Below are 57,671 nucleotides of genomic sequence, written 5' to 3' on the forward strand. Positions count from 1 at the left end.
TGTGTTAAGCACGCCGCCAGCGTTCGTCCTGAGCCAGGATCAAACTCTCCGTGAATGTTTACCGGTAATCCGGTGAACACACACGAGAGCGGAACAACCAGACGGAATAGGTCCGGTCGTTCACAGCGTCCTCGCTGTGTGTGCCACCCCGACCGCTCGGGCCGTGGTGGGCTTTCAAAGGAACCTCATCCCCCGGATGTTTCCGGTGGACGGGGTATCAACATATCTGGCGTTGACTTTTGGCACGCTGTTGAGTTCTCAAGGAACGGACGCTTCCTTGGGATTCCCTCTCGGGTTTCCTCCGGGCGCTTCCCTTCGGTGTTTCACACTCTATCAGGCCTTTTCCGGCTTTCGAACCGCTGCTTTTCTGCAGGAATGCAGAGGCGCGCAATTCTTGAGTCGCGATCAAGACGCTGGGAGTGCCGCCCACCTCAACCGGACGCAGTTGATTGCGTCCTGGCTGTCCGGGGCAGGTCTCAGACAGTACAGCTCTGCTGTGGGCGAGGCAAATCGATTCGCCGTGACGCGCGGTGGGCAACCGGCGTCTCTCATGCGGAACCGTCAGTTCTTATGACTTACGCTTCTGAACGGCGCGCCGTCCAGGACAGGTAGTGACGGCGGCCTGATGAATCTCCACCCCTGGGAGGCTTCCCATGACCACCGTGACGTCCCCTCTTGCCGGACGCGCCATCGGACTCGCGGCTGTGCCCGATCCGGTGTTCTCCGGAGCGATGGTGGGTCCCGGTACCGCCATCGATCCGGTACGTGAGCCGTCTGCTGCGGTTTCGCCCGTGGACGGTGTTCTCGTATCACTGCACCCGCACGCGTTCGTCGTCGTCGACTCCGAGGGGCACGGCGTGCTCACCCACCTCGGTATCGACACCGTTCAGCTCAATGGCGAGGGCTTCGAGCTGCTCGTGAACAAGGGTGACACCGTCGCTCGCGGGCAGGAGATCGTGCGCTGGAACCCGGCCGCGGTCGAGGAGGCCGGGAAGTCGCCGGTGTGCCCGGTCGTCGCGCTGGAGGCCACTGCCGATTCGCTCGGTGAGGTGAGCGAGGCCGGGGACATCAAGGCGGGCGACCAGCTCTTCTCCTGGCAGTAGCGGGGCGCCGTCCCGAACGGCAGGTACGACATCCATCGCGGCGGCTCGGACCGCCGCATCAACCGGAGACGGGTGCAATGGAGACAACGCTGCGAGGCGTCGGCGTCAGCCACGGCGTGGCGATCGGCGAGGTGCGGCACATGGGTACGGCGGTCCTGGAGCCGCCGGCCAAGCAGATTCCGGCGGACGAGGCGGAGCGCGAACAGGGGCGTGCCCGCCAGGCCGTGGAGGCTGTCGCTGCTGACCTGATAGCGCGGGGGAACCTGGCGGGCGGCGAGGCGCAGGCCGTGCTGGAGGCCCAGGCCCTGATGGCTCAGGACCCCGAGCTGATCGCGGATGTCGAGCGGCGGATCGCCGTCGGCTCCACCGCAGAGCGTGGTGTGTACGACGCGTTCGCCGCCTACCGGGCGCTTCTTGCGGGCGCCGGTGAGTACCTCGCGGGCCGGGTGGCCGACCTCGATGATGTGCGCAACCGGATCGTCGCCCGGCTGCTGGGTGTGCCGATGCCGGGTGTGCCGGACAGCGACGAGCCGTATGTGCTGATCGCGCGGGACCTGGCGCCGGCCGACACCGCGCTGCTGGACCCGACGCTGGTGCTCGGGTTCGTGACCGAGGAGGGCGGGCCGACCAGCCACAGCGCGATTCTTGCGCGGGCGCTGGGGGTGCCGGCCATCGTCGCGCTCCCGGGCGCCGGCGAGCTCGTCGAGGGCACGGTCATCGCCGTCGACGGCAGCACCGGTGAGGTCTTTGTCGAGCCGGGCGCCGAGAAGCGGGCGGCGCTGGAGCAGGCCGCGGCGGAGCGGCGGGCGGCGCTGGCGGCGTCGTCCGGTCCGGGTGCCACCTCCGACGGGCACAAAGTGCCGCTGCTGGCGAATGTCGGTGGTCCCGGTGACGTGCCGGCGGCGGTCGAGGCCGGGGCGGAGGGTGTCGGGCTCTTCCGTACGGAGTTCCTGTTCCTGGACGACAGCAAGAAGGCGCCGTCCGAGGAGAAGCAGGTCGAGGCGTACCGGACGGTGCTGGAGGCGTTTCCGGAGGGCCGCGTGGTCGTGCGCGTTCTGGACGCCGGGGCCGATAAGCCGCTGGAGTTCTTGACGCCGGGCGATGAGCCGAACCCCGCGCTGGGTGTGCGGGGGCTGCGGACCCTGCTCGACCATCCGGATGTGCTGCGTACGCAGCTCACGGCGCTGGCCAGGGCGGCCGAGGGGCTGCCGGTCTACCTCGAGGTCATGGCGCCGATGGTGGCGGACCGGATCGACGCCAAGGCGTTCGCGGATGCCTGCCGGGAGGCCGGGCTGCGGGCGAAGTTCGGGGCGATGGTGGAGATTCCGTCCGCGGCGCTTCGGGCGCGGTCGATTCTTCAGGAGGTGGAGTTCCTTTCGCTGGGGACCAACGACCTGGCGCAGTACACCTTCGCCGCCGACCGTCAGGTGGGTGCCGTCGCGCGTCTGCAGGACCCCTGGCAGCCGGCGCTGCTGGACCTGGTGGCGGCTTCGGCCGAGGCGGCGAAGGCCGAGGGCAAGAGCTGTGGTGTCTGTGGTGAGGCGGCCTCGGATCCGCTGCTGGCGTGTGTGCTGACGGGGCTCGGTGTCACCAGCCTGTCGATGGGGGCGGCGTCGATTCCGTATGTACGGGCGACGCTGTCCAAGCACACGCTGGCGCAGTGCGAGCGGGCGGCGGCCGCGGCGCGTGCCGCGGATACCGCCGACGATGCGCGGGCTGCCGCGCAGGCGGTTCTCTCCGGAGAGTGATCCCGCGCGGCGCGTCGCGTCGCAGGAGTCAGCAGTGTTGATGGCCGTCCCGCCCTTGTGGCGGGGCGGCCATGGTGTTTGTGGGGGCGCCGGGTGGGTGGCCAGGTCAGTGGTGGTGCGGGTCGGGTGGGGGTGTGAGGGGGAGGCCGGGGGCGTAGTCGACGCCGTGCTCGGGTGGGATCGGTTCGCCGGTGTCGGCGTCGGTGCAGTAGGCGGTGAAGACTTCGGCGGCGCCGAGGGGGCGGGGCCAGGAGTCGCCGAGGGTCCAGCCGCGGACGGTGTCATGGGTGCGGTCGCCGGTGGCGTCGCGGGCGGCGGGAGCGGTGGTGCGGGAGACGAGGCCGCCGGGGCTGCGCAGGGCGAAGCCGGCGGCGAGGACCGTGCAGAAGACGAGGGTCTGGGATTCGGCGAGCTGGGGCCGGGTCCCGTCGCGGCTGGTGGCGTGCAGGACGGCCAGGAGGGAGGGCTCGCCGGCCGCGACGGAGCAGACGAGGTGGTGGGTACCGTCGCCGAGCGAGGCCAGTAGCTCCTGGAGGGCCTGGGTGGCGCGGGCGAAGGCGACGCGGGCGAGGTCTTCGCCGCACTCCTCGCAACTGCCGGCGCGGGCCAGTACGCCCGAGGCGTGGTCCCAGGTCGCCCGGCGGTCGGCTTCTTCGACGAGGAGCGGCAGCAGCTCGGTCAGCGGTTCGCCCTGGTAGGTCAGTGTGGCGCCGGTGCGGGCGGCTTCGGCGGTGTAGCGGCTGCGGCTGTCGGGACGGTCCGGGTCCAGGGCGAGGTCTGCGCAGTATTTCTCGTAGGCGGCCGGGTCGAAGAGGCTGAGGGTCGTGAGCACACCCTGGGAGGCGAGGCCGCGCAGCAGGATCTCCACCTGCTGGAGGTAGCTGCGGTGGTCGTCGAACGGGAAGGTGGGGTAGCGGCGCATGGCCGTGAAGTCCCGTTCGTCGGCCAGGACGGCGGCGCTGCTGGGGATTTCGCGGCGTAGTGCGCGGCGGGCGGCGGACGGGTCGGTGGGCCGGGATGCGAAGGTCATGACTCCCCCTGAGTGAGATGCGCCGGCTCGGTGTGAGCGGTGGCGGCCGGATATCACTTGTCACTGAGAGTAATCGGGGGGTCTGACAATGCGGTCCGGCGCCGGACCGGAGGGCGCGGGTGCCCTGGCGGTCCGGTGCGGCGGGGGCTGGTGGGTTTCTCCCGATCAGGCCGGGCTCGCGGTCCGACCGGGGAGGCGCCGCCCCTACTGCCCGCTGTCGGCGGTGCGGTCGCGGGCCACCCGCTCGTAGAACCGGAGCAGTTCGAGGTTGTCGACGGAGCCGGGGTTGACGGCCTTGTCGAGCGGGGTGCCCTGGAGGAGGCGCTTGACGGGGACCTCGATGCGCTTGCCGGTGAGGGTGTGCGGGACGCCGGGGGCCTCGATGATGTCGTCGGGGACGTGGCGGGGCGAGAGCTGTTCGCGGATGGTGCGCTTGATGCGGTCGCGCAGGGGGTCGTCGAGGGTGGCGCCGGGGGCGAGGTGGACGAAGAGTGGCATCCAATAGCCGCCGTCGGGCAGTTCCAGGCCGATGACCAGGGATTCGCGGATCTCCGGGAGCCGTTCGACGGCTTCGTAGATGTCGGCGGAGCCCATCCGGACGCCCTGGCGGTTGAGGGTGGAGTCGGAGCGGCCGTGGATGACGACGCTGCCGCGGGAGGTGACGGTGATCCAGTCGCCGTGCCGCCAGACGCCGGGGTACATGTCGAAGTAGCTGTCGTGGTAGCGGGTGCCGTCGGGGTCGTTCCAGAAGCGGGTGGGCATGGAGGGCATGGGGTTGGTGACGACGAGCTCGCCGACCTCGTCGATGACCGGTTTGCCCTGGGGGTCCCAGGCCTGCAGGTCGGTGCCCAGGCAGGCCGCCTGGAGTTCGCCGATGTGGACGGGGAGGGTGGGGACGGCGCCGGCGAAGCAGCTGCAGACGTCGGTGCCGCCGCTGACGGAGGCGGTCCACAGGTCGGCGCCGCTCTCCGCGAAGGAGTCGTGCAGCCAGCGGAAGCCGTCCGGCGGGAGCGGGGAGCCGGTGGTGGCGACGCAGGTGACGGCGGAGAGGTCGAGGTCGCGGGCCGGGTGGATGCCGGCCTTGCGGCAGGCCATGACGTAGGCGGCGGAGGTGCCGAAGACGGTGGCGCGGGTGGTTTCGGCGACCCGCCACTGGGCGGAGATGTCGGGGTGGCCCGGGCTGCCGTCGTAGAGCACGATCGTGGCGCCCACCAGGAGGCCGGCGACGAGGAAGTTCCACATCATCCAGCCGGTGGAGGTGTACCAGAAGAACCGGTCGTCGGGGCCGAGGTCGCAGTGCAGGCCGGTCTGCTTGAGGTGTTCGAGCAGGATGCCGCCCTGGGACTGGACGATGGCCTTGGGCAGGCCCGTGGTGCCGGAGGAGTACAGGACCCACAGCGGGTGGTCGAAGGGGACCTGCTCGAAGACCGGTTCGGTGTCCTTCGAGGTCAGCTCCGACCAGTTCAGGGCGCCTTCGGGGGCGGGGGTGCCGAGCAGCGGGATGTGGACGACGGCGCGCACGGTGGGCAGCTCGGCGCGGAGTTCGGCGACGGTGTCGCGGCGGTCGTGCTCCTTGCCGCCGTAGCGGTAGCCGTCGACGGTGAACAGGACGACGGGTTCGATCTGCTGGAAGCGGTCCAGCACGCTGCGGGCGCCGAAGTCGGGGGCGCAGGAGGTCCATACGCCGCCGACCGCGGCGGTGGCGAGGAGCGCGACGACGGCCTGCGGGATGTTGGGGACGTAGGCGCTGACCCGGTCGCCGGGGCGGACCCCGAGGCGGCGGAGTTCGGCGGCCAGCGAGGCGACCTGGGCGCGCAGCTGGGCCCAGGTGACCGGGGTGGGCTCATGGGTCTCGTCGACGTACAGCAGCGCGGGGTCGCCGGCGCGGGCCGGGTCCTCGGCGGCGCGCAGGGCGTGTTCGGCGTAGTTGAGGGTGGCGCCGGGGAACCAGTGGGCGCCGGGCATCGCGCGGTCGGCGAGGACGGTCTCGTACGGGGTGGCGAAGCGGACGTCGAACCACTCGGCGGTGGCCTGCCAGAAGGCGGGGAGGTCATCGACGGACCAGCGGTGCAGGGCGGCGTAGCTCGTGGCGGGGTCGCCGGGGGTGGGTGCGGGCGCGCCGTGGTGCGCGGCGGCCCAGGTGTGGAAGCGGGTGACCTGTGCGCCGGCGATCCGGTCCGGGCCTGGTTGCCAGAGGGGTTCCGGCTGCGGGGCGGACTGCGGTGCGGTGGTCATGATGCGGCTCCCGGGCGGTACGCGTCGTGGGCGTCGGGCGCGCACGGCGGTGAGGTTCCCCCGGCCCAGTCGGTGGGCGTGTGCGCGTGACACGGCTTGCCTGGACGATGCCATGTGATCGACTCGTGCACCAGGGTGGGCTGCCCACATTCGGGGGGTGGCGGGTGTGGTGCCGGCACGTGCCGCCGGCCGGTTTCGGGAGTCGTGGTGGGACATACGGCGGGATTCGGCCATCGGGTGACGATCTGCGGGCCCGAGGGTGGCCGAGCGTGACCCTGCGCAGGTGAACGGCAGTTGAACGGTGCCCGCGCACCCGGCCGTCAATGGCAGGCTGACCGGCATGGACGGGCGGGATCTGGTGCGGTCGGTACGGATGGTCAGGGCGGTCGGGCCGGCGCAGGGGCTACGGTCCGTGCGTACGGCGTGGCGGGCGCGGCGGGCGGATGCGCTGGCGCTGCCGCGGCACAGCGCCGAGCGGGCGCGGGTGCCGGGGGCGGCTCGTGGTGCGGAGCCCCAGCCGGGCGGCGGGCTGATCCACTTCGAGCGGTCGTCGCTGCGGGTGCGGGTGGCCTCGGGCGGTGCGGTGTTCTGCGGCTGGGAGGGCTCCGGACCGGAGCCGTCGTACGCGCTGGCCGGGGCGTGCCCCGAGGTGGACGCGCGGGCGGTGCTGGAACCCGACACCGAGGGCGGCTGGCGGGTGGTCTCCGAGCGGGTGCTGGTGGTGGTGTCCCGGCACGGTGCGGTGGAGGTGCGGACGCCCGGCGGGGCGGTGCTGCGGCGGGAGTTCCCGCCGCGCTGGTGGGACCGTACACAAGCAAAGGGGGCGGGCCAACGGCCCGACGGCGGCGCCTCGCGCTGGGTGCAGCGGGCACAGGTCGCCGCCGATGCCCGGTTCTTCGGGCTCGGCGGCCGGGCGCACGGGCCGCGGCTGCGGGACGGTGCGTACCGGCTGTGGAACACGGATCCGGGCGGCGCCTTCGCGCCGGGGGACGATCCGCTGTCGCTGACGATGCCGGTGCAGCTGGTGGTGGCGGACGCCGGTACGCATCTGGTCTTCCACGACAACTCCTGGGACGGCCGGGTGACACTGCGCGAGGGCGCGGAGGGTGCGGGCTCGGGTCATGACCGGCCGGGCACCTGTGAGGTGCGGATGGACGGCGGACCGCTGCGCTACTGGGTGCTGGCGGGTACCCCGGCCCGGGTGCTCCAGGGCTGGACGGCGCTGACCGGAGCACCCGCGCTGCCTCCGCAGTGGGCGCTGGGATACCAGCACGCCCGCTGGGGCTTCGGCGGCCAGGCCGAGGTGCGCCGGGTGGTGGCGGGCTACAAGGAGCGCGGGCTTCCGCTGTCCGCCGTCCATTTGGACATCGACCATTACGACCGGCACCGGGTCTTCACCGTCGACCGGCAGCGCTATCCGGATCTGCCCGGTCTGGCGCGGGAGTTGCGGGCGGACGGGGTGCGGCTGGTGTCGATCGTGGATCCGGCGGTGAAGGCGGAGCCGGGGGACACGGTGTACGAGGGCGGGGCGGCGGCGGATGCCTTTGTACGGGACGCGCGCGGGCGGGAGGTGCGCGGGGTGGCGTGGCCGGGCGAGTCGGTGTACCCGGATTTCACCGATGCGCGGGCGCGAAAGTGGTGGGGGGCGCTGTACGCGGAACGGCTGGCGCAGGGCTTCTCCGGCGTGTGGCACGACATGAACGAGCCGGTCTCCTTCGCCGCGTTCGGGGAGCGGACACTGCCGCGCTCGGCACGGCACGCCCTGGAGGGCCGGGGCGGCGATCACCGGGAGGCGCACAACGTCTACGGCCTGGCCATGGCACAGGCCGGCTTCGAGGGGCTGTGCGAACTGCGTCCTGCCGAGCGGCCGTTCCTCTTCTCCCGTTCGGGGTGGGCGGGGCTGCAGCGCTACGGCGGAAGCTGGTCGGGCGATGTGGCGACGGGCTGGGCGGGGCTGCGGGCCTCGCTGTCGCTGGTGCTGGGGCTGGGGCTGTGCGGCGTCCCGTACAGCGGTCCCGATATCGGCGGGTTCTCCGGGGTGCCTTCCCCCGAGCTGTATCTGCGGTGGTTCCAGCTGGGGGCCTTCCTGCCGCTGTTCCGTACCCATTCGGCGCTCGGCGCGGGGCGGCGGGAGCCGTGGGAGTACGGGGACGAGGTGCTGGGGCACGCCCGTACGGCGCTGCGCGAACGGCAGCGGCTGCTGCCCTACTTCGGGACGCTGGGCCAGTTGGCGCGGCTCACCGGCGCGCCGTACGTCCGGCCGGTGTGGTGGAGCGCGCCGCGGGATCGGGCGCTGCGGGACTGCGAGGACGCGTTTCTGCTGGGGGATGCGCTGCTGGTGGCGCCGGCGCTGGCGGCGGGGGTGACCCGGCGGCCGGTGCGGCTGCCGCGCGGCCGGTGGTACGACACCGCGACCGGGCGGGCGTACGACGGTCCCGGGCAGGTGTGGGTGGAGGCGCCGCTGTCGCGGATACCGGTGCTGGCAAGGGCCGGTGCGGTGCTGCCGGTGACCGGGGCGGACGGCGGGACCCAGCTGGAGGTGTGGGCGCCGGTGGCCGGGCGCGGGGGCAGCGGGCTGGTGGTGCCGGACGCCGGGGACGGCTGGCAGCGGCCGACGGTGGAGCGGTTCACGTCGCGGCGGGAGGGCGACCGGGTGATCGTGGAGCGGCGCGACGGGGGCGCGGTGGGGTATCCGGTGCGGGTGCGGGGGCTGGAGGACGAGGTGGGGCCGTAACGGGCCGGGGGGAAGCGGCGCGGGCCTGGTGGAAGCGGCGCGGGCTGCGCGGCGGAGGCGGAGCGGGCTACACGGCGGATGGGTTGCGCAGGTGAGCAGTTGTGCGGCGGGGCTTCCCTCCGCCCGGCCGCACCTGCTAAACGGGGGCCATGCCGAGACTTGCTGCCGCGCTGCGCGGCCTTGCTGCCGCTGCCGCCGCGCTGATCACTGTGGCCGCTGTTCCTTCGGGTGCGGCGGCGGACACCGTCCCGCACCGTCCGGCGCCGTCATCGCGGCCGGTCAACGACCCCAAGGCGCCGGAGGAGTTCGTCGCGCTGCGGGACGTGGACCCCACCGTCATCCAGGAGATGCGCTACTTCACCCCGCACGACTTCATGGGGGTGCCGGTGACCGGCTACCGGGCGCCGATGTGCCTGCTGACCCGGGACGCGGCACGGGCGTTGCACCGGGCGCAGCGCTCGTTCCTGCGTCGCGGATACTCCCTCAAGGTCTATGACTGCTACCGGCCGCAGCGCGCGGTGGACCACTTCGTGGCCTGGGCCAAGGACCTCGGCGACCAGCGGATGAAGGCCGAGTTCTATCCGCGGGTCGACAAGTCGACGCTGTTCCGGGACGGCTATATAGCGGAGAAGTCCGGGCACAGCAGGGGCAGCACCCTCGATCTGACGCTGGTGCGGCTGCCGGCCCTGCCCACCCGGCCATATGTCCCCGGGGAGCCGCTGTCCTCGTGCTACGGCCCGAAGGCGGCCCGCTTTCCGGACAATTCGCTGGACATGGGCACCGGCTTCGACTGCTTCGACACCCTGGCGCACACCCTCGACCCGCGGATCAAAGGTGAACAGCGGGCCAACCGGCTGCTGTTGAAGGACGGCCTGGAGAGCGCCGGATTCGTCAACTACGACAAGGAGTGGTGGCACTACACCTTCACGCCGGAGACGTTTCCGGACACCTACTTCGACTTCCCGGTCGCGCGGCGGTCGCTCGTCCGGCACTGACCGGCCGCGCACGCCGTTGGCTTCCCTCGTGGGTCGTGACTCGTGACTCGTGACTCGTGACTCGTGACTCGTGACTCGTGACTCGTGACTCGTGGCACATGGCACATGGCTCGCGGCACGTGGCACATGGCTCGCGGCCGAAGGCGAGCGGGAGGAGAGCCCGTGGACCGGGCTCTCCTCCGCCGTCGCGTCGCCGACGGGCCGGGGCACCGAATCACCCCCGTCGATCCCGTGCCCCGGACCCTGCTGTCAGGGACGCGGCCGGACCGCGTCCGGTTCAGCGAAAGTCTGCGGAGTCACCCTTTCGGGGATCCCGCGCCTCGTACGGCCGCCGGCACGGAACCGGCCGCCGGCTGCCGAGCACCGGCCGTGCGCTCAGAGCCGGCCGCCGGCGCTGTCCGAGGAGAGCCGCTGGGCGGCGTACACCGGGATGACCGACAGGGCGATCAGCAGCGCGGCGAGTACATCGACGACCGGTGCCTGGTGGGGGCGGGCCAGGTTCTCGTAGATCCAGACCGGCAGCGTCTTGGTGCCCGCGCCCGCCGTGAAGGTGGTCACCACGACCTCGTCGAAGGAGAGCGCGAAGGCCAGCAGGGCGCCGGCGAACAGCGCCGGGCGCAGCGCCGGGAAGGTGACGTACCGCAGGGTCTGCCAGGGGCGGGCGCCCAGGTCGGCGGAGGCCTCGGCCAGGGACGGGGCGATCCGGCGGAGCCGGGCGGCGACGTTGTTGAAGACGATGACGACGCAGAAGGTGGCATGGCCGACAACGACCGTGAAGAGGCCGAAGCCGATGCCCAGCGGGGCAAGAACGGTGCGGAAGGCGGCGTTGAGGGCGATGCCGGTGACGATGCCGGGGAGCGCGATCGGCAGCACGATCAGGAACGAGACGGTCTGCCGTCCGAAGAAGCGGTGGCGGTGCACGGCGAAGGCCGCGAGCGAGCCGAGGACCAGGGCGACGGCGGTGGCGCCGAGGCCCGCCCGCAGCGAGGTCCACAGGGCGTCGCGGGCGCCCGCGCTGTGCAGGGCGCGGCTCCACCACTCGCCGGTCAGCGCGCGGGGCGGCCAGGCGAACGAGGGGTCGGCGTTGACGGAGTTGAGCAGGACCAGGAGCAGGGGGAGGTAGATCAGGGTGAGACCGGCGGCCGTGAGGCAGCCGAGGACGATCCGGGCGGTACGGCTGAGATGCATCCGGCTGCCTCCTTCGGTACCGGTCAGAGCGAGTCGAGCGCGCCGGCCCGGCGGACGGCGGCGAGGTAGCAGACGACGAGGGCGACCGGGACCGCGGAGAGCGCCGCCGCGAGCGGCAGATCGAGGGTGACCTGAGAGGCGATGACATTGCCCAGGAGCTGGGTGCGGCCGCCGACGATCTGCACAGTGAGGTAGTCGCCGAGGGAGAGCGAGAAGGTGAAGACGGAACCCGCCAGGAGCGCGGGACGGACGGCGGGGGCCACGACGGAGCGCAGGGTACGTACGGTGCCCGCACCGAGGTCGGCGGAGGCCTCCAGCTGGTGGGCCGGCAGCCGTTCCAGGGCGGCGTGGACCGGCAGGATCATGTACGGCAGCCAGAGGTAGGCGAGCACGAGCACGACGGCGGCCGTGCCGTATCCGGGGCCGTGCAGTCCCAGCGGGGCGAGTGCCGCGTTGACGATGCCGTGCTCGCCGAGCATCACCCGCCAGGCGTACGCCTTGACCAGATAGCCGGCCCACAGCGGGGTCAGTACGGCCACCAGCAGGGCGCGGCGCAGCCGGCCGGACGCCACCCGCGCCATGAAGAAGGCCATCGGGAGCGCGAGCAGGGCGTCGAGGAGCGTGACGGCGACGGCGATCTCGAGGGTGCGCAGGGCGACGGTGCGGTAGACGGGAGTGGTGAGGATGTCGCGGAAGTTGTCGGTGGTCCAGGTGTGGACGACATCCGAGGTGAAGGGGTCGGTGGTCCAGAAGGCGGAGAGCAGGAGGACGGCGAGGGAGCCGAGGTAGGCGAGGACCAGCCACAGCAGGGGCGGGGTGAGGAGTGCGGCGAGCCGGCCGCGGGCGCGGGGCTCATGGCTCGTGGCGGACACCCGGGCGCCCCCTCAGCCCTTGATCTCCGTCCAGGCGCGGGTCCACTCCGCGTAGTCCGTGCACGTGACGTTCTTGCGGCCGTCGAGGCACTGCGGGACGGGGGTGGTCCAGAAGTGGACGCGGCGGTAGTAGGCCTCGTCATCGGCGTGGTAGACGGCGCAGTGACGGGGGTCGGCGGTTTCCTTGCAGGCCTTGGCGTTGGCGGGCGCCTCGCCGAAGTACTCGGCGACCTGGGCGTTCACCTTCGGGGAGACGATCCAGTTGAGCCACTTGTAGGCGCAGTTGGGGTGGGCGGCCTTGGCGGAGACCATCCAGGTGTCGGACCAGCCGGTGGCCCCCTCCTTGGGGAGGACGGCCTTGACGGGAGCCTTTTCCGCGGCGGCGGTGTTGGCGATGACCTGCCAGGTGGTGCCGAGGACGCTGTCGCCGCCCTTGAAGGCGGTGACTTCCTTCTGGTAGTCGCTCCAGTATTCGCCGATCTGCTGTCGTTGCTTCTTCAACAGGGCTACGGCGGCATCGAGTTGGGCGCGGTCCAGGGCGTACGGATCCTTGATGCCGAGTGCGGGACGGGCCTTCATCAGGTAGAGGGCGGCGTCGGCGATGTAGATGGGCGAGTCGTAGGCGGTGACCTTGCCCGCGTACTTCGCCGCGCCGTCGAAGACGGCCTTCCAGGAGTCGGGGGCCGGGGAGACCTTGTCGGTGCGGTACATCAGCAGATTGGCGCCGCGGCCGTGCGGGATGCCGTACATCTTCCCGCCCTTGGAGTTGAACGGGCGCATCTTCAGACCGCTGAAGATGTCGCGGTAGTTCGGCACCAGACGGGTGTTGACGGGCGCCACATCCCCGGCGGCGATCAGCCGCAGGGTGGCGTCGCCGGAGGCGGAGACGGTGTCGTACTGGCCGGTCTTCATCAGCGAGACCATCTCGTCGGAGGTCCCGGCGGTCTTGGCGTTGACCTTGCAGCCGGTCCGCTTCTCGAAGGGGTGCACCCAGTCGGCCTTGGGGTCGTTGGAGCCGTCCTCGGCGTATCCGGCCCAGGCGATGATGTCGACCCGGCCCTCGCCCTTGCCGACGCTTTTCTGTTCGGCGGCTCCCCCGCCGTCCGTTCCACCGTCGCCTGAGCCGCAGGCGACGGCCAGCAGCAGGACCCCGGCCGCCACTGCGGCCTTCCACGGATTCGCGTTGCGCATGGTGAACTCCCGCTGTCGCACACGGCTGTCGAGCCCCGCCAGTATCCGGAAGCTGACCGTCTGCCACCAGAGCGCGTCGGGAACCGGGATGCGCCCCGGTGCGTGGGACGATCCCTCAGGCGGGCACCAAAAGGGCGTCGGCGGCGTTCCACAGCAGATGGACGGCGGCGCCAGGACGGGCGGCGTCCGGCAGATCCGTGGAGCTCAGCCGCACCACGGTGAGCTCGTCACCTCCGGCGTCGAGGCGGACCACCACGCGCGTGTGGGCACCGACGTGCGCGATCTCGGTGATCCTGCCGGGCGCACACCGCTCCCCCGGCCCCGGGGCACCGTTAGGGCCGCCGTTCGGACCGCCGTTCGGGCCGCCGTTCGGGCCGTCCGGAGCGACGATCCGGATCCGCTCGGGGCGGAGGCTGTACGTGCCCGGGGCGCCGATCACACGGACCGCCGCCTGGTCACGCAGCAGGTTGGTGGTACCGATGAAGCCCGCGACGAACGCGGTGGCCGGACGGTCGTAGATCTCCAGCGGTGAGCCGGTCTGCACGATACGGCCGCGGTCGAGCACGGCGAGGCGGTCGCTGAGCGTCAGCGCCTCTTCCTGGTCGTGGGTGACAAGGAGGAAGGTGACGCCGGTGGCGCGCTGGATGCGCTGGAGTTCGCGCTGCATCTCCTGTCGCAGCTGGAGGTCGAGCGCGCCGAGAGGTTCGTCGAGCAACAGCAGCCCGGGGTCGTCGATCAGGGCGCGGGCCAGGGCGACGCGCTGGCGCTGGCCGCCGGAGAGCCGGTCGGGCCGGCGCGGGCCGTGGTCGTCGAGGCGTACGGTGCGCAGAGCCGCACGGGCGCGGGCGAGGCGTTCGGATTTGCGCACCCCGGCGACGGTGAGCGCGTAGGCGACGTTCTGCTCAACCGTCATGTGGGGGAAGAGCGCGTAGTCCTGAAAGACGGTGTGGACGTCGCGGCGGCTGGGCGGAAGTGCCGTGACGTCACGCCCCGCGAGCTCGATCCGGCCCGAGGTGGGCCGTTCGAAACCGGCGATCAGGCGCAGCAGGGTCGTCTTGCCCGAGCCGGAGGGGCCGAGGAGGGAGAAGAACTCACCTTCCCCGATGGTGAGCTCGGCACCGTCGACGGCACGCAGCGGACCGAATTCCTTGCTGACGGCGGTGAGCCGTACGGCGGGCGTCGCAGCTTCCGTGGGGGCGGGACGGGCGTCGGTACGGGCGGCTTCGGTCACGGGCGCTCCCCCTCGTGAACGGCTTGATCGCCCGGCGACTGTACCGGGGTTCCGCGCGGAGCGGCAGCGTGGCACACTCCTGACGTCCCGTCAGTTCTTCCGGTTCCCTCAGTTTCGTCAATCGCGTCGGGAACCGTCGTGTTCCGTCGCTTCGTTGCATTGTTCCTTTGCGTTTCGTGGTTTGTCGGTCTGCGGTCTGCGGTCGGGGAGGGTCTGTGGCACAGACACGGAAGCCGGTGGTGCCCGGGTGGTTCGATCAGGACGCGGCGGACTTCCGGCTGCTGGGGACGCGCTGCCGGGCCTGTGGTGCGGTGTTCTTCCCCCGCGAGGACGCCTTCTGCCGCAACCCCGCGTGCGGGGGTGACGAACTGGTGGAGGTGCCGCTGTCCCGGCGCGGCACGGTCTGGTCCTACACCGACGCGCGCTACCGTCCGCCCTCCCCCTACGTCTCCGATCCGGAGGCCGAGTGGCGGCCGTACGCCTTGGTCGCCGTGGAGCTGGCGGAGGAACGGATGGTCGTCCTCGGGCAGGCTGCGCCCGGCGTCCGCGCCGCGGATCTCAGCGTGGGCACGGAGGTCGAGCTGGTTCCCGGGACCGTCGCCGGGGACGAGAGGGACGACGGGGGCGTCCGGACGACGTGGCATTGGCGGCCGTGCGAGCAGGACCCGGGGGGCATGACGGCCGCGGGGGCTGCGGCCGGTGCCGTGGAGGCCGCGAGCGCCGGCTCGCGGGCGGAAACCGCATCTCTACACCCGCCCACCCCCCGAAGGGGGGTGGGCGGCGGGGAAAAAACCAAGGGCGCGGGTGGGCGGCGGGTAGGGGGAAGCCCGGATAGCCGCGGAAGCAGCGCCCCCGGCGACACAGTCACGGGCCAAGACGCGACAGTCACAGCCCAGGACGCGACAGTCACGGCCCAGGACTCGGCCGTAGTCGCCCAAGACATGGCCGCAGTCGCCCAAGACATGGCCGCAGTCGGAGACATGACCGTACCCGGCAACGTAGCCACACCCGGCAACGTAGCCACACCCGGCAACGTGGCCACACCCGACGACGTGGCCATACCCGACGACGTGGCCGTACTGGGCGCCGGTATGCACCCGTGGGGCAAGTGGGGGCGCAGCTTCGTCGAGTACGGCACCAAGGCGGCCAAGGAGGCTCTTGCGGACGCCGGGCTCGACTGGCGCGCCGTGCAGAGCATCGTCGGCGCGGACACGGTACGCGGCGGCTATCCCGGTTACGTGGCGGGCGCGACCTTCGCCAAGGCGCTGGGCTGGCAGGGCGCCCGGGTGACCAGTGTCTATGCCGCCTGTGCATCCGGCGCACAGGCCATCGGCGCCGCGCGGGCGCAGATCCTCTCGGGGATGGCGGAGGTGGCCCTGGTGGTGGGCGCCGACGCCGCGCCCAAGGGCTTCTTCACCCCGGCGGGCGGCGACCGGCCCGACGATCCCGACTGGCTCCGGTTCCGGGTGCTGGGTGCCACCAACCCGGCGTACTTCGGGCTGTACGCGCGCCGCCGGATGGCGCTGTACGGTGACACGACCGACGACTTCGCGCAGGTGAAGGTCAAGAACTCGGCGGCGGGCGCGGCCAATCCGTACGCCCGCTACCGCAAGCGGGTCACCGCGCGGGAGGTCGTCGCGTCGGCCGTGGTCTGCGATCCGCTGCGGCTGCTGGACATCTGTGCCACCTCCGACGGCGCCGCGGCGCTGGTCCTGACCAGCATGGACTTCGCCCGGAGGCACGGCGTCACGGATCCCGTGCGGATCCGCGCGGTCTCCACGGCCACCCCGCGTTATCCGCGGACCGTATTGGACCTGCCGGATATCGCCACCGATTCCGCGGCCGCCGTTCCCGAGCCGGAGACCGGCTTCCGGGCGTCGATCGCGCGCACCGCCTACGAGGAGGCCGGGATCGGGCCGGAGGATCTGTCCCTGGCCGAGGTCTACGACCTGTCCACCGCGCTGGAGTTGGAGTGGTACGAGGACCTGGGACTGTGCGGCGCCGGTGAAGCGGCCAAGCTGCTGCGCGACGGGGCGACGGCGCTGGGCGGGCGGCTGCCGGTGAATGCCAGCGGTGGTCTGGCCTCCTTCGGGGAGGCGGTACCGGCCCAGGCCATCGCCCAGGTCTGCGAGCTGACCTGGCAGTTGCGGGGGCAGGCGGGCGCGCGGCAGGTGGCGGATGCCCGGGTGGGGGTGACCGCCAACCAAGGGCTGTTCGGGCACGGTTCGGCGGTGGTCGCGGTGCGGTGACCCGGCGGCGCGGTATGCCGTGACCGTGGTGGACGGGCGTGGCGTGAGAACCCGCGGACGAGGGGACACACGCGCCCGCTCCACCCGTCGGCACCCGTCGGCACCCGTCGGCACCCGTCCGCAGCCCCCGCTGTGTGCGACCTTGACGCCCCCTCATCACCGGTGAACACTTCCGGATGCCAGTCGGCATCGCCGCACTCAGGCACCCCGGCCGGGTGGCAGCGGCTGTCCGCTGCCCGCCGGTGGCACGCACCCTGCACGGAGGACCGGGGGACGTCCCCGGGCGAGGGCCAAGGAGCCGCCATGTATTCCAATGGGGACATCGTCGTCGGTGAAGTGATCGGCACCGCGATACTCATACTCTTCGGAGCCGGCGTGTGCGCCGCCGTCACCCTGCACTATTCCAAGGCGAAGGACGCCGGCTGGGTCGTGATCGCTTTCGGCTGGGGCATGGGCGTACTGGCCGGCGCCTACACCGCGGCGCCGCTGTCCGGCGGGCATCTCAACCCCGCGGTGACGCTCGGCTCGGCGGTCGCCGGCGGCACCGAGTGGTCGAAGGTGCCGCTGTACATCCTGGCCCAGATGGCCGGCGCCGCGATCGGGGCCGTACTGGCCTGGGCGCTGTACTACGCGCAGTTCGCCGCCAACGCGGAACGGGACAAGGCCCAGCCGACGCTGGGGATCTTCTCCACCGGCCCGGAGATCCGCAAGCCCGCCGCCAACCTCGTCACCGAGATCATCGCCACCATCGGTCTGGTGCTGCCGCTGCTGTTCTTCGGCCGGAACCCGGGCATCGGCATCGGCCAGGTCCCCGGCGAGCACGTGGGCGTCTACGGCTCCGGGATCAATGTGCTGCTGGTCGCCCTGCTGGTCGTCGGGATCGGGCTGTCGCTGGGCGGGCCCACCGGCTACGCCATCAACCCGGCCCGTGACCTCGGACCGCGTCTGGTGCACGCGCTGCTGCCGATCCCCAACAAGGGTTCCTCGGACTGGAGTTACTCCTGGATCCCGGTGGCCGGGCCGCTGATCGGCGCGGTGCTGTCCGGCCTGGTCTACAACGCGGCGTTCTGACCCCGGCCTGACCCCGGCCGGGGCGTGTCCGCCCGGGTGGCCCGGGCCCGGGGCCCCAGGCCTCGGCCCGGATCTCGGGCCCCGCTGCACCCACTCACCAGGACTTCAGGAGGCGTGACGGCATGACGGAGCGAACCGGGAAGACCGGGAAGACCGGGAAGTATGTAGCCGCGATCGACCAGGGCACCACCTCCAGCCGCTGCATCATCTTCGATCACGACGGGGCGATCGTCGCCGTCGACCAGCGAGAGCACCGTCAGATCTTCCCCAGGCCGGGCTGGGTGGAGCACGACGCGACCGAGATCTGGACGAAGGTGCAGGCCGTGGTGGCGGGGGCGCTCACCGAGGCGGGGCTGCGTGCGGACCAGCTCAGTGCGCTGGGCATCACCAACCAGCGGGAGACCACGGTCCTGTGGGACCGGGTCACCGGCAGACCGGTGCACCACGCGATCGTCTGGCAGGACACCCGTACCTCCCAGCTGTGCGCGGAGCTGGGCGGCGCGGACGGCCAGGACCGTTTCCGTGAGGCCACCGGGCTCCCGCTGGCCAGCTACTTCTCCGGGCCGAAGGCTGCCTGGCTGCTGGACGAGGTGCCGGGGCTGCGGGCCCGTGCCGAGCGCGGCGAGATCGCGTTCGGCACCATCGACTCCTGGCTGATCTGGAATCTGACCGGTGGCACCGACGGCGGGGTGCATGTCACCGATGTGACCAACGCGGGCCGCACGATGCTGATGAACCTCGCGACCCTCCAGTGGGATCCGGCGATCCTGTCGGCGATGAACGTGCCGGCCGCGATGCTGCCGGAGATCAGGTCGTCGGCCGAGGTGTACGGCACGGCCGTGGGGCAACTGCACGGCGTGCCGGTGGCGTCCGCTCTGGGCGACCAGCAGGCGGCCGTGTTCGGTCAGACCTGCTTCGGCGTCGGCGAGGCCAAGAACACCTATGGCACCGGCTCGTTCCTGCTGCTGAACACCGGAAACCGCCCGGTCCCGTCCAAGCACGGGCTGCTGACGACGATGGGCTACCAGCTCGCCGGCGAACCGCCGGTCTACTGCCTGGAGGGGTCCATCGCCGTCACCGGCTCGCTGGTGCAGTGGTTCCGCGACCAGCTGGGCATCATCGCGTCGGCCGAGGAGATCGAGCCGCTGGCGGAGAGCGTCCCGGACAACGGCGGGGCCTACGTCGTACCGGCGTTCTCCGGTCTCTTCGCGCCCTACTGGCGTTCCGACGCGCGCGGCGTGATCACCGGTCTGACCGGCTTCGTCACCAAGGCGCATCTGGCGCGCGCCGTACTGGAGGCGACCAGCTGGCAGACCCGGGAGGTGGTGGACGCCATGTTCCAGGATTCGGGTGTGCAGATCACCCAGCTCAAGGTCGACGGGGGAATGACCGCCAACCATCTGCTGATGCAGCATCAGGCGGATGTGCTGGACGTGCCGGTGATCCGCCCGGTGATCTCGGAGACCACCTGTCTGGGGGCGGCGTACGCGGCCGGTCTGGCGACCGGTGTCTGGCAGGACCTCGACGAGCTGCGGACCCACTGGAAGCGGGACACGCAGTGGACACCGCGGATGGACGCGCAGACCCGTGACCGCGAGTTCGCCAACTGGCGCCGGGCCGTGGAGCGCAGCTTCGGCTGGCTGGCCGAGGACGGCTCGGCGGGGTAGCGGCGCCGGCGGCGCGCAGACGTGCGGCCCGTATCCCGGACGGCGGGGTACGGGCCGTACCTCCGCGCCCCGTCAGGGAAGCGCGGGCTCCCGGCGGCGGGCGCCGACTTCCCTGGCATGCTCGACGACGGAGACCAGCACATCCCGCGCGGAGTCCCTGCGGCGGGCATCACACAGCATCACCGGCACCTGGGGGTCGAGGTCCAGGGCGTCGCGTACGGATTCCGGCGGGTAGCGGTCGGCGCCGTCGAAGCAGTTGACGGCGACCGTGAAGGGCAGACCGCGCCGCTCGAAGTAGTCGATGGCGGCGAAGCTGTCCGCCAGCCGCCGGGTGTCCGCCAGTACCACCGCACCGAGTGCGCCCCGGGCCAGTTCGTCCCACAGGAACCAGAAGCGGTCCTGCCCCGGGGTGCCGAAGAGGTACAGGACCAGTTCCTCGTGGACGGTGATCCGTCCGAAGTCCATGGCGACGGTGGTGGTGGTCTTGGTCTCCACCCCGTCAAGGTCGTCGACCGGCCGCCCCGCCTCGGTCAGCCGCTCCTCGGTACGCAGTGGTTTGATCTCGCTGACGGCACCGACCAGGGTGGTCTTACCGACCCCGAATCCGCCCGCGACCAGGATCTTGAGCGTCACCGGCTCGACGGCGGCGGACCGTCGGCGGCGATCGGATCGCCCGAAGGCCATGGGATTCTTCTCCTGAATTGCCGTGTATACGGGTGGAGCTCACGCTTGTCACCCGGGCGGCGGTGCACGGGGCAGCAGGCGCAAGGGAACGGTACAACGTGCTCGGCACGGCGCCCACTTGAGATGCGTCACGCCGGGGACGCCGGTGGGGGGACACCACGGGTCAGAGGCGGCCGAGCCGCCCCAAAGGGCGCCGGCCGCCACGGCGTCAGGCGTACTGCCGGAGGTGGTCGAGGATCTTGGGTGTGACCACCTCGGGGACCTCTTCGGGCAGCCAGTGGCTGGCGCCCTCCAGGGCCTCGAAGCAGTACGGGCCGTCCACCCACTCCCCCGTGGACTCGGCGGCGCCGCGGCCCAGTGCGGTGTCCTCGCTGCCCCACAGGAAGAGGGTGGGGACGGTGATCCGGCCCGCGGGCACCGAGATGACCGACTCCGGGGCGCGGTACCAGTTCAGCGTGGCGGTGAGCGCGCCCGGGGCGGAGAGCCGGCGGACATTGCCGTCCACGAGGGCGGCGGGCACCTTGCCGGCGTAGGCGGCGCGCAGCCGGGCGGCGTCGTCGGCGAGCAGTGCGGTCTCCGCGGCGCCGTCGTCGCGGCGGAAGAAGCGGACGTAGTCGAGGCGGTGGTGCTGGGTGGGGTCCTCGGCGGCCGCCCGGTTGAGGGAGTCCGGGTGCGGAGTGGCCAGTACGGTCAGGGACTTCAGCCGCTCGGGGTGGGCGCCGGCCAGCGCCCAGGCGACCATGCCGCCCCAGTCGTGCGAGACGAGGTGGAAGCGGTCCGCCCCCTGGGAGTCGGCGAAGGCCAGGGCGTCGGCGACGAGTTCGGGGACGGCGTAGTCGGCGATCCGGGGCGGGCGGGCGCGCGGGGAGTAGCCGCGCTGGTCGACGGCGACGGCGCGGTAGCCGGCCGCGCCGAGGGCGGGGAGCACGGCGCTCCAGGAGTCGGCGAACTCGGGCCAGCCGTGCAGCAACAGGACGAGCGCGCCGTCGGTGGGGCCGCAGGCCAGGGCGTCGTAGGTGTGCGGGCCGGCCTGGATCTCCAGGTGTTCAACGGGTGCCGTGGTCTCGTCCGTGGCCATGGGGGCGGATCTCCTCCTGTTGACAAGTGCTCACCTGCTGACAAGCGCTCAGCTGCTCACAAGCGCTCACCAGGCACCGTACCCGGGGCACTCGCCGCGGCGGCCACCCCGCCCGGGCCTAACGGACCGGAGCCCGGGCGGTGCCTGTCTCCCTACCCAGGGCGGACGCGTGGGCCGGGCAGCGGCCGGCGCCCGCCCAGGAAGAATCCGGGCGGCGGCGGCCGGCGGCGGCCGGCGGGCCCGGCGGGTCACAGCGCGCGCAGGCCGTCGATCACTTCGCGCAGCACCTTCTCGTCCGGCAGCTCGGCCGGCGGCACCGGCCGGCTGACATGGACCAGTTCGGCATCCAGCAGATCCCCGATCAGGACCCGTACGACGCCGACCGGCAGGTCGAGTTCGGCCGCCAGCTCGGCGACCGACAGCGGCTCCTCCCGGCACCACTCGACGATCTCGACATGCTCGGGCGACAGGCTCTGGTCGTCGACCGTCTCCTGCGCACGGCTCTCGGCGATCACCAGCGCGATCAGATCGAGGCGGCCCTCCGCGGCCGTACGGGTGCGCCCGCGGGTCATGGCGTACGGCCGGACGACAGGGCCCGCGTCGTCGTCGAACCAGCGGGCCGCCTCCCGTGCCCGGGCCGGCCGGCCGTCCTGCTCGCTCATGCCGAAACCTCGCTTCGCTCGGCCTCGCATTCGCGCGGCGCGCACCTCTCGCTTCTTCGCTCGCCGCGCTCGCTCATGGCGTCACCGTCGTCGTGCTCAGGTGGAAAGGCCGGACCGGGGCGCGGTGCCCAGGTGCGTTCCCACGCGCTTGACCAGCAGCGTCATCTCGTACGCGATCAGCCCGACATCGGAGTCGGCGTCGGCCAGTACGGCCAGGCAACTGCCGTCGCCGGCCGCGCTGACGAACAGGAACGCCTCGTCCAGTTCGACCATGGTCTGCCGGACGTGGCCCGCGTCGAAGTGCCGGCCGACGCCCTTGGCCAGGCTGTGGAAGCCCGAGGCGACCGCGGCCAGATGCTCGCCGTCCTCGCGGGTCAGATCCTTCGAGGCCCCGGTGGCCAGGCCGTCGCTGGAGAGGACCAGTGCCTTGCGGATGGAGCCGACCCGCTCGACCAGCTCGTCCAGGAGCCAGTTCAGCTCCCCGGATCCCTTCTCCGAGACCGGTGCGGTGGAAGCTGCTGCCTTCGGTGCGGTCATGGACCGTCCCCTCCCGATGTGGTTCCTGGTGGTGCTGTGGTGCCTGTGCTGTTGCCGTGCTGCGTGACTGTGTCACGGGCGCCCGGGTCTGTGACGCCCGGGCCTACCACGCCCGGGTCTGTGGCGCCCGGGTCTGTGGTGTCCGGGCCGGTGACGTCCCGACCGGCGGTGTCCGGGAGCGTGCTGCCGGCAGGCGCCGTGTCGCCGGCAGGCGCCGTGTCGCCGGCTGCCGGGTCCTCGCCCGGTGGCGTTCCGGTCGCGCGCGGGTCCTCGCCGTTGTCGCGGCGGCCGCGCCGCCAGCCGCGCTGGAGCGAGGCCATCCGGGCACGGACCGCCTCCGCGTCGCGGTCGTCCGCGTCCTGCGCCGCCCGCCCTTGCGTTTCGGTCTGCCCGGTGGCGTCGGCCTTGAGCTGGGGGGCGAGGCTCGCCTGCCGTACCCGGCGGGGCAGGCCCTTGGCCGTGGTGGGCGCGGGCGTCTCCCGGTCCTCGGCGGTCCGGGCTCCGTCCTCGGCCCGCTTCCCGCTCCTGTTCCCGTCACGGTCGTCGACGGTTCTGCCGTGGTCGGAGACCAGCACCGGCGGGCGGGGGCGGCGCGGCAGCGGGGCCAGCCCGCCGGGCGCCTGGTCCTGGGTCTGCTGATGCTGTTCACCGTCGGGGACGGGCGGCACCGGTGCGATGCCGCGCGGTGCGGCGGCCGGGCCGCCCGGGATGGCGGGCTTCTTCCGGCTGCCGCCGCGGCCCCGCTTCCGCAAGGGCGCGTCCTCGTCGTCGGCCGGGACCGGCTCGTCCGGGCCGAGCGGCGCCTCGAGTTCGACCGGTCCGTCGATGACGGACGGGGTGCGCCGCTCCCGCCGGTACGGTGACTGCTCCTGGGAGAGTGCGGCCAGCTTGCCCGCCGCGTGCTCCAGTTCATTGCCGACGGGGCCGCCGGCCAAAGAGTCCGGTGCCGGGCGGCCGTCGTCCTCCCGGCCGCCGACGGCGGCGTCGGTGAGGAGCCTTGCCGGGATGAAGACCACGGCGGTGGTGCCGCCGTACGGCGAGGGCTGCAGGGAGACCCGTACATCCTGCCGCTGGGCGAGCCGGCTGACCACGAACAGGCCGAGCCGGTCGGTGTCGGACAGCTCGAACTCGGGGGTCTCGGCGAGCCGGAGGTTGGCCTCCAGCAGCAGGTCGGGGGCCATGCCCAGCCCGCGGTCGTGGATCTCCAGGGTGTAGCCGTTGGCGACCCGCTCGCCCAGGACCTGGACGGCGGTGTGCGGCGGGGAGAAGACCGTGGCGTTCTCCAGGAGTTCGGCTATCAGGTGCGTGAGGTCCGATACCGCGGGGCCCTCCACCGCGAGCCGCGGCAGCCGGCGCACCTCGATCCGCTCGTAGTCCTCCACCTCGGCGACCGCCGCGCGCACCACGTCCATCAGCTGGACCGGTTTGCGCCACTGCCGGGAGGGAGCCGCGCCGGAGAGGATGACCAGGCCCTCCGCGTGCCGCCGCATACGGGTGGTCAGGTGGTCGATCCGGAAGAGGTCGGCGAGTTCGCCGGTGTCCTCGGTGCGCCGTTCCATGGCGTCCAGCAGGGTCAGCTGGCGGTGCAGCAGGACCTGGCTGCGGCGGGCGAGGTTGACGAACACCTCGGAGACGCCGCGGCGCATTTCGGCCTGTTTGACGGCGGCCTCGATCGCGGCCCGCTGGAGGGTGTGCAGGGCCTGCCCGACCTGGCCGGTTTCGTCCGGTCCGAAGGTGAGCCGGGGCGCCTCGGTCTCCACGTCGACCTGTTCGCCGGCCGCCAGCCGGCGCATCACGCTGGGCAGCCGTACCCCGGAGACGTCATGGGCGGCCTTGCGCAGCCGGATCAGATCCCGCACGTGCCGGCGGCCGATCCGGAACGAGACGACGACCGAGACCAGCAGCGCGACGAAGCCGAGGACGCCGGCGATGGCGGCCTTGAGCAGGACGTTCATGGCGGCGGGAGCGACGCGCTCCTGGTAGCGGTCCCCGGCGTCCTTGTCCATCCGCTGGAGGTCGCCGAGCACCTTGCCCGCCGCGCTGTTCCAGCGCTCGGCATTGACCGCACGCGGTCCGTCCTGTGCGCCGGCCGCGATCACCCGGTCCTCGTACGAGGTCAGCTCGCGGGCCTTCGCGGAGCGCCAGTAGTCCTCGAAGAGACCGCGGTCCTTGGCGGGGAGGCCGGGCAGGCCGGTGCTGTAGAGGACCCGGCGTTCGGCGACCCGGTCGGACAGCGCGCGCAGATCGCGCTTGCTCATGCTGCCGGAGAGGAGCACCGCGGACATCAGGGCGTCCTCGCGGGAGACCGCCTCCCGGGCCCGGGTGAGGTTGACCAGCATCCGGGCCTGCTTGTCCATCTCCACGTTCTCCAGGGCATGGAGCGAGGCGAGGAAGTCATAGCCGGGGTCGACGAGGGAGTTGTAGCTCTCCATGGCCTCGTCGCGGGAGACGGTGTTGTCCTCGACCTGGGCCCGCAGCGCCCCGAGGGTGCCCAGGCCCTTGAGGACGCCGTTCATCCGGTCGGCGCTGCCGGGGCTCAGGTCCTCGCGGATGTCGCGCAGGTCGATGCCGGCGCGCAGCTGGGTGACGGCCTCGTCGGTGGCCCGGGTCTGCCGGTGGAGCTCGTCGAGCGCGTTGGCGCCGCGCCGGTCGGCGAGGTACAGCAGGCTCTGCCGGCGCTCCCGCTGGAGGGCCTGGATGACGTCCTCGACCGGATAGCCCAGGTTCTTCACGACGTTGCCGACGTCCAGCAGCTGGTTCGCCTCACGCCCGGTGATATAGGTCGTGAACGCCCACAGGCACGTCAGGGACACCAGCGGTACGAGCAGCAACGCCACGATCTTCCGGCGGACCGACTTCCCGCGAAAGCGCATGGCCTCCCCTACGTCAACCCCGGCGCACGGGGGTGGTGTTCCGTCAACAAACGGCGCGAGCCTACTACTGTCGGGTGACCAAGCCGAAGACCTCTCCTGCCACCGGGAAGGAACCGGGGCGGGATCGTCGTCCGTTGTCCACCGATTCCCGGACAACCCGCCCGCGTCCACGCCCCGGACCGGGTGCTTGCCCTCCGGCGACGTGCCGGACGGTTGGCCGGTTTTGCTCTGCCCCGGGTAACTCCGGGCGGCTCCGGTACGTGACCATGAGGGGGGACGGGGTGCGACACCAAGGGCATGTACCCGGCGAAATCCGGGCAGTTACCGAGGAGTCGGACACGCGGGGAGAGTGCGGGGAGTGTGACGCGTTCATGGACACCGGCAGACAACCGTTGTGGCAGGAGGAGCCGGCGGTCCGGCGCCGGATGGCGGATCCGGTGCGTACCGCCGCGGTGCGTGCCGTGATCATCGTGGCGCTCACCCTGATCCAGGCGATGGTGGCCTTTCTGTGCACCCTGGCGGGCTCCTGGTTCGCCTTCCCCGCGGTGCTCAGCACGGTCGCCAGCACCGTGGTCGCCACCTGGGCGGTGCTGGACGTCTGGGTGACCCGCCAGGTATGGGTGCAGCGCAACGGGGTGCAGTCGCAGCCCAGCAGTACGGCCCGGGAGCTGCGCCGCGAGCGGCGGAGGGCACGCCGCCGGCGGCGCCGGGCGTCACGGGAGGGCCCGTCGCGGATCGACCGGGCGGCCGCCTGAGCGGCCGGGTCGTTACGCCACCGCCTCTTCCCTCACGGCGGGCCGTACATGAATCATGCCGTCCAGGACACTGACCTGGTGGGTGCGCACCGGCCGGCGGGCGGGCAGACAGGCCGGGGCGCCGGTGCGCAGGTCGAACAGGGCCGCGTGCAGCGGGCATTCGACGAAGCAGCCCTCGACCCAGCCCTCGGAGAGCGAGGCGTCCTGATGGCTGCAGGTGTCGTCGACGGCGTAGTAGCCGCCCTCGGCATGAAAGACCGCGATGGCCGGTGTGGCGTCGTCGATCTCGATCCGTACGGACTCACCCTCGGGCAGGTCCTCGATGCGGCAGACGGGAATCATCTGGCCCCCCTCTCGCTGATCGGTATCATGTGTTCTGAATAACGCATCGCAGAGCGCGATGCGCAACAGAATCCAAGCCGGGGAGCGGGCCGTCAAGGGTTTCCCGGCAGATGCCCTCAGACGCGCCCCGCGGGGGCCACCGGGTGGTGACACAAAGACCCATGTCGAACACGAGCGATGCGGCAGACGACCGGTCCGAGGAACGGCGCGGCGGGGCGGGATCCGTCCAGTCCGTGGACCGCGCGGTGAGCGTGCTGGAGATCCTGGCCAAGCTGGGCGAGGCCGGGGTGACCGAGATCGCCGAGGAGCTGGGCGTCCACAAGTCGACCGCGTTCCGGATCCTCGGGGTGCTGGAGAACCGCGGGCTGGTGGAGCAGGAGAGGGACCGCGGGAAGTACTACCTGGGCGCCGGGGTGCTGCGGCTGGCCGGCGCCGCCGCGATCCGGCTGGACATCTCGCAGGAGGGCCAGCCGGTGTGCCGCGCGCTCGCCGAGGACACCGGGGAGACCGCCAACATCGCGGTGCTCGACGGTGATGCGGCGGTCAACATCATGCAGGCCAGGGGCTCGGCCGCGGTCACCGCGTACAACTGGCTGGGCCGCCGCACCCCGCTGCACGCCACCGCCAGCGGCAAGGTGCTGCTGGCGCATCTGCCGCCGGAACGCCGGGAGACCCTGGTGACCCGCAAGCTGCCGCGGTTCACCGAGAACACGCTGACCACGGCGTCCGGTCTGCGCGCGCAGCTCGCCGCCGCGCTCGCGGACGGATTCGCCTGCACCAGCGAGGAGTTGGAGATCGGCCTGAACGCGGTGGCGGCACCGGTCCATGCGCACGACGGTGCGGTGATCGGCGCGATCGGCGTCTCGGGCCCGGCGTACCGGATGGAGCATGAGCTGCTGCCGGAGCTGGCGGAGCGGGCCGCGAAGGCGGCCGCGGAACTCTCCCGCCTGATGGGGTACCCGGGTTAGCCCGCCGGGGCATCACAGGCGCCCGCCCGGGCCCTGCCGTGATGTCTCACCCCCAGGGGGACTCCCCTAGCGAAAAATCCCCCTTGACGGATCCTGACCCGACTTCCAGCATGTCTCCTATAGCGCAACCCAGCGCGCTATGGGCAACACGGCGACAGAGGTGGGCCGTTCTCCACCACCGTCCCCTGTCCCGGGATTCCCGGTCTCCGGGTTCCCGGCACCGCGCACCACTCCCACCCCTCACAGGCATCCGTGCCACCTCACGCGTGCTACCCGCCCTGCCGCCCCGCAGGCGCTGTTTCTAGGAGTGAGACATGCCGCACGAAGCCCGCGCCGTCGTCGCCCTCAAGAAGGGCGCCCCCGTCGAGGTGCTGCCGATCCTCGTTCCCGATCCCGGTCCGGGCGACGTGCTCGTGACCGTGCAGGCCTGCGGGGTGTGCCACACCGATCTGCACTACCGCGACGGCGCGATCGGCGACGACTTCCCGTACCTGCTCGGCCATGAGGCGGCCGGGGTCATCGAGGCGGTCGGCGACGGGGTCACTGACCTGGCGCCCGGTGACTACGTGGTGCTGGCATGGCGGGCGCCCTGCGGACAGTGCCGGGCCTGCCGCCGCGCCCGCCCCTGGTACTGCTTCAACTCCCGCAACGCCTCCCGGCCGATGACCCTGCTCGGGGGCACCTCACGGACGAAGTCCGGGGGAGGTACGGAACTGACCGCGGCCCTGGGCATCGGCGCCTTCGCCGAGAAGACCCTGGTCGCCGCCGGACAGGCGGTGAAGGTCGATCCCGCGGCCCGGCCGGAGGCCGCGGGCCTGATCGGCTGCGGGGTGATGGCCGGGTACGGCGCGGCCGTGCACACCGGAGGGGTGGGCAGCGGGGACACCGTCGCCGTCATCGGCTGCGGTGGCGTCGGCAACGCCGCGATCGCGGGCGCCTCCCGGGCCGGCGCCCGCCGGGTGATCGCCGTCGATCTCGACGAGGGCAAGCTGGACGCCGCCGAGCGGTTCGGCGCCACCGACACCGTCAACTCCCGTGGCACGGACCCGGTCGAGGCGGTCCGTGCGCTCACCGGCGGACACGGCGCCGATGTGGTGATCGAGGCGGTGGGGCGCCCGGAGACCTACCGGCAGGCGTTCTACATGCGCGATCTGGCCGGCACGCTGGTCCAGGTCGGCGTGCCCGACCCGGACATGCACATCGATCTGCCGCTGATCGACCTCTTCTCCCGTGGCGGCGCGCTCAAGTCGTCCTGGTACGGCGACTGTCTGCCCAGCCGGGACTTCCCGGTGCTGATCGACCTGTTCCTGAGCGGCAAACTCGATCTGGAGCGGTTCATCAGCGAAACGGTCACGCTCGACGACATCGAACCGGCCTTCGCGAAGATGCAGCGCGGGGAGGTCCTGCGGTCGGTCGTCGTGGTGTGACCGCCCGCAGGCCTCTTGTGCCGCGGTTCACCCGGTGGCCGGATCCGCCTCCTCCTCGGGAACCGGGTCCTCCGGACGCCGGTACATCCGCGTCGCCGTGATCTGGCCGTGCACCGCCTCGCCGGAGGGGTCCGGCTGCGGCAGGCCAGGACGCAGATGCTCCTCGACGCTGATGTACTTCAGCCCGGCCCGCAGGTCCGCGTCATTGCGCAGCCGGATGACCAGCGGGAACTCGGCGAGCGCCGTGGTGTCGAAGAGGCCGGTGGTGTAGAGGAGCTGGACGCCCAGCGCATCGGCGACGGCACGCTGGAGCTCCAGCAGATAGGTCGCGTTGGCGCGGCCGATGGGGTTGTCCAGGAACAGCGTGCCGGCGTGCCGCTGCTTGTCGCGGCCCCGGTCGTTGCTGCGCAGCGCCGCCATCGTGCAGTACAGCGCGATGGCGGCGGTCAGCAGCTGGCCGCCGGAGAAGACATCGCCCATCTGGCCGACCGGCACCCGCTCGGCGCGCAGCACCGCGTCCGGCTTGAGGATCTCCACGGCCACCCCGCGCGGCTGCAGCGCCGCGCTGACCCCGCGCAGCAGCAGGGACATCCCGTCCCGGCGCAGATCGCTGTTCTTCTTGACGGCCGCCCGGGTCGCCTCGTCGATCACCTCGCCCAGCCGCTCGGTGAGCGTGGCCTGGTCGGGGTCCTCGAAGCGGATCCGCAGGAACTCCTGCCCGGACCACTCCCCCAGCCCCTCCGGCAGCCGGGACAGCCGCTGGGCCGAGCGCAGTGTCGTCAGCGACGACTCGACCAGCCCGCGCAGCCGGTCGACGATGGAGTCGCGGTTGCGCTCCAGCTGCTCCAGCTCGTCGGTGAGCACCCGCAGCCGGGGCGCGAAGGCCTCAGCCCACTTGGCCGCATGGTCCGGCAGGGCCGAGGCGGGCAGTTCGCGGATCTGCTGCCGGGCGGGGGTACGGACCTGTTCGTAGCGGGTGGAGTTGGCGTGCCGTACGAGGATGTCGCTCGCCTCGCGCACCGCGGACTCGGCGGTGGACAGGTCGGCGGCGCAGCCGCGCAGCGAGCGGCGGGACTCGGCGGCGGCCTGCCGGGCGTCCTCCACCCGGCCGGCGTACGGCTCGGCCGGCCCGTCGGCGGCGTCCTCGGCGTCCTGGTGGTCGCGGAGCAGATCGCGCAGCAGGGCGGCGGTCTCGTCGAAGCCGCCCGCGGCGTCCTCGGCGGCGCGGTGGCCGCGCAGCAGCTCCTCGTGCTGCGCCCGGGCGGCCTCCAGCGCCTCGGTGGCGGTGGCCAGTTCACCCGAGGCCGTGCGCAGCAGCTCCTTGGCGCGGTCGGCGTCCTCGGGCACCAGTTCGTCGGGCAGCTCGGTGTGTGCCTCGCCGTCGGTGGGGGCCAGCCGCTCGGCCTCGCCACGCAGCCGGCCGAGCTGTTCGCTGGCGGTCGAGGCGCGGGTCTCCAGCATCTGCACCAGCGATTCGGCGCGGGCCGCGGCGGCCTGACGGGACGGGCCGTCGGCGGCGTCCGGGCTCTCCAGCAGCGCCTCCGCACGGGTGCGGACCTTGTTGGTGAGGCGGTTGAGCTCGGCGAGGGCGGCGCTCTCGTCGCCCTCGGCGCGGGCCTGTTCGGCGCGCAGATCGGCGCCGACACCCACCTTCTCGTAGAGCTGGGAGGCGGCGCGGTAGGCCTCGCGCAGCGCGGGCAGCGAGGCGCCGGCGCCCTCCGGGGCCTCCCCCACCTCGTCCGGTACGCCGGCGATCTCGGCGCGCTCGGCGCGCAGTGCACGGGCGGTGCGGCGCGCATCGTCGGCGGCGCGCTGGGCCGCCCTGCGGTCCTCGTCGGCGGCCCGTGCACGGTCCACGCACTCCTCGGCGCGGGCCTCGAACTCGGCCGCCTCATCGGCGAGTTCACGCATCCGGGACTGCCAGGAGGAGCGCTCCCGCAGCCGGTGGGCGAGCCCGGCCAGCAGGTCGGCGGCGCGGCGGGCGCGCTGTGCGGTCTCCTGGCGTTCGTCGCGCACCCGGGTGGCCTCGGCCGCGACCTCCTCGGCGCCTTCGCGGGCGGCACGGGACTCGGCCAGCTCGGCGGCGGCCTCCTCCGCCGCCGCAGCGGTCTCGTCCGCGGCGGCGGCCAGTTCCCCGAGCCGGCCGGCCGGGCAGCCGGCCCGCCACGAGCCGAGCCGGGCGGCCAGCGCCCGGTCCCCGGCGAGCCGGGCGGCCAGCGCCCGGATCTCGTCGTCGCGCTCTATGGCGCGTGCCCGCAGCGCCTGGCGCTCCTCGTCGGCGGCGGATTCGTCGTGCATCGCCGGGTTCGGCGGGACGAGGAATACCTGACCGGAGGTGCTCTCCGGCTCGTCGGGAGCGGGCGTGGGCGCGAGCAGCGCGGCGGAGGTACCGACCGCGACGGCCGAGCGCGGCAGCAGCGCGGCCTGGGCGAGCACATCGCGGGCCCGCGCATGGGTGTCCGGGTCGGTGATGATCACGCCGTCGACGAGCTCGGGGCGGGCGGCGAGCACCCGGGTGTGATCGGCCGGGTCGACGGACTGGGCGAGATAGCGCCAGCCGGGCAGCGCGGGGACGCCGTGCTCACCGAGGTATTCCACGGCTGCCAGCACATCGGGCCCCGGGGGCAGCAGTCCGCCGTCGCCCAGCGCGCCGAGGATCCGCGCATCGTCGGCGGCGGCCGTGCGCAGGTCGAACAGCTGACGTTCGGCGGCGGCGACGCCCTCCTCCAGCAGCTCGTGCAGCTCGTCGGCGTTGCGGTCCAGCTCCTCGGCGGTGAGCGGTCCTGCGGTGGGACGGCGGGGGGTGACCGGGTCCGTGCCGGGCGTGGCCGTACGGGGGCCGGGCACGCCCAGGGACTTGGCCTCGGACTGCGGGAGTCCGAGGAGGTCGGCGAGCCGCTGCTCGGCGCCGATGGACTCGGCGGCCCGGCGCTCGGCGTCGTGGGCACGCTCGGCGGCCTGCGCGGCGTCGTCGGCGCGGGCCGCCGCCAGTTCGGCGGCGGAGTGCCGCGCCGCGGCCTCGCGGGCACGGTCGGTGGCCTGCCGGGCGGCCTCCCGGGCGGAGTCCCAGGCCTCGACGGCGGTCTTCTCGGCGTCCGAGGCGGCGAGCGCGGCACGGGCCGGGTCGGCGTCGGGGGCGCTGTCGTCCAGCCAGCCGGCCCGGACGGCTTCGGCGGTCTCCTCGGTGACCTCCGCCAGACGCTGTTTGAGGTGGTCGGCCTCGCTGCGGGCGCGCTGGGCGTGGGTGGCGGCCGTGGTGGCGTCGCGGTGCGCGGATTCACCGGCCTCCTGAAGGGCCGCGGAGCGTTCCTCCTCCTCATTGGCGACCTGTTCGCCGGCCTCGGCGGCGGTGTGCAGGGCACGTACGAGGTCGGCGGCGGCGGTGGCCCGGGCGGCGAGCGCGGGGGCGGCGTCCCGCTCGGCCTCGCGGATGGCGGCGGCGACCCGCGCCGAGCGGTCGGCGGCGGCGCGGTGCCGCAGCGCGGTCTCGGCGGCCTGCCAGGCGCTGTGCAGCGTACGGGCGTCGTTCAGCTCACGGCGCTGGGCGGCGGCGCCCTTCTCCGCGGCGGCCAGGGCCAGCGAGGCATGCCGGTAGGCGAGTTCGGCGGACACCAGGGAGCGGCGCTCGCGGCCCCGCTCGGCGTCGGTGACGCGATGGGCCGCGACGGCGACCTGTTCGGCCAGCTCGGCGGCGCGGCCGCGCTCCTCGGTGCCGCGGGCGTAGAGCCGCTGGGCGAGGCCGCGGGTGCGGCGTTCGGCGCCCGCATGCACCTCACGGGCGCGTTCGCGCTGCTCGGCGGCGTCGGCGATACGGGAGAGCAGGTCGAGGGAACCGGCGGTGAAGTCCCGTTCGGCGGTGAGTTCGGCGCGCCGGCCGAGCTTGTGGGCGAAGCCGTGCACGAGGTCGGCGAGACCGTCGGTGTCCCGGGTGTCCGTGACGGCGCGCAGGAGGAGGTCGGTGAAGTCCGAGTCGTTCTTGACCGCGAAGAGGCCGGCCGCCTCACCCTCGTCGGCGTTCATCTCCCGCTGGTAGCGGAAGAGTTCCGGGTCCAGGCCCAGCTCGCCGAGGTGTACGTTCCAGCGCTCGTGGGTCTCCTCCCAGACCACGTCGAGATTGGGGTAGTTCTTCCCCGCCTCGGTGAGGACGTCGCGGAAGCCCTTCATCGTGCGCCGGCGGCCCTGGGCTCCTGAGCTGCCCTCACCGCTCTCCTGGCGGGGGCGGACGACGGTGGCCTCGGCGACGGGGAGGGAGTCCAGGCTCATGCCGGGGCCGGGCCGGAAGCTGTACCAGGCCTCGGCGAACTTCCGGGGGTCGTTGGAGACCTGCCGGCCGCGCCATTCGCTGACCTTGCCGACGACCACGCTCTCGCCGGTGAGGACGTGCTGCCACTCCAGGGCGACATGTCCGCAGTCGTCGGCGAGCAGGAATTTGCGCAGGACGCCGGAGCTGGCGCCGCCGAGGGTGTTGCGGTGGCCGGGCAGCATCACCGAGAAGATCAGCTTGAGCAGGACGGACTTGCCGCCGCCGTTCTCCAGGAAGAGCACGCCCGCGGGCGCCGGGCGGCGCGGCGGGCCGACCGGTTCGTCCTCGAAGAAGTCCGCCTGGGCCGGGGCCGGTCGGGGTACGGGCGCGCCGACTCCGCGCAGGTCCAGCACGGTGTCGGCATAGCGCGCACCGGCGGGCCCGATGGAGTAGAGGCGGACCCGGGACAGCTCGTACATGGCGGACTCTCGTTGTCGTGTCGGGAAGGGGCGGTGCTGCTCCCCCGCCCCCTCCCCCTCCTCCCCCTTCGGGGGAGGGGGCGGGGGTGGGTTCGGGGGTGGGGGGGAGCGACGGGCGGGCGGCAGTCGGTCAGCGGTCGGTCAGCGGTCAGTCGATCGGGGACGGTTAGCGGTCAGTCGGTGGGGGACGGTCAGCGGTCAGTCGGTGGGGGACGGTCAGCGGTCAGTCGGTGGGGGACGGTCAGCGGCGGTCGAAACGGTCGGTGGCGGGCCGGTCGGCGCCGTCGCCGGTCCGCCGGCCGGGACATCAGAGGTCGTCGGGCCGGCCCGTCATCCGGAGTGGAAGGGCAGTCCGGCGTCGGCGACCAGGTCGAGGTCTTCGGAGTCCTCGCCCGGCAGCAGCGCGGCGCTGCCGTCGGCGACGGGGACGATGCCCAGCTCCAGCAGCTCGGCCATGGCGGCGCTGCCGGCCATGTCGCGGACCTGGAGCTGGTAGCGGGCGGTGGTGCGGTAGGCGCCACCGGAGTCATCGCCGGTGCGCTGCAGGAAGCCGGAGTCCACGAGGAACGTGACGGCCTTGGCGATGATGCCCGTGGTCGAACCGGCCAGCCGGCGGGCGTCCTTGGTGGCGCCGGTCGCGCTGCGCCGCGCGTAGAGGCGCCAGGCGGATTCCAGGCCGGGGGCATCGGTGGCCGGGTCGGTGTTCTCGCCCTCCTGCTCGGCGCGCTCCTCCAGACGACGGCAGGCCTGCCGGACGAAGGCATCGACGCCGTTGACGGTGATCCGGCCGATATATCCGTCGTCGGCGAGGTCTTCGGGGCGCGGGAAGGCCAGTGCGGCGACGGCGAGGTGGGCCAGGCCGTGCAGAAAGCGGTCGGCGGAGTCGGCGGAGGCGCGACGCGCGTAGTCACCCATCCGTACGGCGAAGACGGAGTCCTCGTGGGCGGTGACGGCCATCCCGGCGCGGGTGGAGACCTCCAGGACGACCAGGCCGAGGCCGGTGGCGACGGCGTCGGCGAGCCGCGCGAAGGCGGGCTCGTCGCGATAGCGGCGCAGCAGTTCGCCGTATTCGGCGTCACGGGCGGGCAGCAGCTTGGGCTGGAGGCCGAAGGACACCAGCCGCGCGGCATCGGCGGCGTCGGCCGGGGTGAGCGGGTGGGGTCGCCCCGGCTCTGCGGAGTCCCCCCGGTCGAGCGGAGCCGAGAGCGGAGGAGAAGCCGAGGGCTCGGGGGCGGGTCCCGCCGCGGCCGGCCCGGTGTCGGCGGTGGGCGCGCCCCAGCCCGGTTCACCGGCCCCGGACGCCGGATCCGGCTGCGGCGCCTCGTCGTACTGGGTCACGGAACAAGCTCCTTGCTGGGGACGGTCTCGGAAATCTCTGGCCGGCACGACGCCGGGCGGCCGGCCGGGACGCCGGGGCCCTGCCGGGCCGGGCGCACCACGCCGCTCGCCGGCCGGCCGCCCCGAACACGGGCTGCCATCACGCCACCTCCGAACGGTCCGCGGCCATACCGGCGGAGTCCAGCAGGGCCGTGCCGACGATGAGGTCGGCGCCGCCGAACTCGGGGTCGGTCAGTTCCGTGCCGTCGTCGACGGCGAACAGCAGCTGCTGCTCTCCCTGCCGGTACGCCGTACCGACCGGCGGGCTGGCGGCGTGCACCGCCAAAAGGGCGACGAGATAGGGGAGTTCGGGATCGCCGCGGCGTGCTTCGGCAAGCAGTCCGGAGAGCCTTCGGGGTGCGTCGGCGGGCAGGTCGAGCAGCGTCATCGCGGCGTCGAGCTGCGCCTCGCTGAAGCGGCTGTCGTCGGGCGTCGCGACCAGATCGGGCTCGGGCATCTCGGCGCCCAGGTGCTCGCGCTCCACGGGCGGGGTGAGCAGCACCTCGACGAGGTCGCCGACCCGGACGGCCGAGGGCGTGCGCAGGCCCGTCCCATGGGCGAAGAAGGCGTCGGTGACGCGGATGGCCTGCTCGGCGGGGAGCGGCAGCAGGGGGGCGACGAGCTGGCCGTAGAGGTCGAGTCCGGAGCGGGCGACGGGGGTGGCGAAGGCCTGCCGGTCCTGCTCGGCGCGGAAGAGCGGTCCGGCCTCCAGCAGCCGGGACTGCAGCTGGGTGTGGCGGCGGATGCAGTCCTTGACGATGTCGACGAGCTCGGCGGCGCGGCGCTTGTGCTCGGGCTCCTCGGTCTCGTCCCGGGCCTTGCGGATGTTCGTCAGGATGGCGTTCTCGTGGCGGTAGCGGTCCGCGACATGGTCCAGCGCCTCGTTGATCATGTCAGGGACGGTCTCCAGCCAGTCCACGGCGCGGACGTTGCGGCGGGTGGCGTCCAGGGTTCTGCGCAGCGTCTCGGCGTACTGCACGGTGCGGTAGCGGGCCTGCTCGGCGGCGAGCTGGGCGTCGGCGAGCCGGCCGCGGCTGATCAGCACCTCCAGCTTGACCTCGGCGGCGATCTGGGCGCTGGTGACGTCCGTGTCGAGCGCGCCGACCAGGACGTTGACCGCTTCATCGGTGGCCCGCAGGAAGACGGTGCCGCCGGCGCCCGGGACCTCCTCGATCAGCTTGAAGTCGTAGTCGCGGCGGACGTACCGGCCCTCGGTGTTGAACGTGCCGTAGACGGCCCGGAAGCCGCGGTCCACGCTGCCGACGTTGATCAGGTTCTCCAGCACCCAGCGGGCCACCCGCTCATGTTCACCCGTGGAACGGCGGGGAGCCTGGGCGGCGACCCGCGGGAGGACCTTCGCCACTATCTCCTCGTGGTCGGCGCCGGTGTCGAAGTCCATGTTGAGGGTGACGAGATCGATGACGGCGAGCGCCACCTCCGCCATGGCGTAGATCCCGTACTCGCCCGCGAGGTTGGCCTTGCGCACGTCGAGGTCGTGCAGCGGCGCGGTGCACGCGAGGGCGCGCAGCCGACGGGCCAGGCCTTCGTCGGCTGCCGGGCCCGGCGCGGGCCGGTTCGGCCCGTTGAGCTGGGGCGCAGCGGGCCCCGGGGCGGAAAAAGTCACGTCGCACAGAGTAGGCGCTCGCACTGACAACGGACGAAACGGCGCGGATCCGTTCATGGGTGGAACCGCTGGTGGATCCGTTGACGGACCACTCGCCGGGCCGGCGCGTCAGTCTACGGCGTGGCCCGCGGCGGCCGGCTGCCAGGTCCCGTGGCCTGCGCACCGGAGCCCGTGCCGGTGCCGGTGCCGGAGCCCGTGCCGGTGCCTGTGCCCATGCCCGTGCCCGTGCCCATGCCAGTGCCCATGCCTGTGCCCGTGCCGGTGCTCAATGGGTTGCCCCTCCCGCGATGCGGAGATCGGTGCGGGTGTGCGCGGCGGTGACCGCGATCTCCCGCAGGGCCCGGGCGACCGCGTCGGCCGGCAGCGACGGCTGGGCTCGGTCGACGACCTGCTCCGGCGTATAGGGGACATGGACGAATCCGCCGCGCAGGTCCGGCAGTTCGGTGGCGATGAGGTGGGCGAGGCCGTAGAAGACGTGGTTGCAGACGAAGGTGCCGGCGGTATTGGAGACGGAGGCGGGCAGGCCGGCGGCTCGGACGGCGGCCACACACGCCTTGACCGGCAGGGTGGAGAAGTACGCTGCGGGGCCGCCGGGCACGATCGGCTCGTCGACCGGTTCGGCACCCGAGGCGTCGGGTATCCGGGCGTCGTCGACGTTGACGGCGAGGCGTTCGACGGTGACGTCGGGGCGGCCGCCCGCCTGGCCGACGCACAGCACTATCTCGGGGCGGGTCTCCTCGATCGCGGCGCGCAGCACCGCCACCGACGCTCCGTAGACGCAGGGAAGCTCGACGGCGAAGGCCTCGATGCCGGTGGGCGGTTCGTCCGCGGCGGCGCGTACCGCCTGCCAGGACGGGTTGGTGGATTCGCCGCCGAAAGGCGCAAATCCGGTCAGCAGTACCCGGGTCATACGGTCATCCTTGGTGCGGTGAGGTGCGATGTGGCGGAGTGCGATGCGGCGGCGTGCGATGCGGTGCGGTGCACAGCCGTGGGTGCGACGCGGTGTGTGCGGCCTCGCAGGCGGCGGGCGCAAGGGTGGGGCGGGCGCGGTACCGCGGAGTGCGGCGGACGCGCCCGGAGCGGGGTCAGAAGGCGAACAGCGCCATGATCAGGATGTTGCAGCCGAGCAGGATCCCCGCGGTGGGCAGCTGCGCCTTGATCGGCCCGTACTGGTCCTTCAGTTCCAGCAGGGCCGCCGGAACGATGTTGAAGTTGGCGGCCATGGGCGTCACCAGGGTGCCGCAGAATCCGGCGAGCATGCCGATGGCCAGGACGGCGGCGGGGTTGCCGTCGAAGTGGCCTATCAGGACCGGCCAGCCGACCGCGGCGGTCATCACGGGGAAGGCGGCGAAACCATTGCCCATGATCACGGTGAACGCGAACATGCCCACGCAGTAGACGACGATCGCGAGGTAGAGCGATCCCTCGGGCAGGACGGAGGTGGTGAGCTTGCCGACCTGGTCGCCGACGCCGGAGACCTGGAAGATGGCGCCCAGCGTGGCCAGCATCTGGGGCAGCAGCATCGCCCAGCCCATCGCCTCCAGCATCGAGCGGCCGGACTGCACGGGCACGGAGATCCGCTTCTCGCGGAGCATGACCATCGCGACGACGAGGGCGACGACGGCGCCGATCCCCAGGCCCAGGATGGTCTCGCTGCCCTCCTGGAGGACCGGCTCGCCCCCGAAGGACAGGTGCTTGACGCCGATGGCGCAGGCCAGGGCGACGGCGGGGATGGTGAGCGCGGGGACGAACAGCCGGTTGCCGAGCCTGGCGGCACTGGCGGTGCGCTGTTCGGAGGTCGTGGTGCGCGGGGTGCCGCGCCCGGTGAAGCCGAAGCCGGCCAGGCAGGCCATGACGAGTACCGCGGCGCCCAGCGGCTCGGCCGGCGCCTGCTTGGTGACGACCCAGCTGCTGTAGATGAAGCCGGCGCCGATCAGGCCCCAGAAGGTGCCGGTGCCCAGGCGCTTGGGATTGCTGCGGTCGGTGACCATCTGGGCGGCCATCACCAGGAAGCTGAGGCCCACCAGCCAGTAGAACCACTCTGCCTTGATCACTTGGTGGCCTCCACTGCGGCGGTGTCGTGGACATGGACGGTGAGCAGTTCGCGTTCCAGGTGGCGGTCCAGGCGCAGCAGTCGCCAGCCGTGGACGACGAAGGCGCACACGGCGGTGGGGATCGCCCACAGCGCGAGCTGCAGCGGTTCGAGGTGGGTCCCGTAGGTGGTGTTGACGAAGCCGGTGATCAGCAGGATCGAGCCGACGGCGAGAAAGACGTCCTCCCCGAAGAAGAGGCCGACGTTGTCCGCACTGGCGGCGAACGACCTGACCTTCTCCCGTGTCCGGTCCGGGAGTTCGCCGTATTTCCGCTCGGCCGCGCCCTCGGCCATCGGGACGGCGAGGGGGCGGACGGTCTGGGCGGGGCCGAAGACATTGGTCAGCCCGACCGCGGCGCCGATCTGCCGCAGACCGAGGTAGAGCGCCAGGAAACGTCCGGTGGTGAGCCCGGCGAACCGGGCGATGAGGTTGCGGGCCTGCTCCTGGAGGCCGTAGCGCTCCAGGAGGCCGATGACCGGGAGGGTGATCGCGAAGATGGTCACCGCCCGGCTGCCGGCGAAGCCGTCGCCGAACGCGGCGAGCACCTTGCCCGGCGACAGCCCTCCGAGGAGGCCGGTCGTGATGCCGGCCACCCCCACGACCAGCAGGGGATTGCGTTTCGTGGCGAAGCCGATCACGACCACGAGCACGCCGAGGAGCACGATCATGGGCCCGCCTTCCGCGTACGGGGACCCACCCGGGTCCGCAGGGAGATGAAGAGATTGCAGCGGAGGCTAGGCGATTGTTCAACGATCCGACAAGGGGTCTGCCGGGGCGGATCTCAGGCAGCCCCCGTGGAGGGCGCCAACAGGGGCGACGCGGCGGTCCCGCGAGGTGTCACCAGGGGCGACCCGGCGGCCCCGCGGGGCCTCACCCCTCCGCAATGCGTTGCGCGTACGCCCCCGACAGCTGAGTGCGCGAGTCCTCCAGGTAGGACAGCAACAGCCGCTCGGCCTCGGCGGCATCACCCGCCTGCAGGGCCTCGACAATTTGCCTATTACGGGTCAAATAGGGCGCATGGAAGCGCCGGGGGTCGGCCATGACATGGAAGACGAGCCGGAGCTCGGCAAGCACACCCCGCATCAGCTCATCCGTGCGCGGACTGCCCGCCAGGGCCACGACTGCCTGGTGAAAACGGATGTTGGCGGTCGACAGCGCCTGCCACTCCCGGCCTTCGGAGGCGGCTTCGCCGGCCTGCACCGCGGCCGCGATCGCCGCGATGGCACCGGTCGCAGCGGCGTCGTAGGGCCCCGCCCCCAGGCCCCGTACCGCCGCACACTCCACGAGCATGCGCACCCGGTAGATGTCTTCCAGGTCCTCGACCGTCACCACCCGGACGAACACCCCGCGGTTGAGCTCGTGCACCAGCAGCCGCTCGTGCGTCAGCAGCCGGAACGCCTCGCGCAGTGTGTTGCGCGAGACGCCCAGGGCGCCGCCGATGCTCTCCTCCGAGAGCCGGGCGCCGGGCGGGAAGTAGCCCTCGGTGATCCGGTCGCGCAGGATGTCGGCGACCCGTTCGGCCGTACTGGAACGCCCCAGCAGGGCACGGTCACCTTCCAGGCGCGCGACCTCGGTGAGCCGCCACTGATCGTTCTTCGCCGCTCCGCCCGCCATACCGCTCCCCGCTCTCGCGCCGTACCGGGCGGCAGTCGGGGCCGTCCCGGAGTCGTATGAGCGAAAGTCAATCCCAGATGAGAGAACGAAACAACGCATCCGTGATCGCACCCCGAACACCTATTGTCGGATCGTTGAACAATCCTCTACGTTGTCCTCGACGCCGGTCGCCCGGGCGACCTCGGAGACGAGTCGCTACGGACACGGTCCGGCCGGAACGTCCCGCCGCCCCTGCCCGCCGCCCCTGCCCGCCGCCCGCGCACGAGCCGTCGCACCGGCGCCCCGCGCCCGGCCGGCCCGAGCCCCCTGGAACGGACCCACATGAGCGACCCGGCGCCCCCTCCCGTCATCGACCTCAACGCCGACCTCGGGGAAGGCTTCGGCCGCTGGCAGCTCACCGATGACGAGGCCCTGCTCTCCGTCGTCACCAGCGCCAATGTCGCCTGCGGCTTCCACGCCGGCGACCCGGCCACCATGCGCCGGGTGTGCGAACTGGCCGCCGAGCGCGGCGTGGTCATCGGCGCCCAGGTCTCCTACCGCGACCTGGCCGGCTTCGGCCGCCGCGCGATGGAGGTGCCGCCGGACGAGCTGTCCGCCGAGATCACCTACCAGATCGGGGCGCTGGACGTCTTCGCGCGCGCCGCCGGGACCCGGGTCCGCTATGTCAAACCGCATGGCGCGCTCTACAACCGCTGTGTCCACGACGGGGAGCAGGCCGCTGCCGTCATCGACGGCATCCGCGCCGCGGACGGCGGCCTGCCGGTCCTCGGCCTGCCCGGCTCGCGGCTGCACGAGGCCGCCCGGCGCGCCGGACTGCCCGTCGTCGGTGAGGCCTTCGCCGACCGTGCCTACACCGACGAGGGCACCCTCGTCCCCCGCCGTGAACCCGGCGCGGTGGTCCACGACGCCGACGAGGTCGTCAAGCGGGCCCTGGGCATGGCCCGCGACCACTCCGTCACCTCCCGCAACGGCCGACGCGTCGGCATCACGGCCCGCTCGCTGTGCCTGCACGGCGACACCCCCGGCGCCGCGGACCTCGCCCGGCGCGTACGGTCCGAACTGGCCGCGGCCGGCGTCCATATCCGGAGCTTCGGATGAGGCCGCTGCCGGTCGGTGAGCACGGCCTGCTGATCGAGCTGGACAGCGCCGAGGAGGTCGAGGCGCTACACGCCGAACTGCTGCGCCGGGCCGCCGACGGCGCCCTGCCGCCGCTGCGCGAGATCGTGCCGGCCGCCCGTACCGTGCTCCTCGACGGCCTCGCCGACCCCCGTGGCCTCCTCGCCGAGCTCGCCGCCTGGGACATCCCGCCGATCGGCGCCGGCGACCGCCCCACCGTGGAGATCCCCCTTCGTTACGACGGCCCCGACCTCGCCGACGTCGCCGCCCTGTGGGACTGCACCCCGGACGAGGTGGTGCGGCGGCACTCCGCAACGGAGTTCCATGTCGCCTTCTGCGGCTTCGCCCCCGGCTTCGGCTATCTGACCGGGCTGCCCGAGCCGCTGCACGTACCGCGCCGGGACACCCCCCGGACCAAGGTCCCGGTCGGTTCGGTCGCCCTGGCCGGCCCGTACACCGGGGTCTACCCGCGCTCCTCCCCCGGCGGCTGGCAGTTGATCGGCACCACCGACACCGTCCTGTGGGACCCGCGCCGCGAACCGGCCGCGCTGCTCGCCCCCGGTACCCGTGTCCGCTTCGTCCCGCAGGAGACCGCCCGATGACCGACCGCGCCTTCTCGGTCGTCCGGCCCGGAGCGCTCACCACCGTCCAGGACCTCGGCAGGCCCGGCCACGCCCACCTCGGTGTGCCGCGGGCCGGCGCCCTCGACGAGCCCGCGCACCGGCTCGCCAACCGCCTGGTCGGCAACCCCCAGTCCGCCGCCGCCCTGGAGACCACACTCACCGGCTGCGCCCTGCGGGTCCGTACGGCCACCACCGTCGCCGTCACGGGAGCGCCCTGCCCGGTGACCGTCGACGGCCGTCCCGCCGCCTGGGGCACGCCGGTCCGCGTCCCGGCGGGCGCCGTCCTGGACGCGGGTCCTGCCACCCACGGCCTGCGCTCCTACCTCGCCTTCGCCGGGGGCATCGACACCGAACCGGTCCTCGGCAGCCGCGCCGCCGATCTGCTCTCCGGCCTGGGCCCCGACCCGCTCACCGAGGGAGCGGTCCTCCCGCTGGGCACCCCGTACGGCCCGCCCTCCACCGCCGACGCCATCCCGCACCGCGGCCCGGTGACGGAGCTCGTCCTGCCGTTCCTGCCCGGCCCCCGCGACGCCTGGTTCACCGCCGCCGGCCTGCACACCCTCGCCACCGGCCGCTTCCGTGTCTCCCCGGCGAGCAACCGCATCGGGCTGCGCACCGAAGGCCCGCCCCTGGAGCGCGCCCGCAGCGGCGAACTCCCCAGCGAGGGCATGCCCCTGGGCGCCCTCCAGGTCCCGCCCGACGGCCTGCCGGTCCTCTTCCTCCACGACCACCCCACGACCGGCGGCTACCCGGTCATCGGCGTCGTCCCCGAGCGCTACCTGGCCCCCGCGGCGCAGGCGGCACCGGGGACTGCGGTCCGTTTCCTCCGGATGCGCCAGGGGGGCCGTCCTCAGGGTGTGCCGGCAGCGCCGCCGTGGTCAGCGGGGGAACTCGCAAGGCGCGCGGCGTTGTTCTGGACGCGGTGCAGCAACTCCCGTAGCTGATCGCGCTCGGCGGGAGTGAAGCCGGCGTACAAGCCGTCCTCGACGCGTTCCTGTACCGCCCACAGCGCAGCGATGGCCCGCTCTCCCTCGCCCATGATCGAGGCGTGGTCGTGACCCTGCGTCACATGGCCGCGGTCGCACAGCGGTGCCAGCAATGCCTGCAGCTCTTCGGAGCCGACGCCGACGTCGCGGCGCAGCTGCTCCAGTGGGGTGCTGCGCTCGCAGGCGAGTACCATCAGCAGCACCGCCTGGGAGCTGTCCAGGTCGCCGAGCTGACGCAGGTGGACATCGAATGCCTGCCGCACCAGGTGAGCGGCCGCGGTGAGGTTGCGGCCGAGGGTGTCGCGGATGCGGTCGGTCAGCATGGCCAGGATCGCCTTCATTCGCAGCTCGTAGATGCTGATGCCGGCGGCCACCCCGACGTTGAGTGATTCCACCGCACCGGCCATCGGGATCTGCACCACCAGGTCGGCCGCGGCCAGCGTGGCCTCGCTGACGCCCTCCGTCTCGTTCCCGACGACCAGGGCCACCCTGCGGCCGCGCAGTGGGGCCATCGACTGCAGATGCGCTCCCCGGGGACTGGTCACCACAATCTGGAATCCGGACTCCCGCAAGGACGCCAACGCCCCGCCCGGATCGGCGAAACGGCGGACGCGGCAACCGAGTACGGCACCCCGTGCCGCGTCCAGGACCCGCCGGGAGGACAGATCCGTCGTCTCGTCGGTGAGCACGACGTCCCGCACACCGAGCGCGCGTGCCGTCCGCACGATCGTCCCCAGATTCCCTGGATCGGCGACCTGCTCGCACACCACGGCGAAGTCACCGTAAGCGTCATCCACCGGCGTTTCGGAGGGCAACGCCGCCACCGCCAGCCAGTCGACCGGCTTCGCGCCGCCGGTGACCTTCCGCAGCAGTCCGTCCCGTACGGCGTGCACGCCCACCCCGGCCGCGGTCAGCTCCGCACACAGCGCGGGGTCGTCCGCACCCGCGGAGCGGAGCACGTACTCCAGACCGTCCCCGGCGGCCACGAGCTGCCGGATCAGGGCAGGGCCTTCGACCAGGCAGCGTCCGGCGGCGGTCCGTCCGGAGCGGGTGGCCAACGTCCGCGCGGTGGCAATCCGCGCGTCCTTGATCGAATCGATGAGCTCCATGGCCGACCAGACTATCGAGGCGCCGCGCAGGGAGCATGCCCGGACCCGTGCTGCGGCCCGTCAGCCCTCGTCCGCCGCCCCGTACCCCCCGCCGCCCGGTGTGCGCAGCACCAGCACGTCGTCCGCGCCGACGTCCACCGCGTCACAGCCCGCCAGCTCCGCCCGTGAACCGTCGGCCCGTTCCACGGAGTTGGCGCCCAGCGCGCCCGGGGCGCCGCCCGCCATGCCGTACGGCGCGACCCTGCGGTGGTTGGTCAGCAGGGCGACGGTCATCGGCTCCAGGAAGCGCAGCCGGCGCTCGACGCCGCAGCCGCCGTGCCAGCGTCCCCTGCCGCCGCTGCCGGAGCGGATGGCGAAGCCGTCGACGCGGACGGGGTAGCGCCACTCCAGCACTTCGGGGTCGGTCAGCCGGGAGTTGGTCATATGGGTCTGCACGGCGTCCGCGCCGTCGAAGCCGTCGCCCGCGCCGGAACCGCTGGCGACGGTCTCGTAGTACTGCACCCGGTCGTTGCCGAAGGTGAGGTTGTTCATCGTGCCCGAGCCCTCGGCCTGGACGCCGAGCGCGGCGTAGAGGGCGCCGGTGACCGCCTGGGAGGTCTCCACATTGCCCGCGACGGTGGCCGCCGGGAAGACGGGGGCGAGCATCGAGCCCTCCGGGATACGGACCTCCACGGGCTTGAGGCAGCCGCTGTTGAGCGGGATGTCGTCGGCGACCAGGGTGCGGAAGACATACAGTACGGCCGCCATCACCACCGAGCTGGGCGCATTGGCGTTCCCGGGCTGCTGGGGCGAGGTGCCGGCGAAGTCCACCACCGCGCTGCGGGCGGCACGGTCGACGGTGACCGCGACCCGGATCTCGGCCCCGCTGTCGGTCTCGTAGCGGCAGCCGCCGTCCGACAGCCGCTCGATGATGCGCCGCACCGATTCCTCGGCGTTGTCCTGGACGTGCCCCATGTAGGCCCGGACCACGTCCAGCCCGAACTGGTCGGTCATCCGCCGGAGTTCCTGGATGCCCTTCTCGTTGGCGGCGATCTGGGCGCGCAGATCGGCGAGGTTGGCGTCGGGTGCGCGGGAGGGGTAGGGGCCGGTGGCGAGCAGGTCGCGGGTCGCGTCCTCGCGCAGTTCGCCGTCGCGCACCAGCAGCCAGTTGTCGAAGAGGATGCCCTCCTCCTGGATGGTGCTGCTGAAGGCGGGCATCGAGCCCGGGGTGATGCCCCCGATCTCGGCGTGGTGACCGCGGGAGGCCACCAGGAACAGCAGCTCGTCCCCGTCGGAGTCGAAGACGGGGGTGACGACGGTGACGTCGGGGAGGTGGGTGCCCCCGTGGTACGGGTCGTTGATCGCATACACGTCACCCGGCCGCATCTCGCCGCCGCGGCGCCGGAGCACTTCCTTGATGGACTCCCCCATGGAACCCAGGTGCACGGGGATGTGCGGGGCGTTGGCGATCAGGTTGCCGTCGGCGTCGAAGAGGGCGCAGGAGAAGTCCAGGCGCTCCTTGATGTTGACGGAGTGGGCGGTGTTCTCCAGCCGGACGCCCATCTGCTCGGCGATGGCCATGAAGAGGCTGTTGAAGACCTCCAGCATCACCGGGTCGGCTTCGGTGCCGATGGCGACGCGGTCGGTGCGGGGCCGGGCCCGGGTCAGCAGGAGGTGCCCCCTCTCGCCCGTGGCCGCCTGCCAGTCCGGGTCCAGGACCGTGGTCGCGTCCTCCTCGGCGATGACGGCAGGGCCGGTGAGGGCGTCACCGGGGCGCAGGTCCGTACGGCGGAAGAGGCCGGTGTCCTGCCAGCGGCCTGCCGTGTACATCCGTACCGTGGCGGCCGGTGTCAGCTCTCCTTCTCTGCCGCCCGCCCGGGCCTCGTACCCGCCCGCGCCGCCGGCCGCGCCCAGCGCTTCGACCGACACCGCCTCGGCCACCAGCGGTTTGTCCATGGTGAAGGCGTAGCGCTCGCGGTGTGCCCGGACGAATTCCGCGGTCATGGTGCCGGCATCGGCGAGCGGGACGGCGAGGGTGGAGTCGGTCCCGGCGTAGCGGATCAGCACCCGGGCGCGGGTGGTGACCGAGGCGTCCGGCACCCCGTCGTCGAGGAGTTCACGCCGGGTCTGTCCGGCAAGGGCCTCGCACACCTCGTGCACCCGGCCGACGGCCGCGGGATCGGTGAACTCCGCCTCGACGGCCTGCTCGCGCATCGCGGTGGCGTCGGCGACCCCGATGCCGTACGCGGAGAGCACCCCGGCCAGCGGCGGGACGAGCACCGTGTCGATGCCCAGCGCGTCGGCAACGGCGCAGGCGTGCTGGCCGCCGGCGCCACCGAAGCTGGTGAGCACGTAGCGGGTGATGTCGCGGCCGCGCTGGACGGAGATCTTCTTGACGGCGTTGGCCATGTTGAGCACGGCAATGTCGAGGAAGCCGGCCGCGACCTCCTCGGGGCCGCGGTCGTCCCCGGTCTCGGCGGCGGCCCGCGCGGCCAGTTCGGCGAAGCGGGTGCGGACCACCTCGGCGTCCAGCGGCTGATCGCCGTCCGGACCGAACACCGCGGGGAAGTGGGCCGGCTGGATGCGGCCGAGCATCACCTGGGCGTCCGTGACGGTGAGCGGGCCGCCTCGCCGGTAGCAGGCAGGACCCGGGTCCGCACCGGCGGAGTCGGGGCCGACCCGGTAGCGGCGGCCGTCGAAGTGCAGCACGGAGCCGCCGCCGGCCGCGACGGTGTGGATGTTCATCATGGGCGCGCGCATCCGTACGCCCGCGACCTCGTTGCCGAAGACCCGCTCGAACTCACCGGCGTAGTGCGACACATCGGTGGACGTGCCGCCCATGTCGAATCCGATCACCCGGTCGTGCTCGCCGCCCGCGTCGGCGGCGGTCCGTACCATGCCGACGACGCCGCCCGCGGGGCCGGACAGCACCGCGTCCTTGCCGCGGAAGTGTGCGGCCTTGCGCAGTCCGCCGTTGGACTGCATGAACATCAGCCGGATACCGGGGAGTTGGGCGGCGATCTCATCGACGTACCGGCCCAGGATCGGGGAGAGGTAGGCGTCGACGACGGTGGTGTCGCCGCGCGGCACCAGCTTCATCAGCGGGCTGACCTCGTGCGAGCAGCTGACCTGGGAGAACCCTGCCTGCCGGGCCAGTTCGGCGACGGCTCGCTCGTGGTCGGCGTGGCGGTAGCCGTGCAGCAGGACGACGGCGGCGCTGCGCAGGCCGTCCGCACGGGCCCGGACGAGCGCCCGACGGACCTCGTCGACGTCCAGCGGCCTGACCAGCTCACCGCGGGCGCCGATCCGCTCCGGCACCTCGATCACCCGGTCGTACAGCGCCTCGGGCAGCACGATGTGCCGGTCGAAGATCCGCGGCCGGTTCTGGTAGGCGATCCGCAGCGCGTCGCGGAACCCTTCGGTGGTCAGCAGCACGGTCGGCTCACCCTTGCGCTCCAAGAGGGCGTTGGTGGCGACGGTGGTGCCCATCTTGACGACGGAGACCCGCTCGGCGGGGACCGGTTCGTCCGGGCCGAGCCCCAGCATCATCCGGATACCGGCCACCGCGGCGTCCCGGTAGCGCTCCGGGTGGTGCGAGAGCAGCTTGCCGGTGACCAGCCGGCCGTCCGGGCGCCTGCCGACGACGTCCGTGAACGTGCCACCGCGGTCGATCCAGAACTCCCAGCGTCCGGTCATCCTGTCATTGTCGCAGCGCCCTTCACCGTCGCGGCGGTTTTCCCCGGCCGGGCATCGTCCGATCCGCCGGGCCTGCCCGGGCCGTCCGCCTCGTCCGCCCTGTCCGGCCCCTCCGACCCGTCCAGCCCATCTGCCCCCTCTGCCCCGTCCGCCCCGTGATTCGCCCCGTCCACCCCGGCCGACCCGTCCAGAGCCGCGAGCGCGGTACGCGTGGCCTGGTCGGAGGCGGCGTCCAGCAACCGCCCGGCCCCCGCCGCCCCGTGCCGGCACTCCTGGAGCGCCAGCCCCAGCAGGCCGGGCAGCAGGTCCGTACACCGATCGGCGACCCAGCGGGTGCCGCGGGTCGCCATCCACCGGGCCGATCCGGCGCGGGTCGGCGGCGGGCCGTCGAGGGTGAGCGCGGGCGGCGGTCCGACGGGCAGGCCGGCGGCGGCCAGCGCCGCATGGAAACCACGGGCCAGCAGCCGGTGGCCGCGCTCGCTGGGATGCAGCCGGTCCACGCTCCAGCAGGCACGTTCGGCGACCCAGGGGTGTTCGGCGAGGTGCAGATGAACGCCCTGGTAGCGCGCCGACACCGCATGGACGACGGTGTTCACGGCGCGCATCCGGCGGGCCAGCGGACGCGCCAGCGGCGCGGGCAGGCCCAGTATCCGGCCCGGATCGGGCAGGCAGGCCGTCAGCACCACGGCCCCGTCGGCGCTCAGTGCGCCGTGCGCCCGGTCCAGCGCGGCCGCGACCCGCTCGATGGCGAAGGCCGCGCGCAGGGTGTCGTTCGCGCCGACGACCAGCGAGGCGAAGCGCGGCCCGAGCTCGCGCGCCACCGGCAGCTGCCGCTCGGCCAGCTCCGCCGCCAGCGCCCCGCTGCGCGCCAGGTTCACCAGTTCCACGCCGCCCGGCCGCTCGCCCAGCGCCCCGGCGAGCAGGGCCGCCCAGCCGCGCCAGCCGCCGCCCGGTACGGGGTCACCGAGCCCTTCGGTCAGCGAGTCACCGAGCGCGACGAAGCGGGCCGGGGCCGGGAAACGGCCGCCGCCCGGCGCCTGCTGCGGGAGCACCGCTCCCCCGCCCGGTGTCACCGGTCCCCCGCCTGCTGGTCCCCCGCCCGGTACCGCTGCTCCGCCGTCCGGCATCACCACGGTCACGGACCCCACCGTCACCATCCGCCCAGCGGGCCGGCCGGGGACGGGAAGGGCGGGGCGGTGACCGGCCTGCCGAGCGGGGCGGCCGCGTCGTGCGCCGCCAGGAAGGCCTCGACGGCCGGCTGCCAGCCGTAGCCTTCGGCACGGCGACGGGCGGCGGCGCGCCGGGCGGGCCCGGGCCGGGCCAGGACGCGCTGGACCGCGTCGGCGAACGAGGGCCCGTCGTCGAGCGCCGTGTCGCCGCCGCTACCGACCAGGCCCGCCAGTGCCGATGCCGCGCTGGCGACCACCGGGGTACCGCAGGCGAGCGCTTCCAGGGCGGCCAGACCGAAGGTCTCGGCCGGTCCGGGCGCCAGTGCGACATCGGCGCCGGCCTGCAGCGCGGCGAGCCGGGAGCGGTCCGCGAGGTGCCCGAGGAACGCCGCGGGCAGCCGTCCGGACCGCGCCCGGGCCTCCAGGCGCGCCCGCAGCGGCCCGTCCCCGGCCACCACCAGCGTCGCGTCGACCCCGCGCCGCCGCAGCTCCGCCAGCGTGTCCAGCGCCCGCCCCGGCCGCTTCTCCTGGGACAGCCGGGAGCAGAGCAGGAGCAGAACCTCCGCCCGGCCTGCCCAGCGCCGGCGCAGCTCCGCGCTGCGGCAGCCGGGGTGCCAGGCGTCGAGGTCGACACCGAGCGGGGCGCGCACCACATTGCGCACACCGGCCCGGGTGAACTCCGCCGCCGCCCATGCGGTGGTGCACACGACCCGGCTGTAGGCGTGCGCCGTACGGCGGTTGAGCCGGTCCGCGGTGGCGCGGGCCAGCGGCTGCGGTACGCCCCAGGTGCGCAGCACCCCGTCCACGCTCTCGTGGGAGACCATCACCGCCGGGATCCGTGCCCGGCGCGCCCACTCCCCCGTCCAGCGCAGCGTCGTCCGGTCGGAGACCTCCAGCCGGTCGGGGGCCAGCGCGTGCAGCAGCCGCTGGACCCTGCGGCGGTCGGTCAGCACGCGGTAGCCACCGCTGCCCGGCAGCTCCGGCCCCGGCAGGGTGATCACCCGTCCCTGCGCGGTGACTTCGTCACCCCAGCCGGCCGGGCCGTGCGCCCCCGGCGGTCCGGGCACGATGAGCACCGGCTCGTGCCCGGCGGCCCGGTAGCCCGCACCGAGTTCCCGCAGCGCGGTGCGCAGCCCGCCGGAGGCCGGCGTGACGAAGTTGGCGATCCGGACGATCCGCAGGCCCGTCCCACGAGCGTGCCGCGCGTTCATGCCGCCACCGCCGTCCGGTCGCTCAGTACGGCCTCGTAGTGCCCCAGGAGCTGGTCGCCGACCGCCGCCCACGTGCGGTCCTCCACGGCTTTGCGGGCCGCGGCGCCGTAGCGGACGCGCAGCTCGGCGCTGCCCGCGAGCAGGCGCACGGCATCCCGGAACGCACCGCCGTCCCCCGGTGTCGCCAGCAGCCCCGTACGGTCGTGGTCCACCAGGTCGAGCGGGCCGCCCGCCCGGGGCGCCACCACCGGCACGCCGGAGGCCATCGCCTCCTGCACGGTCTGGCAGAAGGTCTCGTACGGCCCGGTATGGACAAAGACATCCAACGAGGCGTAGAGCCGGGCGAGTTCATCACCCGTACGGCGGCCGAGAAAGCGCACCCCGGGCAGTGCGGTCCGCAGCCCGGCGGCACTGGGGCCCTCGCCGATGACGACGGTGCGTACGCCCGGCAGCCGCGAGGTCTCGGCCAGCAGCCCCACGTCCTTCTCCGGCGCGAGCCGTCCCACGTACCCCACCAGCAGCTCCCGCCCCGCGGCGAGCGAACTGCGCAGCACCGCGTCACGCCGCCCGGGGTGGAACCGTTCGGAGTCGACACCGCGCGGCCACAGATGGACCCGGGGCACACCGTGCTCGGTCAGATCCAGCAGCGCCGCGCTGGAGGGCGCCAGGGTGCGGTCGGCGGCGCCGTGCACCGCCCGGATACGGCGCCAGGCCGTGGCCGCGCCGCCGCCGAGGTAGGTGCGGGCGTAGCGGCCCAGGTCGGTCTGGTAGACGGCGATCGCGGGCACCTGGCGGCGGGCGGCAGCCGCCATCCCCCGGGCGCCCAGCACGAACGGGCTGGCGAGGTGCACGAGATCGGGGCGGTGCCCGTCGAGCGCCGCGGACAGCCGGCGTCCGGGGAGCGCGATCCGCACCTGCGGATAACCGGGCAGCGGCATCGAGGGCACCCGGACGACGGGGCAGGGACTCTCGTGCGTACCGGCGGCCGGCGAAGCGCCACCGAGCGGCGCGATGACCAGCGGATCGTGGCCGCGCCGGACGAGGTGCCGGGCGGTTTCCAGGGCGCAGTGGGAGACGCCGTTGACATCGGGCGGGAAGGATTCGGTGACCAGGGCGACACGCATACAGCTGTTCTCGGCGCACCGTGCGTGGAGGGAACCAAAGGGATCTTTCCTGGCGGAGAACGTCCTATGACCGTCCGCTGCGACTTGCCTCGGGCCCACGTTGCCGGCCGTCCCGCCGTGGGGAGTTCTCGCCGTTTTTCGCCCGCTGCGCGGTGCGCCCGCCGTTGCCGCTGCGCGGGGCGGGTCCGCTGCGCGGGGCGGGTCCGCTGCGCGGGGCGGGTCCGCTGCGCGGGGCTGTCGGGGTGCGGTGACGGGCCTGCGCGGGTGGGGTGCCGGACTGCTTCGCTTTACGTCCGGCACCCCACCCGCTCCGGCCCGTCCCCTCCCGTTGGGGTTGGGAAAAGCCAGGAGGGGGTGCACGTAGCTGGTCCGGCGCTCGTCGTGGACGTAGAGGAAGGGCCGTGGGTACAGGGAATTCGCCATGGCACAGGGAATCGCCATGGCACAGGGAATCGCCATGGCACAGGGAAGGGGCTGTGATCGACGCCGGCCCCACCCACGTTCACTTACTTCCCCCACGGGAGGGGACGGGCCGGAGGGGCATGGTGTGTGGACGTAAAGCGCAGCAGTCCACACACCAGGCCCCGCAGGTCCGTCACCGCACCCACAGCCCCGCGCAGCGGACCCGGCCCGCCGCAGGCGAAACGGCGGCAAACCCCCATGGCGGGAAAGCCAAAAACGCCCCGAGGCAAAGCGCAGCGGACCGGCGGGATAGACCTACGCCTCGGGGCCGATCCGGCTGCGGACAGCCGTCTGTACCTCGTCCTCCTCGGCCGGGTCCGCGGCAAGGCGGCGCAGTTGTTCGACGACCCTGTCGTCGCCCGTGGCGGCGTGCCGGGCGGCCAGTTCCCTGGTGGTCTCCTCGCAGTCCCACAGGCACTCGACGGCGAAGCCGGCCGCGAAACCCGGGTCGGTGGCGGCGAGCGCGGCGGCGGCCCGTCCGCGCAGGTGCGAGGAGGAGGTCTCGCGGTAGATGTGCCGCAGGACGGGGGCGGCGCAGCCGACCCCGAGGCGTCCGGTGCCGTCGACCAGCTCCCACAGGCCGTCGGCGTCCGGGCCCTCCTCGCGGACGGTGCGGCGCAGCGCGGCCAGCACCGGTTCGGCATCGCGCCGCCCGCCTCGGCGGGCGAGCATGGCGGCGGCGGACGCACCCAGCCGGTCCGCGCGCGGCGCCCAGAGCCTGGCCCGTGCGACGGCGGCCACGCTGCGCATCCGCGCGAAGGCGGCGAGCGCCGCGGAGGCCAGGCGCTCGGAGGAGAAGGGGTCGGCGACCGCGTCCTCGATCAGGTCGAGGAGGCCGGGATCGCCGCGTTCGGCGAGGTGGTGCAGTACGGCGGCGCGGGCCGCGTCCGGTGCGCTGCGCGCGGCGCGCAGCAGCTCGGGGCGGTCCTCGGGGCCGGCGACGACGGCCAGGCAGCGGGCGGCGGCGAGGTGCCGGTGTTCCTCGCTCGCCTGATCCGGGCTCTCCTCGGCCCACTGAAGTACCTCGGTCACGCTCCAGCCGGGGCGCGGGCCACGGGGCCGCATCTGCCGCTGCCAGCGGTCGAAGGAGCCCCGTTCCCCGGCGGCGGCCAGCCTCGGGCCGTAGCGGGGGTCCTCGGCCCACAGCCGCCAGGGCCGGGGCTCGAAGGCGTCGCGGACGGCGGTGGCCAGCTCGGCATCGCCCTCCTCGGTCTCCGGGAAGCGGGCGAGGACGGCGGGGGCGAGGGTCATCAGCCCGGCGTCGTCGTCACGCAGCGCAAGCTCGTCCAGGGCCCAGCGCCAGTTGCTGCCGGCCGCGGCATAGCTGCGCAGCAGCAGACGGGCTGCGTCCTTGCCGTAGGCGGCGAGGTGGCCGAGGACCGCGAGGGCGAGGCCGGTGCGCTCCTCTCCGGTGTCGACGAGGTCGTCGGGGTGGAAGAGGTGGCGTTCGATCTCTTCGAGCGCCCCGTCGAGCTGCATGTAGAGGCGCGCGTAGTAGAGCGAGCGGTTCTCGACCTGCCAGTCGCGACGGGGATCGCGCAGCACGCTGTCGTTGAGTGCCGCGAGCGCCTCGGCCCGCGGCGCCGCGAGGGCATGCAGGGTCCCGTCGCCGCGGCCTCGCTGCAGGAGGCCGAGCAGGGTGCCACTGGGCGCTATGTCTGGATCGAACATGAGGTCAGCATCCGGTGCGGGGGACTGGCTGGCAACGGGATTTCCGCTGACCGGCATTCTTGCCGGTGACCGCGGGCCGTAAGCCTCGTTCCCACCATGGATCGGCGGAAGCGCCTGCTGTACAGCGGCCGAAGCCTAGCTTGGAAGCTGTCATTCCGCCGATTCGCCCCGGGATTGCGCCGGAAAGCCGGGGGCATATGCCAGGTGCACCACCGTATCGGATAGTGCCAAATCCCTTACGGACGGTCGCCGCCTGTGCAACAGTCGTTACCGGCCCTTCAGCCCGGCGCCGCCTGATCACGGAGTACGTCATGCCGTCCCCTCTCTTCGCGGATCACCCAGCAGACCGGCCCCCCGAGCGCGACACGGTCGAGTCACTCATCACGCAGGCCCGCCGCCTGCGCGGTGACCTCGATGCGGTGCGCAGGGAGTCCGGCGTGGACACCGGCCTCCCCGCCGACCCGCAGCTGCGCTGGCAGCGGGCGCTGTGCGATCTCGCCGTGCATCACCTCGACGACCTCGGGGGCCATCTCGACCAGCTCAGAGAAGGTCTGCCTACGGAGAGTGAGGAAAGCGAGGAGGAGGCCGCACCGGAGGCCGAGCTGCCGGAGGCCCCGCCGGAGCCCGCGCCCCGTGAACACGGCGCGCTGCTGCGCCGGGTGGGCAGCGCCGAGTGGAACCTCCTCACCGACGAGGTCAGCTGGTCCGACGAGCTGTTCGCGATGTTCGGCAGGGCACCGTCCGAAGGACCGCTCACCCTCGACGAACTGCCGTCCCTGGTCCACGCCGACGACCAGGAGGGGCTGGCCACGATGGTCACCGACTGCCTGGTGGACGGCCGCCCGATCGACGGCGAATTCCGCATCGTGCGCCCGGACGGGGGCCTGCGCACGGTGCACATGGTGGGCGAGCCGGTGCTCGACGCCGACGGCAGTACCGCCTGCATGTGGGCCGTGCTGCGGGACGTCAGCGAGCTGCGCCGCAGCCAGCAGGCGGTGCGCGAGACCCGTGACTCGCTGCACCGTGAGCGGCATATCGCGCAGACCGAGCACCGGCTTGCGGTCGAGCTGCAGGAGGCCGTGCTCCCCCCGTGGCGCGGCTCCCTGCGGTTCCCGCAAGGCGGTCCCGTCGCCCTCGACCTCGCCGGGCGCTATCTGCCGTCCGGCACCCGTGACCTGATCGGCGGGGGCTGGTACGACGCGCTGCAACTCCCGGACGGCACCACGCTGTTGAGCGTCGGCGATCTCACCGGGCATGGCGTCACGGCCACGTCCGGGATGGCGATGGTGCTCGGCGCGCTGCGCGGTCTGGCCGTCGCCGGCCACCGGCCGGGACCCCTGATGTGCTTCCTCAATCAACTGCTGGACACCGCCGCTCAGCCGGCGCTGGGCAGCACGGTGTGCGGCCGCTTCGACGCCGCCGCGCGTACCCTGGAGTGGGCCCAGGCCGGGCACCCCGCACCGCTGCTGTTCCGCGGCGGCACGGGGCGCGCGCTGGACCCGCCCGAGGGTGTCCTGCTCGGGGCGACCTCGGGTGCGGCCTACACCCAGCGCACCGAGCAACTGGAGCCCGGTGACCTGCTCGTCCTGCACACCGATAGTCTCGTCCCCCGCTATACGCATGGCGCGGAAGCCCTCCACGAGGGCGCCGAACGACTCCTCGCCCTGGCGCCGCGGTTCGCCGCGGCCCGCAGCGCGCAGGAGGGTGTCCGCATCGTCGTCGAGGAGTTCGGCGGCACCGATCGCGAGGACGACGCCTGTGTACTGGTCGCCAGGGTCGGCGACTGAAGCACATCGCGACGGGTGCGGACGGCGGACCGGCGCATCCGGAGCCGGCCGGCCCGAACACGTCGGCGCACCCATCGGCGGGCAATTCACCGGCCCACGGGTGAGGCAGCGGAGCCGAGAAGAACACCACCCCTACGGATGACGCGCCGTCACGCTCCGTGCAGCCGCCCGCCTCAGGCCGAGAAGTTCTTCCCGACTCCTGATCCGATGCCGGGGCCGAGGCCCGACCCCTTGGTCTTGGGCTTCGCCTTCGGCAGGACATGCTGGATCTCCTCGCGCAGGTCCTGGATCTTGCCGTAGTTCGCATACTGTCCCGTGAGCCGGAACATCTCGCGGAGCCGGTCCCAGGTGCGGTGCGAGGAGTTCTCGCCGATGGACACCAGGGCCAACCGGGCATAGCGGTCTGCCTGTTCGGGGTCGTTCCCGATGAAGCAGGCCGAGGCCATCGAGATGTAGTCGAAGATCTGCGACCGCTGGCGGCCGTTCTCGCGCAGCCGCAGCGCCCGCTGGGCGTGATGCTGGGCGATCCTGGCGGCCGACGGGTCGTGATCGGCGAGGGTACGGAAGGCCAGCGCCTGCATGCCGTGCAGATCCGCCTCGTCGAACATCTGCATCCAGCTCGGTGGCGGCACATCGCCCTTGTCCGAGACGAAAAGGTCCTCCGCCTCGCCCAGGGTGCGGCGCATCGCCTGGCCGTGGCCCTTGGACGCCTGCGCCCAGGCCTCGATGGTGTGCAGCATGGCGCGGGTGCGCGGCAGGGTTTCCGCGCCGGAACCGGACTTGGCCAGCTTCATCAGATCCAGCGCATCGTCGGGACGGCCCAGATGCACCATCTGACGGGCGGCACGGGAAAGCGCCTCGCCGGCACGCGGGCGGTCGCCGCCCTCGCGCGCCGCATGGGCGGCGATGATGAAGTACTTCTGGGCGGTGGGCTCCAGGCCCACGTCATGGGACATCCAGCCCGCCAGCACCGCCAGATTGGCGGCCACCCCCCACAGCCTGCGCTGCAGATGATCGGGGTGGCGGTAGGCGAGCATGCCACCCACTTCGTTGAGCTGGCCCACCACGGCCTTGCGCTGCAGCCCGCCCCCGCGGGCCGCGTCCCAGGCGCGGAACACCTCGACCGAGCGCTCCAGCGCGTCGATCTCCTGTGATCCCACAGGGGCCGCCTCATAGCGGTCGAGGCCGATCTGGTCGAGTTCGTCGAAGGAGTCGGAGGCGAACATGGCGTCGTGGCGTGGGGCGCCGGCCGGGGCCGGGTCGGTGTGCAGCCAGTCGTACATGGCGCCGGTGAGTGCGGAGCCCGCGGCGAGTGCGGCGCCCGCACCCACCAAGCCGCGTCGGTTGAGCATGAGGTCCATTCCCGTGAATTCCGTGAGGACCGCGGCGGTCCGTTCGGGAGCCCACGGCAGACCGTCCAGGGCCTGCCGTTTCCCCGAGCGACCGGTTCTTGCGAACCCGAGGTCCTCGATGGTTACGACACGGCCGAGGCGCTCGGTGAACAGGGAAGCCAGGACCTTGGGCACCGGATCGCGCGGGGTCTCCCCCATGTCGATCCAGCGCCGCACTCGCGAGGTGTCGGTCGCCAGCTGCGGATGCCCCATGGCCGCCGCCTGCCGGTTGACCATTCTCGCCAGCTCTCCTTTGGACCAGCCGGCCAGGCCGAAAAGGTCCGCGAGACGGGTGTTCGGCTGCCTGTCCACGTCAAGCCCCCAGGTTCCTCGACTGAGTTGACAGTAACGGCCGCTGACATGGGCTGTGGGCATTCGCCAGGGTTCGCCAGGGTGCGCCAGATGGTCTGCCACCCGCAGTCACGTGTTCTGTAGATATGCCGCCCCCGGCCTGGTGGCGGGACCGCATTCCCCAGGGTGCGCGCCCCTCACGGGGACCCTGGATCGGCCTCCTGCACGGGGCCCGTTCACGGGTTCCCATCACCGGGCCGGGGAGCGCACGCAACTCGCCGGCGCACGAAGGGATCTGTTTCACCCATGTATGCAGCATCGTCCGCCGTGACCGCCCCCACCCGGCCGTACCGCCCGCACCCCACCGGAAGCGGGCCGTATCTCGACCCCGCACCTTCCACGGGAGCGATCACCGGTCTCCCCGGCGGCCGTACCCGGCGGATGCAGGGGACGGGCTCCCAACCGCTCAGCGGGAGAATCGACCTGTCCGGCCCGCAGGGCGCCCAGTTGCGCGCCGCCGTCGCCTCGGTGCACCGCATCTGCCCGGAGTTCAACCCGGTACAGGTGCTGCGCCGCAGCGGCAGGTCCGTCCTCCTCGTCGGCACGACGGGCCGTATGACCGCGGTCGCCAAGTGTTTACTGGACCACTCCCCCGCGTGGGCGGACAGGTTCCGGCAGGAAATAAGTGCATACCGCGCATTCGTCCGGCATCGTCCGCCGGTACGGGTGCCGCGTCTGGTAGCGGCCGATCCCGACAACTGCACGCTGATCGTGGAGCGGATGCCAGGCCGCGTCGCGGCGCTGACCCGCCACCCGTCCGAGGCTCCGCCCCGGGCCGACGTACGGGCCGCACTGGGTGCGATCTGCCGGATCAACCTCTGGCGTCCGCCGGCCGGGCTGTTCGACGCCCCGCTGGATTACGCGGGCCGGATCGGCCGCTACCACGACCTGGGGCTGCTCACCGACCGTGACCTCGGCGATCTGCA

Annotated in this window: 41 protein-coding genes and 1 pseudogene (1 of these 42 running past the window's edge); 16 read left to right on the forward strand and 26 right to left on the reverse strand. The window is 72.9% G+C overall.

Annotation, left to right across the window (positions count from 1 at the left end; all coding sequences use genetic code 11):
- Positions 1 to 653 precede the first annotated feature (653 nt).
- On the forward strand, positions 654 to 1,103 hold the full coding sequence (locus tag ACGFR7_RS11775; RefSeq protein WP_311627675.1) for a PTS glucose transporter subunit IIA: 450 nt from the start codon (positions 654 to 656) through the stop codon (positions 1,101 to 1,103).
- A gap of 77 nt (positions 1,104 to 1,180) precedes the next feature.
- Complete coding sequence (ptsP, locus tag ACGFR7_RS11780) at positions 1,181 to 2,851, forward strand: phosphoenolpyruvate--protein phosphotransferase (RefSeq protein ID WP_393316561.1); 1,671 nt, start codon at positions 1,181 to 1,183, stop codon at positions 2,849 to 2,851.
- A gap of 106 nt (positions 2,852 to 2,957) precedes the next feature.
- Here the strand turns inward: ptsP and ACGFR7_RS11785 are convergent, their stop codons facing one another.
- Both ACGFR7_RS11785 and ACGFR7_RS11790 read right to left on the reverse strand, forming a co-directional pair.
- A complete protein-coding gene (locus ACGFR7_RS11785; protein WP_393316564.1) occupies positions 2,958 to 3,881 on the reverse strand; it encodes a hypothetical protein in 924 nt (307 codons plus the stop codon).
- Between the two features lie 204 nt (positions 3,882 to 4,085).
- The gene (locus ACGFR7_RS11790; protein ID WP_393316567.1) at positions 4,086 to 6,116 is read right to left on the reverse strand and encodes an acetoacetate--CoA ligase; all 2,031 of its coding nucleotides are present in this window, start codon (positions 6,114 to 6,116) and stop codon (positions 4,086 to 4,088) included.
- A gap of 340 nt (positions 6,117 to 6,456) precedes the next feature.
- Between ACGFR7_RS11790 and ACGFR7_RS11795 the strand changes: the two genes are divergently transcribed.
- Entirely contained in the window at positions 6,457 to 8,850 is a 2,394-nt protein-coding gene (locus ACGFR7_RS11795; RefSeq protein ID WP_393316570.1) for a TIM-barrel domain-containing protein, read from the forward strand.
- A gap of 149 nt (positions 8,851 to 8,999) precedes the next feature.
- Positions 9,000 to 9,845 (forward strand): M15 family metallopeptidase, encoded by an 846-nt coding sequence (locus ACGFR7_RS11800; RefSeq protein ID WP_393316573.1) that lies wholly within the window; start codon positions 9,000 to 9,002, stop codon positions 9,843 to 9,845.
- Between the two features lie 375 nt (positions 9,846 to 10,220).
- Here ACGFR7_RS11800 and ACGFR7_RS11805 read toward each other — a convergent pair whose 3' ends face one another.
- The 4 genes from ACGFR7_RS11805 to ACGFR7_RS11820 all read right to left on the reverse strand — a co-directional run bounded on the left by ACGFR7_RS11805 (position 10,221) and on the right by ACGFR7_RS11820 (position 14,327).
- Positions 10,221 to 11,033, reverse strand: coding sequence for an ABC transporter permease (locus ACGFR7_RS11805; RefSeq protein WP_393316576.1), 813 nt, complete (start codon positions 11,031 to 11,033; stop codon positions 10,221 to 10,223).
- A 23-nt stretch (positions 11,034 to 11,056) separates the two neighbouring features.
- Positions 11,057 to 11,905 (reverse strand): ABC transporter permease, encoded by an 849-nt coding sequence (locus ACGFR7_RS11810; protein WP_393316579.1) that lies wholly within the window; start codon positions 11,903 to 11,905, stop codon positions 11,057 to 11,059.
- Between the two features lie 12 nt (positions 11,906 to 11,917).
- The gene (locus ACGFR7_RS11815; RefSeq protein WP_393316582.1) at positions 11,918 to 13,096 is read right to left on the reverse strand and encodes an ABC transporter substrate-binding protein; all 1,179 of its coding nucleotides are present in this window, start codon (positions 13,094 to 13,096) and stop codon (positions 11,918 to 11,920) included.
- A 115-nt stretch (positions 13,097 to 13,211) separates the two neighbouring features.
- The gene (locus tag ACGFR7_RS11820; protein WP_393316585.1) at positions 13,212 to 14,327 is read right to left on the reverse strand and encodes an ABC transporter ATP-binding protein; all 1,116 of its coding nucleotides are present in this window, start codon (positions 14,325 to 14,327) and stop codon (positions 13,212 to 13,214) included.
- A gap of 215 nt (positions 14,328 to 14,542) precedes the next feature.
- Here ACGFR7_RS11820 and ACGFR7_RS11825 point away from each other — a divergent pair.
- From ACGFR7_RS11825 to glpK, 4 genes and pseudogenes are all read left to right on the forward strand, one after another.
- Positions 14,543 to 14,980: pseudogene (locus ACGFR7_RS11825) on the forward strand (Zn-ribbon domain-containing OB-fold protein); the annotation flags it as partial.
- 405 nt (positions 14,981 to 15,385) lie between these two features.
- Positions 15,386 to 16,576 (forward strand): lipid-transfer protein, encoded by a 1,191-nt coding sequence (locus tag ACGFR7_RS11830; protein WP_393317579.1) that lies wholly within the window; start codon positions 15,386 to 15,388, stop codon positions 16,574 to 16,576.
- 303 nt (positions 16,577 to 16,879) lie between these two features.
- Positions 16,880 to 17,647 (forward strand): MIP/aquaporin family protein, encoded by a 768-nt coding sequence (locus tag ACGFR7_RS11835; RefSeq protein ID WP_393316588.1) that lies wholly within the window; start codon positions 16,880 to 16,882, stop codon positions 17,645 to 17,647.
- A 122-nt stretch (positions 17,648 to 17,769) separates the two neighbouring features.
- Positions 17,770 to 19,314, forward strand: coding sequence for a glycerol kinase GlpK (gene glpK, locus ACGFR7_RS11840; protein ID WP_393316591.1), 1,545 nt, complete (start codon positions 17,770 to 17,772; stop codon positions 19,312 to 19,314).
- 72 nt (positions 19,315 to 19,386) lie between these two features.
- On the opposite strand, the gene ACGFR7_RS11845 is transcribed toward glpK, so the two are convergent.
- From ACGFR7_RS11845 to ACGFR7_RS11865, 5 genes are all read right to left on the reverse strand, one after another.
- On the reverse strand, positions 19,387 to 19,998 hold the full coding sequence (locus ACGFR7_RS11845) for an ATP/GTP-binding protein (protein ID WP_393316594.1): 612 nt from the start codon (positions 19,996 to 19,998) through the stop codon (positions 19,387 to 19,389).
- Positions 19,999 to 20,206: 208 nt separating this feature from the next.
- A complete protein-coding gene (locus ACGFR7_RS11850) occupies positions 20,207 to 21,076 on the reverse strand; it encodes an alpha/beta fold hydrolase (protein ID WP_393316597.1) in 870 nt (289 codons plus the stop codon).
- Between the two features lie 248 nt (positions 21,077 to 21,324).
- Entirely contained in the window at positions 21,325 to 21,738 is a 414-nt protein-coding gene (locus ACGFR7_RS11855) for a DUF742 domain-containing protein (protein WP_393316599.1), read from the reverse strand.
- A 96-nt stretch (positions 21,739 to 21,834) separates the two neighbouring features.
- On the reverse strand, positions 21,835 to 22,275 hold the full coding sequence (locus ACGFR7_RS11860) for a roadblock/LC7 domain-containing protein (RefSeq protein WP_350249547.1): 441 nt from the start codon (positions 22,273 to 22,275) through the stop codon (positions 21,835 to 21,837).
- Positions 22,272 to 25,148 (reverse strand): nitrate- and nitrite sensing domain-containing protein, encoded by a 2,877-nt coding sequence (locus ACGFR7_RS11865; protein ID WP_393316602.1) that lies wholly within the window; start codon positions 25,146 to 25,148, stop codon positions 22,272 to 22,274. The genes ACGFR7_RS11860 and ACGFR7_RS11865 overlap by 4 nt, the downstream gene beginning before the upstream one ends.
- A gap of 371 nt (positions 25,149 to 25,519) precedes the next feature.
- On the opposite strand from ACGFR7_RS11865, the gene ACGFR7_RS11870 reads away from it, so the two are divergent.
- A complete protein-coding gene (locus tag ACGFR7_RS11870) occupies positions 25,520 to 25,903 on the forward strand; it encodes a hypothetical protein (protein WP_350249549.1) in 384 nt (127 codons plus the stop codon).
- Between the two features lie 12 nt (positions 25,904 to 25,915).
- Here the strand turns inward: ACGFR7_RS11870 and ACGFR7_RS11875 are convergent, their stop codons facing one another.
- Positions 25,916 to 26,245 (reverse strand): bifunctional 3-phenylpropionate/cinnamic acid dioxygenase ferredoxin subunit, encoded by a 330-nt coding sequence (locus ACGFR7_RS11875; protein ID WP_393316605.1) that lies wholly within the window; start codon positions 26,243 to 26,245, stop codon positions 25,916 to 25,918.
- A 161-nt stretch (positions 26,246 to 26,406) separates the two neighbouring features.
- On the opposite strand from ACGFR7_RS11875, the gene ACGFR7_RS11880 reads away from it, so the two are divergent.
- Entirely contained in the window at positions 26,407 to 27,213 is an 807-nt protein-coding gene (locus tag ACGFR7_RS11880) for an IclR family transcriptional regulator (protein ID WP_393316608.1), read from the forward strand.
- A 314-nt stretch (positions 27,214 to 27,527) separates the two neighbouring features.
- Complete coding sequence (locus ACGFR7_RS11885; RefSeq protein WP_393316611.1) at positions 27,528 to 28,640, forward strand: S-(hydroxymethyl)mycothiol dehydrogenase; 1,113 nt, start codon at positions 27,528 to 27,530, stop codon at positions 28,638 to 28,640.
- Positions 28,641 to 28,667: 27 nt separating this feature from the next.
- On the opposite strand, the gene ACGFR7_RS11890 is transcribed toward ACGFR7_RS11885, so the two are convergent.
- From ACGFR7_RS11890 to ACGFR7_RS11920, 7 genes are all read right to left on the reverse strand, one after another.
- Entirely contained in the window at positions 28,668 to 33,362 is a 4,695-nt protein-coding gene (locus tag ACGFR7_RS11890; RefSeq protein WP_393316614.1) for a hypothetical protein, read from the reverse strand.
- 330 nt (positions 33,363 to 33,692) lie between these two features.
- Positions 33,693 to 34,700 carry a hypothetical protein gene (locus tag ACGFR7_RS11895; RefSeq protein ID WP_393316617.1) on the reverse strand — a complete coding sequence of 336 codons (1,008 nt, stop codon included), beginning with the start codon at positions 34,698 to 34,700 and terminating at the stop codon, positions 33,693 to 33,695.
- Positions 34,701 to 34,839: 139 nt separating this feature from the next.
- Entirely contained in the window at positions 34,840 to 36,363 is a 1,524-nt protein-coding gene (locus ACGFR7_RS11900) for a hypothetical protein (protein WP_393316620.1), read from the reverse strand.
- Positions 36,364 to 36,628: 265 nt separating this feature from the next.
- Positions 36,629 to 37,273 carry a pyroglutamyl-peptidase I gene (pcp, locus tag ACGFR7_RS11905; RefSeq protein ID WP_393316623.1) on the reverse strand — a complete coding sequence of 215 codons (645 nt, stop codon included), beginning with the start codon at positions 37,271 to 37,273 and terminating at the stop codon, positions 36,629 to 36,631.
- A 175-nt stretch (positions 37,274 to 37,448) separates the two neighbouring features.
- Positions 37,449 to 38,417: a DUF979 domain-containing protein gene (locus ACGFR7_RS11910; RefSeq protein ID WP_393316626.1), complete on the reverse strand. Its 969-nt coding sequence runs from the start codon at positions 38,415 to 38,417 to the stop codon at positions 37,449 to 37,451.
- Entirely contained in the window at positions 38,414 to 39,124 is a 711-nt protein-coding gene (locus ACGFR7_RS11915; protein ID WP_393316629.1) for a DUF969 domain-containing protein, read from the reverse strand. The genes ACGFR7_RS11910 and ACGFR7_RS11915 overlap by 4 nt, the downstream gene beginning before the upstream one ends.
- A 202-nt stretch (positions 39,125 to 39,326) precedes the next feature.
- The gene (locus ACGFR7_RS11920) at positions 39,327 to 40,070 is read right to left on the reverse strand and encodes a GntR family transcriptional regulator (RefSeq protein ID WP_393316631.1); all 744 of its coding nucleotides are present in this window, start codon (positions 40,068 to 40,070) and stop codon (positions 39,327 to 39,329) included.
- A 321-nt stretch (positions 40,071 to 40,391) separates the two neighbouring features.
- Between ACGFR7_RS11920 and ACGFR7_RS11925 the strand changes: the two genes are divergently transcribed.
- Genes ACGFR7_RS11925 through ACGFR7_RS11935 form a run of 3 tightly spaced genes read left to right on the forward strand, consistent with a single transcriptional unit; the run spans position 40,392 to position 42,753 of the window.
- On the forward strand, positions 40,392 to 41,168 hold the full coding sequence (locus tag ACGFR7_RS11925) for a LamB/YcsF family protein (RefSeq protein WP_393316634.1): 777 nt from the start codon (positions 40,392 to 40,394) through the stop codon (positions 41,166 to 41,168).
- The gene (gene pxpB / locus ACGFR7_RS11930) at positions 41,165 to 41,788 is read left to right on the forward strand and encodes a 5-oxoprolinase subunit PxpB (protein ID WP_393316637.1); all 624 of its coding nucleotides are present in this window, start codon (positions 41,165 to 41,167) and stop codon (positions 41,786 to 41,788) included. Before ACGFR7_RS11925 ends, pxpB begins: the two co-directional genes overlap by 4 nt.
- Positions 41,785 to 42,753 carry a biotin-dependent carboxyltransferase family protein gene (locus ACGFR7_RS11935; protein ID WP_393316640.1) on the forward strand — a complete coding sequence of 323 codons (969 nt, stop codon included), beginning with the start codon at positions 41,785 to 41,787 and terminating at the stop codon, positions 42,751 to 42,753. Before pxpB ends, ACGFR7_RS11935 begins: the two co-directional genes overlap by 4 nt.
- Here the strand turns inward: ACGFR7_RS11935 and ACGFR7_RS11940 are convergent.
- The 6 genes from ACGFR7_RS11940 to ACGFR7_RS11965 form a co-directional block, all read right to left on the reverse strand.
- On the reverse strand, positions 42,660 to 43,904 hold the full coding sequence (locus ACGFR7_RS11940) for a TrmH family RNA methyltransferase (RefSeq protein ID WP_393316643.1): 1,245 nt from the start codon (positions 43,902 to 43,904) through the stop codon (positions 42,660 to 42,662). The two genes, ACGFR7_RS11935 and ACGFR7_RS11940, sit on opposite strands and share 94 nt — an antisense overlap.
- A gap of 60 nt (positions 43,905 to 43,964) precedes the next feature.
- Complete coding sequence (locus tag ACGFR7_RS11945) at positions 43,965 to 47,579, reverse strand: hydantoinase B/oxoprolinase family protein (RefSeq protein WP_393316646.1); 3,615 nt, start codon at positions 47,577 to 47,579, stop codon at positions 43,965 to 43,967.
- Positions 47,576 to 48,706: an SGNH/GDSL hydrolase family protein gene (locus tag ACGFR7_RS11950; RefSeq protein ID WP_393317582.1), complete on the reverse strand. Its 1,131-nt coding sequence runs from the start codon at positions 48,704 to 48,706 to the stop codon at positions 47,576 to 47,578. The genes ACGFR7_RS11945 and ACGFR7_RS11950 overlap by 4 nt, the downstream gene beginning before the upstream one ends.
- A gap of 23 nt (positions 48,707 to 48,729) precedes the next feature.
- The gene (locus ACGFR7_RS11955) at positions 48,730 to 49,959 is read right to left on the reverse strand and encodes a glycosyltransferase (RefSeq protein ID WP_393316649.1); all 1,230 of its coding nucleotides are present in this window, start codon (positions 49,957 to 49,959) and stop codon (positions 48,730 to 48,732) included.
- A complete protein-coding gene (locus tag ACGFR7_RS11960) occupies positions 49,956 to 51,083 on the reverse strand; it encodes a glycosyltransferase family 4 protein (RefSeq protein ID WP_393316651.1) in 1,128 nt (375 codons plus the stop codon). The genes ACGFR7_RS11955 and ACGFR7_RS11960 overlap by 4 nt, the downstream gene beginning before the upstream one ends.
- Positions 51,084 to 51,800: 717 nt before the next feature.
- Complete coding sequence (locus tag ACGFR7_RS11965) at positions 51,801 to 53,216, reverse strand: HEAT repeat domain-containing protein (RefSeq protein ID WP_393316653.1); 1,416 nt, start codon at positions 53,214 to 53,216, stop codon at positions 51,801 to 51,803.
- 311 nt (positions 53,217 to 53,527) lie between these two features.
- Between ACGFR7_RS11965 and ACGFR7_RS11970 the strand changes: the two genes are divergently transcribed.
- Positions 53,528 to 55,003, forward strand: coding sequence for a PP2C family protein-serine/threonine phosphatase (locus ACGFR7_RS11970; RefSeq protein WP_393316655.1), 1,476 nt, complete (start codon positions 53,528 to 53,530; stop codon positions 55,001 to 55,003).
- Positions 55,004 to 55,176: 173 nt separating this feature from the next.
- On the opposite strand, the gene ACGFR7_RS11975 is transcribed toward ACGFR7_RS11970, so the two are convergent.
- Entirely contained in the window at positions 55,177 to 56,706 is a 1,530-nt protein-coding gene (locus tag ACGFR7_RS11975) for a hypothetical protein (protein WP_393316657.1), read from the reverse strand.
- A gap of 285 nt (positions 56,707 to 56,991) precedes the next feature.
- Between ACGFR7_RS11975 and ACGFR7_RS11980 the strand changes: the two genes are divergently transcribed.
- Positions 56,992 to 57,671, forward strand: the 5' portion of a protein-coding gene (locus ACGFR7_RS11980; RefSeq protein WP_393316659.1) for an aminoglycoside phosphotransferase family protein. The gene runs 454 nt beyond the window's last position; only the first 680 of its 1,134 coding nucleotides appear in the window; its start codon is at positions 56,992 to 56,994; the stop codon falls past the right edge of the window.

It is taken from the genome of Streptomyces sp. NPDC048516, from assembly GCF_043199875.1.
Classification (GTDB): domain Bacteria; phylum Actinomycetota; class Actinomycetes; order Streptomycetales; family Streptomycetaceae; genus Streptomyces.

Bases quoted from the DNA above. Each gene is read 5' to 3' on its own strand.
- ACGFR7_RS11775 (WP_311627675.1), top strand. From the start codon at position 654: ATGACCACCGTGACGTCCCCTCTTGCCGGACGCGCCATCGGACTCGCG.
- ptsP (WP_393316561.1), top strand. From the start codon at position 1,181: ATGGAGACAACGCTGCGAGGCGTCGGCGTCAGCCACGGCGTGGCGATC.
- ACGFR7_RS11785 (WP_393316564.1), bottom strand. From the start codon at position 3,881: ATGACCTTCGCATCCCGGCCCACCGACCCGTCCGCCGCCCGCCGCGCA.
- ACGFR7_RS11790 (WP_393316567.1), bottom strand. From the start codon at position 6,116: ATGACCACCGCACCGCAGTCCGCCCCGCAGCCGGAACCCCTCTGGCAA.
- ACGFR7_RS11795 (WP_393316570.1), top strand. From the start codon at position 6,457: ATGGACGGGCGGGATCTGGTGCGGTCGGTACGGATGGTCAGGGCGGTC.
- ACGFR7_RS11800 (WP_393316573.1), top strand. From the start codon at position 9,000: ATGCCGAGACTTGCTGCCGCGCTGCGCGGCCTTGCTGCCGCTGCCGCC.
- ACGFR7_RS11805 (WP_393316576.1), bottom strand. From the start codon at position 11,033: ATGCATCTCAGCCGTACCGCCCGGATCGTCCTCGGCTGCCTCACGGCC.
- ACGFR7_RS11815 (WP_393316582.1), bottom strand. From the start codon at position 13,096: ATGCGCAACGCGAATCCGTGGAAGGCCGCAGTGGCGGCCGGGGTCCTG.
- ACGFR7_RS11835 (WP_393316588.1), top strand. From the start codon at position 16,880: ATGTATTCCAATGGGGACATCGTCGTCGGTGAAGTGATCGGCACCGCG.
- glpK (WP_393316591.1), top strand. From the start codon at position 17,770: ATGACGGAGCGAACCGGGAAGACCGGGAAGACCGGGAAGTATGTAGCC.
- ACGFR7_RS11845 (WP_393316594.1), bottom strand. From the start codon at position 19,998: ATGGCCTTCGGGCGATCCGATCGCCGCCGACGGTCCGCCGCCGTCGAG.
- ACGFR7_RS11850 (WP_393316597.1), bottom strand. From the start codon at position 21,076: ATGGCCACGGACGAGACCACGGCACCCGTTGAACACCTGGAGATCCAG.
- ACGFR7_RS11855 (WP_393316599.1), bottom strand. From the start codon at position 21,738: ATGAGCGAGCAGGACGGCCGGCCGGCCCGGGCACGGGAGGCGGCCCGC.
- ACGFR7_RS11860 (WP_350249547.1), bottom strand. From the start codon at position 22,275: ATGACCGCACCGAAGGCAGCAGCTTCCACCGCACCGGTCTCGGAGAAG.
- ACGFR7_RS11865 (WP_393316602.1), bottom strand. From the start codon at position 25,148: ATGCGCTTTCGCGGGAAGTCGGTCCGCCGGAAGATCGTGGCGTTGCTG.
- ACGFR7_RS11870 (WP_350249549.1), top strand. From the start codon at position 25,520: ATGGACACCGGCAGACAACCGTTGTGGCAGGAGGAGCCGGCGGTCCGG.
- ACGFR7_RS11875 (WP_393316605.1), bottom strand. From the start codon at position 26,245: ATGATTCCCGTCTGCCGCATCGAGGACCTGCCCGAGGGTGAGTCCGTA.
- ACGFR7_RS11880 (WP_393316608.1), top strand. From the start codon at position 26,407: ATGTCGAACACGAGCGATGCGGCAGACGACCGGTCCGAGGAACGGCGC.
- ACGFR7_RS11885 (WP_393316611.1), top strand. From the start codon at position 27,528: ATGCCGCACGAAGCCCGCGCCGTCGTCGCCCTCAAGAAGGGCGCCCCC.
- ACGFR7_RS11890 (WP_393316614.1), bottom strand. From the start codon at position 33,362: ATGTACGAGCTGTCCCGGGTCCGCCTCTACTCCATCGGGCCCGCCGGT.
- pcp (WP_393316623.1), bottom strand. From the start codon at position 37,273: ATGACCCGGGTACTGCTGACCGGATTTGCGCCTTTCGGCGGCGAATCC.
- ACGFR7_RS11915 (WP_393316629.1), bottom strand. From the start codon at position 39,124: ATGATCGTGCTCCTCGGCGTGCTCGTGGTCGTGATCGGCTTCGCCACG.
- ACGFR7_RS11920 (WP_393316631.1), bottom strand. From the start codon at position 40,070: ATGGCGGGCGGAGCGGCGAAGAACGATCAGTGGCGGCTCACCGAGGTC.
- ACGFR7_RS11925 (WP_393316634.1), top strand. From the start codon at position 40,392: ATGAGCGACCCGGCGCCCCCTCCCGTCATCGACCTCAACGCCGACCTC.
- pxpB (WP_393316637.1), top strand. From the start codon at position 41,165: ATGAGGCCGCTGCCGGTCGGTGAGCACGGCCTGCTGATCGAGCTGGAC.
- ACGFR7_RS11935 (WP_393316640.1), top strand. From the start codon at position 41,785: ATGACCGACCGCGCCTTCTCGGTCGTCCGGCCCGGAGCGCTCACCACC.
- ACGFR7_RS11940 (WP_393316643.1), bottom strand. From the start codon at position 43,904: ATGGAGCTCATCGATTCGATCAAGGACGCGCGGATTGCCACCGCGCGG.
- ACGFR7_RS11945 (WP_393316646.1), bottom strand. From the start codon at position 47,579: ATGACCGGACGCTGGGAGTTCTGGATCGACCGCGGTGGCACGTTCACG.
- ACGFR7_RS11950 (WP_393317582.1), bottom strand. From the start codon at position 48,706: ATGCCGGACGGCGGAGCAGCGGTACCGGGCGGGGGACCAGCAGGCGGG.
- ACGFR7_RS11955 (WP_393316649.1), bottom strand. From the start codon at position 49,959: ATGAACGCGCGGCACGCTCGTGGGACGGGCCTGCGGATCGTCCGGATC.
- ACGFR7_RS11960 (WP_393316651.1), bottom strand. From the start codon at position 51,083: ATGCGTGTCGCCCTGGTCACCGAATCCTTCCCGCCCGATGTCAACGGC.
- ACGFR7_RS11965 (WP_393316653.1), bottom strand. From the start codon at position 53,216: ATGTTCGATCCAGACATAGCGCCCAGTGGCACCCTGCTCGGCCTCCTG.
- ACGFR7_RS11970 (WP_393316655.1), top strand. From the start codon at position 53,528: ATGCCGTCCCCTCTCTTCGCGGATCACCCAGCAGACCGGCCCCCCGAG.